Source organism: Amycolatopsis sp. NPDC114505 (assembly GCF_055633615.1).
Window position 1 is genome coordinate 55,044 of sequence record NZ_JBVKDV010000003.1, and the last position, 54,657, is coordinate 109,700.

General features: G+C 71.4%; 55 protein-coding genes (2 of these 55 running past the window's edge). 28 read left to right on the top strand and 27 right to left on the bottom strand.

The genetic code is table 11. From position 1 onward, the window contains the following. The 3 genes in view from ACZ7OU_RS29620 to ACZ7OU_RS29630 are tightly spaced (at most 40 nt apart) and all read right to left on the bottom strand, a layout consistent with a single transcriptional unit that may run on beyond the window. Positions 1–458, bottom strand: the start of a protein-coding gene (locus ACZ7OU_RS29620; protein ID WP_470257718.1) for a DNA topoisomerase IB. It extends 556 nt beyond the left edge of the window; 458 of the gene's 1,014 nt are visible here — the first part of the coding sequence; its start codon is at positions 456–458; its stop codon lies beyond the left edge, outside the window. 40 nt (positions 459–498) lie between these two features. Beyond that, positions 499–1,323, bottom strand: a complete 825-nt coding sequence (locus ACZ7OU_RS29625; protein WP_470257719.1) for an endonuclease/exonuclease/phosphatase family protein — start codon at positions 1,321–1,323, stop codon at positions 499–501. Further along, entirely contained in the window at positions 1,320–2,822 is a 1,503-nt protein-coding gene (locus ACZ7OU_RS29630) for an FAD-dependent oxidoreductase (protein ID WP_470257720.1), read from the bottom strand. Before ACZ7OU_RS29630 ends, ACZ7OU_RS29625 begins: the two co-directional genes overlap by 4 nt. Before the next feature lie 194 nt (positions 2,823–3,016). On the opposite strand from ACZ7OU_RS29630, the gene ACZ7OU_RS29635 reads away from it, so the two are divergent. Next, positions 3,017–3,187 carry a hypothetical protein gene (locus ACZ7OU_RS29635; protein WP_470257721.1) on the top strand — a complete coding sequence of 57 codons (171 nt, stop codon included), beginning with the start codon at positions 3,017–3,019 and terminating at the stop codon, positions 3,185–3,187. Next, the gene (locus tag ACZ7OU_RS29640) at positions 3,184–3,954 is read left to right on the top strand and encodes an ATP-binding protein (RefSeq protein ID WP_470257722.1); all 771 of its coding nucleotides are present in this window, start codon (positions 3,184–3,186) and stop codon (positions 3,952–3,954) included. The genes ACZ7OU_RS29635 and ACZ7OU_RS29640 overlap by 4 nt, the downstream gene beginning before the upstream one ends. 126 nt (positions 3,955–4,080) lie before the next feature. Here ACZ7OU_RS29640 and ACZ7OU_RS29645 read toward each other — a convergent pair whose 3' ends face one another. Further along, positions 4,081–5,163: a carboxylate-amine ligase gene (locus tag ACZ7OU_RS29645; RefSeq protein ID WP_470243717.1), complete on the bottom strand. Its 1,083-nt coding sequence runs from the start codon at positions 5,161–5,163 to the stop codon at positions 4,081–4,083. 138 nt (positions 5,164–5,301) lie between these two features. Between ACZ7OU_RS29645 and ACZ7OU_RS29650 the strand changes: the two genes are divergently transcribed. Further along, positions 5,302–6,489: an amidohydrolase gene (locus tag ACZ7OU_RS29650; protein WP_470257723.1), complete on the top strand. Its 1,188-nt coding sequence runs from the start codon at positions 5,302–5,304 to the stop codon at positions 6,487–6,489. Between the two features lie 24 nt (positions 6,490–6,513). Here ACZ7OU_RS29650 and ACZ7OU_RS29655 read toward each other — a convergent pair whose 3' ends face one another. The 6 genes from ACZ7OU_RS29655 to ACZ7OU_RS29680 all read right to left on the bottom strand — a co-directional run bounded on the left by ACZ7OU_RS29655 (position 6,514) and on the right by ACZ7OU_RS29680 (position 12,660). After that, positions 6,514–7,410 (bottom strand): TauD/TfdA dioxygenase family protein, encoded by an 897-nt coding sequence (locus tag ACZ7OU_RS29655; protein ID WP_470257724.1) that lies wholly within the window; start codon positions 7,408–7,410, stop codon positions 6,514–6,516. Then, positions 7,407–8,720 (bottom strand): LLM class flavin-dependent oxidoreductase, encoded by a 1,314-nt coding sequence (locus ACZ7OU_RS29660; RefSeq protein ID WP_470257725.1) that lies wholly within the window; start codon positions 8,718–8,720, stop codon positions 7,407–7,409. The genes ACZ7OU_RS29655 and ACZ7OU_RS29660 overlap by 4 nt, the downstream gene beginning before the upstream one ends. Beyond that, a complete protein-coding gene (locus ACZ7OU_RS29665) occupies positions 8,717–9,559 on the bottom strand; it encodes an ABC transporter permease (RefSeq protein WP_470257726.1) in 843 nt (280 codons plus the stop codon). The genes ACZ7OU_RS29660 and ACZ7OU_RS29665 overlap by 4 nt, the downstream gene beginning before the upstream one ends. Further along, positions 9,556–10,329, bottom strand: a complete 774-nt coding sequence (locus tag ACZ7OU_RS29670) for an ABC transporter ATP-binding protein (RefSeq protein ID WP_470257727.1) — start codon at positions 10,327–10,329, stop codon at positions 9,556–9,558. The genes ACZ7OU_RS29665 and ACZ7OU_RS29670 overlap by 4 nt, the downstream gene beginning before the upstream one ends. Then, positions 10,326–11,345, bottom strand: a complete 1,020-nt coding sequence (locus ACZ7OU_RS29675) for an ABC transporter substrate-binding protein (RefSeq protein ID WP_470257728.1) — start codon at positions 11,343–11,345, stop codon at positions 10,326–10,328. Before ACZ7OU_RS29675 ends, ACZ7OU_RS29670 begins: the two co-directional genes overlap by 4 nt. A gap of 100 nt (positions 11,346–11,445) precedes the next feature. Beyond that, complete coding sequence (locus ACZ7OU_RS29680) at positions 11,446–12,660, bottom strand: ROK family protein (RefSeq protein WP_470259008.1); 1,215 nt, start codon at positions 12,658–12,660, stop codon at positions 11,446–11,448. 89 nt (positions 12,661–12,749) lie between these two features. Between ACZ7OU_RS29680 and ACZ7OU_RS29685 the strand changes: the two genes are divergently transcribed. Both ACZ7OU_RS29685 and ACZ7OU_RS29690 read left to right on the top strand, forming a co-directional pair. Further along, the gene (locus tag ACZ7OU_RS29685) at positions 12,750–13,085 is read left to right on the top strand and encodes an ArsR/SmtB family transcription factor (protein ID WP_470257729.1); all 336 of its coding nucleotides are present in this window, start codon (positions 12,750–12,752) and stop codon (positions 13,083–13,085) included. Between the two features lies 1 nt (position 13,086). Next, entirely contained in the window at positions 13,087–13,563 is a 477-nt protein-coding gene (locus ACZ7OU_RS29690; protein WP_470243725.1) for an SRPBCC family protein, read from the top strand. Here the strand turns inward: ACZ7OU_RS29690 and ACZ7OU_RS29695 are convergent. Further along, positions 13,532–14,497 (bottom strand): helix-turn-helix transcriptional regulator, encoded by a 966-nt coding sequence (locus tag ACZ7OU_RS29695; RefSeq protein WP_470257730.1) that lies wholly within the window; start codon positions 14,495–14,497, stop codon positions 13,532–13,534. The genes ACZ7OU_RS29690 and ACZ7OU_RS29695 overlap by 32 nt on opposite strands. 53 nt (positions 14,498–14,550) lie before the next feature. Here ACZ7OU_RS29695 and ACZ7OU_RS29700 point away from each other — a divergent pair, with 53 nt between their 5' ends. From ACZ7OU_RS29700 to ACZ7OU_RS29710, 3 genes are all read left to right on the top strand, one after another. Continuing rightward, positions 14,551–15,678, top strand: coding sequence for an epoxide hydrolase family protein (locus tag ACZ7OU_RS29700; RefSeq protein ID WP_470259009.1), 1,128 nt, complete (start codon positions 14,551–14,553; stop codon positions 15,676–15,678). Between the two features lie 148 nt (positions 15,679–15,826). Continuing rightward, positions 15,827–18,823, top strand: a complete 2,997-nt coding sequence (locus ACZ7OU_RS29705; RefSeq protein WP_470257731.1) for an ATP-binding protein — start codon at positions 15,827–15,829, stop codon at positions 18,821–18,823. 31 nt (positions 18,824–18,854) lie between these two features. Next, a complete protein-coding gene (locus tag ACZ7OU_RS29710; protein ID WP_470257732.1) occupies positions 18,855–20,069 on the top strand; it encodes an FAD-dependent monooxygenase in 1,215 nt (404 codons plus the stop codon). Positions 20,070–20,088: 19 nt separating this feature from the next. Here the strand turns inward: ACZ7OU_RS29710 and ACZ7OU_RS29715 are convergent, their stop codons facing one another. Both ACZ7OU_RS29715 and ACZ7OU_RS29720 read right to left on the bottom strand, forming a co-directional pair. Then, positions 20,089–20,532, bottom strand: coding sequence for an HIT family protein (locus ACZ7OU_RS29715; RefSeq protein ID WP_470257733.1), 444 nt, complete (start codon positions 20,530–20,532; stop codon positions 20,089–20,091). 22 nt (positions 20,533–20,554) lie between these two features. Next, the gene (locus ACZ7OU_RS29720; protein WP_470257734.1) at positions 20,555–21,439 is read right to left on the bottom strand and encodes an NmrA/HSCARG family protein; all 885 of its coding nucleotides are present in this window, start codon (positions 21,437–21,439) and stop codon (positions 20,555–20,557) included. A gap of 103 nt (positions 21,440–21,542) precedes the next feature. On the opposite strand from ACZ7OU_RS29720, the gene ACZ7OU_RS29725 reads away from it, so the two are divergent. Further along, entirely contained in the window at positions 21,543–22,088 is a 546-nt protein-coding gene (locus ACZ7OU_RS29725; RefSeq protein WP_470257735.1) for a TetR/AcrR family transcriptional regulator, read from the top strand. A 128-nt stretch (positions 22,089–22,216) separates the two neighbouring features. On the opposite strand, the gene ACZ7OU_RS29730 is transcribed toward ACZ7OU_RS29725, so the two are convergent. Further along, positions 22,217–23,341, bottom strand: coding sequence for a helix-turn-helix domain-containing protein (locus tag ACZ7OU_RS29730; protein ID WP_470257736.1), 1,125 nt, complete (start codon positions 23,339–23,341; stop codon positions 22,217–22,219). Positions 23,342–23,514: 173 nt separating this feature from the next. Here ACZ7OU_RS29730 and ACZ7OU_RS29735 point away from each other — a divergent pair, with 173 nt between their 5' ends. Next, the gene (locus ACZ7OU_RS29735; protein WP_470257737.1) at positions 23,515–24,780 is read left to right on the top strand and encodes a YncE family protein; all 1,266 of its coding nucleotides are present in this window, start codon (positions 23,515–23,517) and stop codon (positions 24,778–24,780) included. 4 nt (positions 24,781–24,784) lie between these two features. On the opposite strand, the gene ACZ7OU_RS29740 is transcribed toward ACZ7OU_RS29735, so the two are convergent. Together ACZ7OU_RS29740 and ACZ7OU_RS29745 are read right to left on the bottom strand one after the other, a co-directional pair. Then, positions 24,785–25,198 carry a DUF5655 domain-containing protein gene (locus ACZ7OU_RS29740; protein ID WP_470257738.1) on the bottom strand — a complete coding sequence of 138 codons (414 nt, stop codon included), beginning with the start codon at positions 25,196–25,198 and terminating at the stop codon, positions 24,785–24,787. Between the two features lie 17 nt (positions 25,199–25,215). Then, positions 25,216–25,692, bottom strand: coding sequence for a MarR family transcriptional regulator (locus ACZ7OU_RS29745; protein ID WP_470243736.1), 477 nt, complete (start codon positions 25,690–25,692; stop codon positions 25,216–25,218). A gap of 215 nt (positions 25,693–25,907) precedes the next feature. On the opposite strand from ACZ7OU_RS29745, the gene ACZ7OU_RS29750 reads away from it, so the two are divergent. Further along, positions 25,908–26,618: a DUF4142 domain-containing protein gene (locus tag ACZ7OU_RS29750; RefSeq protein ID WP_470257739.1), complete on the top strand. Its 711-nt coding sequence runs from the start codon at positions 25,908–25,910 to the stop codon at positions 26,616–26,618. Here the strand turns inward: ACZ7OU_RS29750 and ACZ7OU_RS29755 are convergent. Further along, positions 26,602–27,177: a TetR/AcrR family transcriptional regulator gene (locus ACZ7OU_RS29755; RefSeq protein ID WP_470257740.1), complete on the bottom strand. Its 576-nt coding sequence runs from the start codon at positions 27,175–27,177 to the stop codon at positions 26,602–26,604. The two genes, ACZ7OU_RS29750 and ACZ7OU_RS29755, sit on opposite strands and share 17 nt — an antisense overlap. A gap of 93 nt (positions 27,178–27,270) precedes the next feature. On the opposite strand from ACZ7OU_RS29755, the gene ACZ7OU_RS29760 reads away from it, so the two are divergent. Next, positions 27,271–28,425: an FAD-dependent monooxygenase gene (locus ACZ7OU_RS29760; RefSeq protein WP_470257741.1), complete on the top strand. Its 1,155-nt coding sequence runs from the start codon at positions 27,271–27,273 to the stop codon at positions 28,423–28,425. 171 nt (positions 28,426–28,596) lie between these two features. Here the strand turns inward: ACZ7OU_RS29760 and ACZ7OU_RS29765 are convergent, their stop codons facing one another. After that, positions 28,597–30,393, bottom strand: coding sequence for a sigma-54-dependent Fis family transcriptional regulator (locus ACZ7OU_RS29765; RefSeq protein WP_470259010.1), 1,797 nt, complete (start codon positions 30,391–30,393; stop codon positions 28,597–28,599). 179 nt (positions 30,394–30,572) lie between these two features. On the opposite strand from ACZ7OU_RS29765, the gene ACZ7OU_RS29770 reads away from it, so the two are divergent. The 10 genes from ACZ7OU_RS29770 (at position 30,573) to ACZ7OU_RS29815 (ending at position 39,999) form a co-directional block, all read left to right on the top strand. After that, positions 30,573–30,821: a hypothetical protein gene (locus ACZ7OU_RS29770; RefSeq protein WP_470257742.1), complete on the top strand. Its 249-nt coding sequence runs from the start codon at positions 30,573–30,575 to the stop codon at positions 30,819–30,821. A gap of 105 nt (positions 30,822–30,926) precedes the next feature. Then, a complete protein-coding gene (locus ACZ7OU_RS29775; RefSeq protein ID WP_470257743.1) occupies positions 30,927–32,579 on the top strand; it encodes a ferritin family protein in 1,653 nt (550 codons plus the stop codon). A 20-nt stretch (positions 32,580–32,599) separates the two neighbouring features. Further along, positions 32,600–33,637, top strand: a complete 1,038-nt coding sequence (locus tag ACZ7OU_RS29780) for an FAD-binding oxidoreductase (protein WP_470257744.1) — start codon at positions 32,600–32,602, stop codon at positions 33,635–33,637. 6 nt (positions 33,638–33,643) lie between these two features. After that, a complete protein-coding gene (locus ACZ7OU_RS29785) occupies positions 33,644–34,813 on the top strand; it encodes a ferritin family protein (protein ID WP_470257745.1) in 1,170 nt (389 codons plus the stop codon). Next, positions 34,810–35,181 (top strand): propane 2-monooxygenase effector subunit MimD, encoded by a 372-nt coding sequence (mimD, locus tag ACZ7OU_RS29790; RefSeq protein WP_470243745.1) that lies wholly within the window; start codon positions 34,810–34,812, stop codon positions 35,179–35,181. The genes ACZ7OU_RS29785 and mimD overlap by 4 nt, the downstream gene beginning before the upstream one ends. Before the next feature lie 40 nt (positions 35,182–35,221). Then, positions 35,222–36,259 carry an amidohydrolase family protein gene (locus ACZ7OU_RS29795; RefSeq protein ID WP_470257746.1) on the top strand — a complete coding sequence of 346 codons (1,038 nt, stop codon included), beginning with the start codon at positions 35,222–35,224 and terminating at the stop codon, positions 36,257–36,259. Then, on the top strand, positions 36,256–36,972 hold the full coding sequence (locus ACZ7OU_RS29800; protein ID WP_470257747.1) for an iron-sulfur cluster assembly protein: 717 nt from the start codon (positions 36,256–36,258) through the stop codon (positions 36,970–36,972). The genes ACZ7OU_RS29795 and ACZ7OU_RS29800 overlap by 4 nt, the downstream gene beginning before the upstream one ends. Next, on the top strand, positions 36,969–37,994 hold the full coding sequence (locus ACZ7OU_RS29805; RefSeq protein WP_470257748.1) for an NAD(P)-dependent alcohol dehydrogenase: 1,026 nt from the start codon (positions 36,969–36,971) through the stop codon (positions 37,992–37,994). Before ACZ7OU_RS29800 ends, ACZ7OU_RS29805 begins: the two co-directional genes overlap by 4 nt. A gap of 11 nt (positions 37,995–38,005) precedes the next feature. Then, the gene (gene groL, locus ACZ7OU_RS29810) at positions 38,006–39,697 is read left to right on the top strand and encodes a chaperonin GroEL (RefSeq protein WP_470243749.1); all 1,692 of its coding nucleotides are present in this window, start codon (positions 38,006–38,008) and stop codon (positions 39,695–39,697) included. A gap of 113 nt (positions 39,698–39,810) precedes the next feature. After that, positions 39,811–39,999: a hypothetical protein gene (locus ACZ7OU_RS29815; RefSeq protein WP_470257749.1), complete on the top strand. Its 189-nt coding sequence runs from the start codon at positions 39,811–39,813 to the stop codon at positions 39,997–39,999. Between the two features lie 3 nt (positions 40,000–40,002). On the opposite strand, the gene ACZ7OU_RS29820 is transcribed toward ACZ7OU_RS29815, so the two are convergent. The 3 genes from ACZ7OU_RS29820 to rox all read right to left on the bottom strand — a co-directional run bounded on the left by ACZ7OU_RS29820 (position 40,003) and on the right by rox (position 44,280). Next, positions 40,003–40,602, bottom strand: coding sequence for a hypothetical protein (locus tag ACZ7OU_RS29820; protein ID WP_470257750.1), 600 nt, complete (start codon positions 40,600–40,602; stop codon positions 40,003–40,005). 71 nt (positions 40,603–40,673) lie between these two features. Beyond that, a complete protein-coding gene (helR, locus tag ACZ7OU_RS29825) occupies positions 40,674–42,821 on the bottom strand; it encodes an RNA polymerase recycling motor ATPase HelR (RefSeq protein ID WP_470257751.1) in 2,148 nt (715 codons plus the stop codon). 31 nt (positions 42,822–42,852) lie between these two features. Next, positions 42,853–44,280 (bottom strand): rifampin monooxygenase, encoded by a 1,428-nt coding sequence (gene rox, locus ACZ7OU_RS29830; RefSeq protein WP_470257752.1) that lies wholly within the window; start codon positions 44,278–44,280, stop codon positions 42,853–42,855. 255 nt (positions 44,281–44,535) lie between these two features. Here rox and ACZ7OU_RS29835 point away from each other — a divergent pair, with 255 nt between their 5' ends. Next, complete coding sequence (locus tag ACZ7OU_RS29835; RefSeq protein ID WP_470257753.1) at positions 44,536–45,189, top strand: GNAT family N-acetyltransferase; 654 nt, start codon at positions 44,536–44,538, stop codon at positions 45,187–45,189. Next, positions 45,122–45,625: an LmrA/YxaF family transcription factor gene (locus ACZ7OU_RS29840; protein WP_470257754.1), complete on the top strand. Its 504-nt coding sequence runs from the start codon at positions 45,122–45,124 to the stop codon at positions 45,623–45,625. Before ACZ7OU_RS29835 ends, ACZ7OU_RS29840 begins: the two co-directional genes overlap by 68 nt. Here the strand turns inward: ACZ7OU_RS29840 and ACZ7OU_RS29845 are convergent. Continuing rightward, the gene (locus ACZ7OU_RS29845; protein ID WP_470257755.1) at positions 45,622–46,752 is read right to left on the bottom strand and encodes an epoxide hydrolase family protein; all 1,131 of its coding nucleotides are present in this window, start codon (positions 46,750–46,752) and stop codon (positions 45,622–45,624) included. The two genes, ACZ7OU_RS29840 and ACZ7OU_RS29845, sit on opposite strands and share 4 nt — an antisense overlap. A 61-nt stretch (positions 46,753–46,813) precedes the next feature. On the opposite strand from ACZ7OU_RS29845, the gene ACZ7OU_RS29850 reads away from it, so the two are divergent. Next, positions 46,814–47,749, top strand: coding sequence for a helix-turn-helix transcriptional regulator (locus tag ACZ7OU_RS29850; RefSeq protein WP_470257756.1), 936 nt, complete (start codon positions 46,814–46,816; stop codon positions 47,747–47,749). A gap of 255 nt (positions 47,750–48,004) precedes the next feature. On the opposite strand, the gene ACZ7OU_RS29855 is transcribed toward ACZ7OU_RS29850, so the two are convergent. The 4 genes from ACZ7OU_RS29855 to ACZ7OU_RS29870 all read right to left on the bottom strand — a co-directional run bounded on the left by ACZ7OU_RS29855 (position 48,005) and on the right by ACZ7OU_RS29870 (position 51,928). After that, on the bottom strand, positions 48,005–49,552 hold the full coding sequence (locus ACZ7OU_RS29855) for a GmrSD restriction endonuclease domain-containing protein (protein ID WP_470257757.1): 1,548 nt from the start codon (positions 49,550–49,552) through the stop codon (positions 48,005–48,007). 102 nt (positions 49,553–49,654) lie between these two features. Then, complete coding sequence (locus ACZ7OU_RS29860; RefSeq protein WP_470257758.1) at positions 49,655–50,437, bottom strand: SDR family NAD(P)-dependent oxidoreductase; 783 nt, start codon at positions 50,435–50,437, stop codon at positions 49,655–49,657. A 22-nt stretch (positions 50,438–50,459) separates the two neighbouring features. Beyond that, on the bottom strand, positions 50,460–51,443 hold the full coding sequence (locus ACZ7OU_RS29865) for a glutathione S-transferase family protein (RefSeq protein ID WP_470257759.1): 984 nt from the start codon (positions 51,441–51,443) through the stop codon (positions 50,460–50,462). Positions 51,444–51,451: 8 nt separating this feature from the next. Further along, the gene (locus ACZ7OU_RS29870) at positions 51,452–51,928 is read right to left on the bottom strand and encodes a MarR family winged helix-turn-helix transcriptional regulator (RefSeq protein ID WP_470257760.1); all 477 of its coding nucleotides are present in this window, start codon (positions 51,926–51,928) and stop codon (positions 51,452–51,454) included. A 104-nt stretch (positions 51,929–52,032) separates the two neighbouring features. On the opposite strand from ACZ7OU_RS29870, the gene ACZ7OU_RS29875 reads away from it, so the two are divergent. Then, positions 52,033–52,590, top strand: a complete 558-nt coding sequence (locus tag ACZ7OU_RS29875; protein WP_155543674.1) for a YceI family protein — start codon at positions 52,033–52,035, stop codon at positions 52,588–52,590. Positions 52,591–52,611: 21 nt separating this feature from the next. Here the strand turns inward: ACZ7OU_RS29875 and ACZ7OU_RS29880 are convergent, their stop codons facing one another. Beyond that, positions 52,612–53,217, bottom strand: a complete 606-nt coding sequence (locus tag ACZ7OU_RS29880) for a TetR/AcrR family transcriptional regulator (protein WP_470257761.1) — start codon at positions 53,215–53,217, stop codon at positions 52,612–52,614. A gap of 53 nt (positions 53,218–53,270) precedes the next feature. Between ACZ7OU_RS29880 and ACZ7OU_RS29885 the strand changes: the two genes are divergently transcribed. Further along, positions 53,271–54,248, top strand: coding sequence for a pentapeptide repeat-containing protein (locus tag ACZ7OU_RS29885; RefSeq protein ID WP_470257762.1), 978 nt, complete (start codon positions 53,271–53,273; stop codon positions 54,246–54,248). 66 nt (positions 54,249–54,314) lie between these two features. After that, positions 54,315–54,657: the 5' portion of a helix-turn-helix transcriptional regulator gene (locus ACZ7OU_RS29890; RefSeq protein ID WP_470257763.1), read on the top strand. It continues 692 nt past the right edge of the window; 343 of the gene's 1,035 nt are visible here — the first part of the coding sequence; it begins with the start codon at positions 54,315–54,317; its stop codon lies beyond the right edge, outside the window.

Sequence of the window (54,657 nt, forward strand, 5' to 3'; positions counted from 1 at the left end):
CCGTGGGTGCCGTTCTCCTCCGCGTACTCCTCGCCGCCGGTGCGGAAGATCCCGCGGTCGAGCATCCGCAGCGCCGCCGCGAGGACCCGCGTCCGGGTGAGCCCGCGCCCGGCCAGGTCGGCCTCGACCGCCGCCCGCCACTCCGGGAGCCGGCGGGCCATCGCCAGCACGCGGTCGTGCTTCTCCTCGTCACGGTCCCGGCGCCATTGCCCGTGGTAGAGGTACTGGCGCCGCCCCGCGTCGTCGGTCCCGACGGCCTGGACGTGCCCGTTGGGGTGCGGGCAGATCCACACGTCGCGCCAGGCGGGCGGGATGACCAGGTCCTTGATCCGGTCGAGCAGCTCCGCGTCGGCGACGGGCTCGCCGTCGGAAGCGATGTAGGAGAACCCGCGGCCGCGGCGGACCCGCCGGATGCCGGGGCCACGCAGGTCGCTGCGGCGGAGTCGGGTGCGTCCCATCGGCGCGAATACCCGCGCCGCGCGCCGGGAAACCCGGTCGTCACCCCGGCCAGGCACCCGGCGGGTGCGGTGGGACGGTCAGCTCGGCGAACACACCGTAGTGATCACTGGCTTGGACGCCGTCGATCGCGTCGACCAGCACCCGGCGGCACGCGGAGACGGCGAGGGGCGGTCCCCACGGGCCGCCGCGGACCAGCACGTAGTCGATCCGGCGGCCCGTCTCCAGGGGCATGTCACCGGCGCTGACCAGCGCGTTCGCCGGGGTGAACGTGTGCCCGGGCTCCTCGGGGTACCGGCTCGCCCAGGCGTCGGTGTAGCAGACGCTCGTACCGTTCAGCGCCTGCTTGCCGGTCAGGAACCGGATGCTCGCCGAGTCCGGCGTCGCGTCCAGGTCGCCGAGGAGCACCACGTGCTCTTCGGTGCGGGGGAGCAGTTCCTCGACGAACCGGGCCGCCCGCAGCGCCTGCACCTCGCGCTCGGCTTCGTAGCTGTAGGGCCAGCTCGGCTTGTGGTGGACCATCCACAACGGACCCCACGGCGGCGGCGCGAGCACCTGCGCCACGACCGTGGCGCACCAGGCCGGCCGGATCGCCCGTCCGGCGGGCCGCTGGTCGATCTCGTGGGTCTCGCCGATCGGCCACCGGCTCGCGAGCGCCGCTCCCACGCCGTCGGAGACGCCGGTGTGGGCCACGACGTGCCAGCCGTCGCCGAGCAGCTCCGCCACCCCGTCCGGGGCGATCTCCTGCAGCGCCACGACGTCCGGCTCCAGGGCCCGCAGGCGCCCGGCGAGCAGACGGCGACGTTCCGGCCAGCCGGCGTACTCGGGCGCGAGCACGTTCATCGTGAGGACGCGCAGGCCGCTCATGCGGGCCCGCGACGCAGCGGGCGGACCGCCGGGCCCTGCACGACCTCGCCGTCGACGCCGAACCGCGACCCGTGGCAGGGGCAGTCCCACGTCCGCTCCGCGTCGTTGAACGAGACCAGGCAGCCGAGGTGCGTGCAGTGCGCACCGACCGTGTGCAGCCGCCCGGCTTCGTCGCGGTGGGCGGCGACGAGCTCGCCGCCGACGCGGACGACCTCCGCGTCGCCGGGCCGGAGGTCGTCGAGCTTGTCCGACCGCCACAGCGCGGCGACGTGGTCGCCGATCAGGTACCGCGCGACGGTGAGGTTGTCCTCGGCCACGCCGAGCACCGAACGGGCGTCGAACCGGTTGGGGTCGAAGAGGTCCGCCGCCGGGTGCGGCTCGCCGAGGATCCGCGCCGCGAGGACGTGCCCGGCCGCGGTGCCGCCGGTCATGCCCCACTGGCCGAAGCCGGTGGCCACCCAGAGGTTCTTCGTCCCCGGCAGGTACCGGCCGATGTAGGGCAGGCCGTCCGGAGTGGACATGTCGTGGGCCGACCAGCGGTGGGTCACGCGGTGCAGGCCCGCGTGCGCGTCCGCCCAGTCGGCGAGCCGCCGGTACCGGCGCTCGACGTGCACGTGCGCCCCGACCCGGTAGTGCTCGCCGCCGGCGATCACCATCGGCGTGCCCTTCTCGGTGTACCCGCGCACGGAGTGGTGCGTGTCGGCGTCGAGGAACATGCCGTCCGGCAACGCGTTCCCGGACGCCGGGCCCGCGACGACGAGGTCGCGGACCGGCTCGAGCCGGGCGAAGTACAGGCCGCGGTCGAGCACCGGGTAGTGGGTCGCGACGACGACTTCGCCCGCCACGACGTCACCGCGTGAGGTGCGGACCGTCTGGCCGTTGAGCGCGGTCGCGCGGACGTGTTCGACGACCGTGCCGCCCGCGCGCTCGATCTCGGCGGCGAGGGCGAGCAGCCACCGGCGCGGGTGGAAGTGCGCCTGCCCGGTGGTCCGCACGGCGCCGAGCGCGGGCACGTCGAGCGCGACCTCGCCGACGAAGGACGCGGCCAGTCCGGCCGCCGCGGCGGCGTCCGCCTCCCGCTTGAGCGAGTCGACGGTGCCTTCCCGCGTCGTGTAGACGTAGCTGTCTTCGCGGGTGAAGCCGCAGTCGATCCCGGCCTGGGCCGCCGTCGCCGCGATCCACTCGAGGGCGGCCGTCTGCGCCGTGGCGTAGGTCCTGGCCGCTTCCGCGCCGTGACGGGACGTCAGTTCCGCATACTTCGCCCCGTGCTGGGCGCTGACCTTCGCCGTGGTGTGGCCGGACACCCCGGCGGCGACCCGCTCGGCCTCCAGCACGACGACCGAGCGGCCGGCGCGGGCGAGCAGCAGGGCGGTGGTGAGCCCGGCGATGCCCGCCCCGAGCACCGCGACCTCGGCCTCCGCGGGGACCGGCACCCCCGTCCGGTCCGGCGCGGGCGCGGTGTCGACCCAGAGGGAGAGCGGTTCGGGCAGTGCGGCCATGCGCGCGGGGTGCCCGCTTCCCGTGCGCCGAAACCAGGCCTACGGACCGTTTCGGGCCCGGGCCCGGCCTGCCGTGGGCGGGGATCCACGACGCGCTGCCGTTCGCGACGGGTGACCATCGGGTTTCGCCCCGTTGCCGTCGGGCTACCCGTGGGCAAGTCCGGGCGCTAACGTGGTGGCAGGAGGTGGTGACCGTGCCCGCGTCCCTGCGGGACAACGTTGTCGTCGGCGCGTCCGGCGGCGACGTCGATGCGCTCCGTGCGCCGGCCCGGTCGCTCGCCGACTTCGCCGCCTCGATCCCGGTCACCCCGCACCTGTCACCCGGCCCGGCGATGGCGGATGCGCGGGACGGGCCTGTGCCGTGAGCGCCGTGGCCGGTCACGTGCACCTGGCTCCGCGGTACCGGGCCGGGGCGATGACCGCCGTCGTCACCGGGGTCCTCGACGTCGAGTCGTACCCCGACCTCCGCGACGGGCTGCTCAAGCTGGCCGCGGAAGCGCCGGACGCGCTCATCGCGGACATCGACGGGCTGGCCATCCGCGACCCGGCGCTGGTGACCGTGTTCTCGCTGGTCGCGATGCGGATCGGCGACTGGCCGGGCATCTCGTTCACGGTCGTCACGGGTCATGCCGAGCACCGGACGATGTTCACCGACCGGACGGTCGACAAGTTCGTGCCGGTGCACGGCGACCGCGAGACGGCCGAGCACCAGCTGTCCCGGCCCCGGCGTCGCCGGGCCGCGCAGCTGCTGGCCCGGTCGGCGAACTCGTCGGCCCTCGCCCGCGACTTCGTCCGGCGGGTGTGCGCCGAGTGGGAGGTCCCGGACTTCACCGACGACGCGCTCCTGGTCACGACGGAACTGGTCGAAAACACGATCCGGCACACGGACTCACCCCCGCGGCTGCGGCTGGAACTGCGCAACGGCATGTTCAGCGTGGCGGTGAGCGACGACGACCCGAAGCAGGCGGTCCTGCGCGAGCGGCTCAGCGCCCTCGAACCGGGCCTCGGGCTGCGCATGGTCGCCCAGGTCGCGAAGGTCTGGGGCTGCAACCGGTCGTGGTCCGGCGGCAAGGTCGTGTGGGCGGTGCTGACCAGGCGAACCGCTCCCCTCGGCGGCCACGACGGCGGGTAGGAGCCCGCCACGACATCTCCGGGAGCAATGAGTTCACCGCTTCGGCAGAAGTCGCGTTCGGACTGTCCGAACGCGACCCCGGCCGCTCACGTGCCGCCGAGCGCGCTCCGGTTGCCCGGAACGTGGTCAGTCGGTCAGCAGGTCGACGACCGCTTCCGCCCGGTTCTCCGCCGCGAAGGCGCGCCGCTGGCGGTCGGCGCCGCCGCCCTCGGCGACCAGGCGGGCCGTTCCCTCCCGGGCGAAGTCCAGGTCTCCCGCCGCCTCCAGCGCCGGCGCGATCAGCTCGATCAGGTCGTCGAGCACCACCTTCGCGGGCTCCAGGTCGCCGGTCCGCGGGTGCGGGCAAGGCCCGGTCACCCCTTCCTTCGACGCTCGCCAGAGCTGCCCGCGCAGCACCTCGTTCGACAGCTCCGGCGACGGGACGCGCTCGGCCAGCGCGGTCGCGACAAGACCCCGCGCCAGCACTCCCAGCAGCACCGCCTCGACGGGCGTGGCGGCGACGTCGGCGATGCGGAACTCGAGCGTGGGCTGCTTCTCCGACAGCCGGACGTCCCAGTAGATCATCCCGCGGTCCAGGATCGCCCCCGAGCGCAGCCAGCCGTCGACGACGCTCTCGTACTCGTCGAGCGACGCGAACCGCGGCGGCGGCCCGGCGGAGGGCCAACGGCTCCACTGGTGGTACCGCCAGCTGGCGTAGCCGGTGTCGTAACCGTCGACGATGGCCGAGTTCGCGGTGATCGTCAGCAGCGCCGGCAGCCACGGCCGGACGCTGTCGAGGACGTGGATACCGCTTTCCCGGTCGGGGATCGCGACGTGGACGTGGCAGCCGCAGGTGAGCGAAGTCCACGCGGTGGCACCGAAGTGGTCGGCCATCCGCTGGTAACGCGGGTTCGGCGTGATGCGTGGCGGCTCCACTTCGGACAGTGGTGGCGCGCCGGCGGGCAGCAGCCGGTAGCCGCGCTCCCGGGCCGACCGGCCCAGGTCTTCGCGCAGCCCGGTCAGCCGGCGCAACGCCTCGTCGTGCGTGCTGCAGACGTCGGTGGCGGCTTCGGCCTGCGACCGGTTCAGCTCGTGCTGCACCTCGCCCCGGACGTCCGCGGCGGCTTCCGCGGCGTCGACGACGTCGTCGCCGGCCTGGGAAAGGTGGCCACGCCGGTCGACGACGAAGAACTCCTCTTCGATGCCGAAAGTCAGCACGTCTGGATTCACCGGTGTTCTCCTGGGGGTGGGGGAGCCGGAGGAATACCCGGGCGCGGTGGGGCGCAAACGGCGTTCCCCGGCGGCGAATGGACCTTGTGCAAGACTGGCAGTGGCGTGATCGTGCCGGTTGGGGGTATTCCGGTGGGCATGGAATGGCACGAAGAGCTGCACGAGCGGGCGGACGAGCGGATCGAGCGGCTGGACGACCGGCTGTGGGCGGTCGCCACCGCACTGCACGAGCGGCCGGAACTGTCCTATGCGGAACACGCGGCCGCCGAGCGTCTTACGGCCGAGCTGGCCGCGGACGGCTTCGAGGTCGAGAGCGGCGTCGCGGGCCTGCCGACGTCGTTCGTCGCGCGGGCCGGGAGCGGGCGGCCGTGCGTCGCGCTGCTGCTGGAGTACGACGCGCTGCCCGGACTGGGGCACGCGTGCGGGCACAACCTGATCGCCGCGGCCGGCCTCGGGGCGGCGCTGGCCGCGAAGGAGATCCTCGCGGACAGCCCGGGCTCGCTGCTCGCCGTGGGGTGTCCCGCCGAGGAACGCGGCGGCGGCAAGGTGGCGCTGGCCGAGGCGGGCGTCTTCGACGACGTCGACGCGGCGTTGATGATCCACCCCGGCGTCCACTCGTGGTCCTGGGCCCCGCTGACCGCGCAGGTCGAGCTGAAGGTGACCTTCCACGGCCGCGCCGCCCACCCGACGGGCGACCCGGAGGCCGGTGTCGACGCGCTCGCCGCGCTGATCCAGGCGTTCGGCGCGATCTCGGCCCTGAGCCGGCGGCTGCCCGCGAGCTCCCACGTCCAGGGGATCATCACCCACGGCGGCGAGGCGACGAACATCGTCCCCGACCGCGCCGAAGGCCGCTTCGGGCTCCGCGCGCTCACGACCGGCGCGCTGGACCGCCTGGTCGAAGACGTGACGACGGCCGCGGAGGGCTCGGCGCTGGCCACCGGCGCGAAGGTCGACGTCGAACGCCTCGGGCGCGGCTACGCGCACTTCCGCGACAACCCGGTGCTGTCCGAGCGGTTCACCGAGCACCTGGCGGCGCGCGGGATCCACGCGACGCCGCCGGAGCCGGGGGTGTACCCGGGCTCGTCGGACATCGGCGACCTCAGCGCGCGCGTCCCGGCGATCCACCCGTTCGTGGCGATCACGGCGGAGGAGTACGCGGTGCACACGGAGGAGTTCGCGGCCGCGTCGGTGAGCGCCCGAGGGCGAGCGGCGATGCTGGCCTCGGCGGCGGCGCTGGCCCGCACGGCGATCGACCTGCGGACGCACCCCGCGCTGGTCAGCCGGGCCTGGGACCACTTCCGGGAGATGCGGCGGAACGGGCGCTGAGCGCACGCCCGTCCCGCTCCGGGGTCACGCCACCGACGTGTAGTGCGAGGCGTCCCCTTCCAGGGACTCGCTCGGCCGCCCGTCGATACCGGCGGGGACGTCGCCGGCCACCGTCACCCGGTTGAGGCGGCGGGGGAGGCCGTCGTAGTTGTCGATCGCGTAGTGCTGCGTGATGCGGTTGTCGAACAGCACCAGCTGGTTCGGCTCCCACGCCACGCGCACGATGTTCTCCGGCCGCGTCACGTAGGACTGCAGCAGCCGCAGCAGATCCCGCGACTCGCTCACCGACAGGCCTTCGATCCGCTGCGCGAACCCGCCGATGTACAGCCCGCGCTCGCCGGTCACCGGGTGCACCCGCACCACCGGGTGCACGGTCCGGTACTTGCGCGAGACGAACTGGGCCCGCCGCGCCTGCTCCTTGTCGTCCACGTCCTCCGGCGGCCGGACGTAGTCGTAGTCGTTGGTGTGCACGGCCCGCAGCGTGTCGGCGAACGCCCGCAGCGGCTCCGGCAGGTCCCGGTAGGCCGCGCCCGCGTTCGCGATCAGCGTCTCCCCGCCGTAGGGCGGCACCACGAGGCTGCGCAGCGTGCTGGCCTTCGGCGGGTTGAGCACGAAGGTGACGTCGGTGTGCCAGTGGTTGGCCCGGCCCAGCTCGCTGTCGACCGGCAGGATCGTCGGCGCGCCGTCGGCCGCGGGCACCGTCGGGTGCGCCTTGGTCAGCTCGCCGAAGCGCGCGGCGAACCGCTGCTGGCCCCCGTCGTCGAGCTCGGTGTTCCGGAACACCAGCGCCTTGTGCTCGTGCAGGGCGTCGGCGAGGAACGCCACCTGGGTGGCGTCGAGGTCCCCGGCCGGGTCGAGGCCGATGATCTCGGCGCCGATCCTCCCGGTGATCTTGCGGACGTCGGTGCTGATCGCGGTCATGCGGGCTCCTTGACTCGGTTGCGGTTGACGGGACGCGCGAGGCCGTAGTGCTCGCGCAAGGTGGTGCCGGCGTACTCGGTGCGGAACAGCCCGCGCCGCTGCAGTTCCGGGACGACGAGGTCGACGAAGTCGTCGAGCCCGCCGGGCAGGGTGGGCGGCATGACGTTGAAGCCGTCGGCGGCGCCGCCGGTGAACCAGGCCTCCAGCTCGTCGGCGACCTGGACCGGCGTCCCGGCGAAGACGCGGTGCCCGCGCCCGCCGGCCAGGCGTTCCAGCAGCTGCCGGATGGTCAGGTCTTCGCGCCGGGCCAGGCCGACGACCAGCTCGAACCGGCTCTGGCCGCCTTCGGTGAAGCTGCCGACGTCGGGCAGCGGGCCGTCCAGCGGGTAGCCGGTGACGTCGTGGTCGAGCATCTTCGACAGCTGCCGCAGCCCGTAGTCCGGCGTGATCAGCGCGTTCAGCTCGGCCTCGCGTCGGCGGGCTTCGGCCTCGGTGCGGCCGAGGATCGGCGAGATGCCCGGGAGGATCTTGAGCTCGTCCGGCGTCCGGCCGTACTTCGCGAGCCGGCCCTTGACGTCGTCGTAGAACGCCTTCCCCTCGGCGAAGGTCTGTTGCGCGGTGAAGACGGCTTCGGCGTGGCGGGCCGCGTACTCCTTGCCGGTCTCCGACGAGCCCGCCTGCACGAGCAGCGGATGCCCCTGCGGCGGGCGTTCGATGTTGAGCGGCCCGCGGACCTGGAAGTGCTCGCCGTCGTGCGCGATCGGCCGGATGCGGCCGGTGTCGGCGTAGATCCCGCTGGCCCGGTCGACGACCGCGGCGTCGTCGTCCCAGCTGTCCCACAGCTTCTTGACGACCTCGATGAACTCGTCCGCCCGCTCGTAGCGCGCGGCGTGCGACGGCCGCTTGGCCAGGTTGAAGTTCCGGGCTTCGTCGACGCCCGCCGAGGTGACGATGTTCCAGCCCGCGCGGCCGCCGGAGAGGTGGTCGAGCGAGGCGAACTTGCGCGCCAGGTGGTAGGGCTCGTTGTAGGTCGTCGACGCCGTCGCGATGAGTCCGATGTGGACTGTGCTCGCGGCGAGCGCGGAAAGCAGCGTCAACGGCTCGAAGTGGCTGTGGGAGTTGTGCTTCACGTTGCCCCACAGCGCGACGCCGTCGGCGAGGAACAGCGAGTCGAGCTTGCCGCGTTCGGCCGTGCGGGCGATGTCGGCGTAGTGCCGCAGCGTCCGCGCCCGGTGCGGGTCGGTCGACGGGTGCCGCCACGCGGCTTCGTGGTGGCCGTTCGGCATCACGAACGCGTTGAGGTGCATCATGCCTTCTCCTTGGGACGCCAGGTCGAAAACCGTCGTTCGAGGACGACGAAGCCGGAGTTGACGAGCACTCCGAGCACCGAGACCGCGATGATCCCGGCGTACATCTGCTGGATCTGGAAGTTCACCTGACTGGTGTTGATCAGGTAGCCGAGCCCGGCCTTCGCGCCGACCATCTCGGCGGCCACCAGCACCAGGATCGAGTAGGACGCCGCCATCCGGATGCCGGTGAACACCGTCGGCACGGCCGAGGGCAGGATCACCTTCCGGAACAGCCGCGGGCTGGACAGGCCCAGCGAGCGGGCGGCCTTGATCAGCAGCGGGTCGACGGTGTTGACGCCGGCGATCGTGTTGAGCAGCACCGGCCAGACGCACGCGTACACCACGAGCGTGACCTTCGACAGCTCGCCGATGCCCAGCAGCAGCGTGAACACCGGGAGCAGCGCCAGTGCGGCGGTGTTGCGGGCGAGCTCCAGCAGCGGCTGCAGGAACCGCGCGACCGGCCGGTACCAGCCGATCAGCAGCCCGAGCGGCACCGCGACGGCCACGGCCACGGCGAACCCGGCGGCCGACCGCCCGACGCTGGCCAGCAGGTGGTCGGCGAGCTCACCGTCGAGCGCGAGGTCCCACAGCGCCTGGAGGTCCTCCGAGAGCGGCGGCAGGAACGTCCGCGTGCTCTCGTCGAGGACGAACCTGGGGACGAACTCCCAGAGGAGGACGAAGAGGACGACGGCGGCGGACGCGTGGACCGCGCGGGTGAACTTCTTGCGCCACTTGCGCTCCGGCGGCGCCGCCGGAGCCGGTCCGGTGTGGACGGCCGGGGCTTCCAGGGTGGTGGTCATCCGACGGCGCTCCGTTCGTGTTCGGCCGCCTTGCGGACCTCGTCGTGCAGCAGTTCCCAGAGCCGGTGGCGCTGCCGCCCGAACGCCGGGTCGGACCGGACGTCCCCGGTGCGGTCGCCGAGGTCGATGTCCACGACGGCCTTGAGCCGGCCGGGCTGCGAGGTCAGCACGGCGACCCGCTGGCCGAGGTAGACGGCTTCGTCGATGCCGTGGGTGATGAACACGATCGTCTTGCCGGTGCGGCGCCAGATGCGCAGCAGCTCGTCCTGCAGCTGCTCGCGGGTCTGCGCGTCGAGGGCGGCGAACGGCTCGTCCATCAGCAGCACGGCGGGGTCGTAGGCGAGGCTGCGGGCGATCGCGACCCGTTGCTTCATCCCGCCGGACAGCTCGTGCGGGTAGCGGTCCTCGAACCCGGAAAGCCCGACCAGGTCGAGGTATTCGCGGGCCCGCTCGGCCCGTTGCCGCTTGCCGAGCGGCCCGCCTTCGAGGCCGAACTCGACGTTGGCGCGGGCGGTGCGCCACGGGAACAGCGCGTACTGCTGGAAGACGACGCCGCGGTCGAGCCCGGGGCCGCGCACCGGCTCGCCGTCGATGAGCACCTCGCCGGACGTCGGCGTGGTGAGCCCGCCGAGGAGGTCGAGCAGCGTCGACTTGCCCGAGCCGCTCGGCCCGACGAGGGAGAGGAACGTGCCGTCGGCGACGTCGAGGGAGACGGCGTCGAGGGCGGTGAGCGCGCCGAAGGTCTTGGTCACCGAGCGGATGCTGATCACTTGGTCACCGCCGGCGCGCCGGCGCGGTAGGGGTTGAACTCGTTGGTGTAGAGCTTCGAGGTGTCGATCCGGTCGCCCTTGATGTAGCCCTGCTGCTTGAGCCACGGCTCCCAGAGCGTGTAGTCCTGGTCGCCGATGAGGCCGCCGCGGGTGATGCCGACGCTCTTCCAGTACTTGAGGGTGGCGGTGTTCTCGTTGCGGCCGCGGGTCTGGATGATCTTCGTGAAGCGGGCGATCACCTCGTCGCGCGGCGTGGTGCGCTCCCACTCGATCGCCTTCGCCACGGCGGAGACGAAGATCTTCGTGGTCTCGGGGTACTTCTTGATGAAGTCGGTGCGCAGCACGTACGGGCCGCCGTTGTACGGGCCGAAGGCCTGGACGTCGCTGAAGAGCGAGCGGACGCCGCCGGTCGCGAGAGCGTGGTCCTGCAGGATGCCCTGCAGTGCGACGACGTCGAGCTGGCCGTTGCGCAGGGCCTGCTCGGCGTTGATCGGCGGGATGACGACGAGCTGCACCTGCTTGATCTCGTCGCCGGACAGGCCCTGGCCCTTCAGCCAGGTGTCGAGCGCGGCCTCCAGGTTGGCCCCGGCCGTGTTGACGCCGACCTTCTTGCCGATCAGGTCGCGGGCGGTCCGGATCGGACTGTCCTCTTTGGTGTAGTAGCCGATGAAGGCCTTGTCGTCGGACCCGTAGTAGTTGACGACCGCCTTGATCGGCGCGCCCGCTTCGGCGAGCTTGACGACCGCGCCGGTGAAGGCGCCGCCGAAGTCGGTCTGGTCGGTGGCGGCGGACTGGATGTCCTGCGGGCCGCTGATCGTGTTGCCGACCCACTTCAGCTTGACCGGGCCGAAGTAGCCCAGGTCCTCGGCGAGCTCGGGCAGCGTCACGGAGTTCGCGCTGCCCTGGTAGCGCAGCTCCAGCTTCTCGGGCTGGCCGGGGGCCCCGGTCGCCGTGGCCGACGCACACCCGGCGAGCAGCACCGCGGCGGCGGCCAGGAAGGGCAAGGTTTTCTTCACGGTGGTTCGTCCGTTCCGGGAGTCGGCGGGGATGCCGCAATTGTTCGCGGCCGCCGGCCGGACGGTCAATTTTGCGAGTTCGTGAAATAACTCCGGTGGTTCACGAGGCGTGCGAGAGTGGGGTCGGGAGCGGACCGAGCGGGTCGTCGTAGAGGAGGTCGAGCAGGACCGCGCCGCCGGCGGTGGCCAGCTCCGTGCCCGGGAAGCTCGTTCCCACAACTGTTTCGCCAGGATCAAGGCCGCGCGAGCGGGCGCGGACCTCGTCCCGGATGGCGGGAAGGCACCCGGGTACACCCGCTATGCTCCGGTCGACCACCACGAGCACGGCGGGGTTGAGCACGTCGAGCAGCAAAGCCGCCGCCTGGCCGATGAATCGCGCGCGTTCGTGGAACAACCGCACGGCCGCGGAATCGCCGCGCGTGGCGAGCGCGAGCAATTCCGGGAAATCCGGACGCGTGATCAAACCGCATTCCGCGGCCCGGCGCGCGAGGGTCGCTTCCGAGACGGTGGCTTCGAGGCACCCGGCGCGGCCGCACCGGCACGCTTCGGTGCTGTCGCCGACCGGCAGGTGCGCGACGGCGCCGGCGGCCGAGCGCGGCCCGTGGTGCACGGTGCCGCCGGTGGCGAACGCGGCGTCGACCACGTTGCCGGTGAACAGCTGCACGACGCTGTCCCGCGCCCGCGGGTGCCCGAAGAGCTGTTCGGCGTGCACCAGTGAGCGTGCGTGCCCGTCGACCGCGACGGTGAGCCCGGTCGAGGCGGCGAGCAGGTCGCGCACCGGGACGTCCCGCCAGCCCAGCAGCGGGTGGTCGACGACGGTGCCGGACGCGCGGTCGACCCAGCCGCCGGTGGCGACGCCGAGCCCGAGCGGCTCGCGGTCCGGGGCGTGCCCGAGCAGCAGGTCGTCGAGGATCTCGGCGGCGCGGGCGAGCAGGTCTTCGGCGGCGAGGCCGTCGTGCGGTTCTTCGTGCTGCACCAGGACGTTCCCGCGCAGGTCGAGCAGCGCGACGGTGGCGTGGTGCACGGCGAGGTGCAGCGCGCCCGCGACGTGCCGCCCGGTGTCGAGGTCGACCGGGACGTGCGGCCGTCCGACGCCTCGCTTTTCGGCCTCCGGGAGTTCCCGCAGCAGCCCGCGCCGGAGCAGCTCGGCGGTGTGCCCGGTCACCGCGGCGGCGGACAGCCCGGTCCGCCGCGCGACGGTGCTGCGCGCGATCGGGCCGTCGTCGAGGATCGCCCGCAGGACGGCGCTCGCACTGGCACTCCGCCGGGCGCCGCGCGCGTCCGTCCTCTGTGGACCGTCGACCGGGGAGGCCATGGCCCGATCGTGGCAGACGGCGGCGCGGGAGCCCAGCGTGCCCAGGATGTGGGTGTTGACGCATACCCATATGGGCATATGATGCTCCCGTGGCACGAGCAGCGACAACGGCCGACACCTTCAACGCCGTCGCCGAACCCCGGCGGCGGCAGATCCTCGACGTCCTGATGCGCGGCGAGCGGTCCGTCGGCGACCTCGTCGACGCGCTCGGCCTCGCCCAGCCGCAGGTGTCGAAGCACTTGCGCGTCCTGCGGGAGGTTGGTGCGGTGGACGTGCGCGGCGACGGCCGCCAGCGGCTCTACCGGCTCAACGGCCCCGCGCTCAAACCCATCCACGACTGGGTCAAGCGCTACGAACGGACGTGGGCGGAACGCTTCGAGCTGCTGGACGACGTCCTCGAAGAACTCAAGGAACAGGAGCACTGACGTGGAGATCACGACGCCGGCCGACGACCGGATCCTCATCACGCGCGAGTTCGACGCGCCTCGCCACCTCGTCTACCGCGCGTGGACCACGCCGGAGCTGGTGAAGCGCTGGTGGGCCGGGCGGCGCGGGACGACGACGAAGGTGGAGATGGACCTGCGGCCCGGCGGCCGCTGGCGGTTCGTGCTGGAGACGAACGACGGCGCCGAGGTCGGCTTCCACGGCGAGTACCGGGAGGTCGTGCCGGACGAGAAGGTCGTCTACACCGAGGTCTTCGAGCTGCCGGGCGTGGACCTCGACTCGGTGGACGGGCCGCTCAACACCGCCACCTTCACCGCCCTCGGGGACCGGACGCGCCTCGAGCTGCTGACCGAAACGGGCAGTAAGGAACTGCGGGACATGATCCTCGAGTCCGGCATGGAGGTCGGCGTGCGGGAGCAGATGGTCATCATCGAGGAGCTGGCGAACTCCCTGCGCTAGCCCGCAGGAACCGTTCGCCCGTCTTGGCGAGCTCGGCCGCCAGCTCCGGCGCGTCGAGGACCTCGAAGTCCACTTCGAGGAGCCCGAGGTACAGCGAGAGCATCGCCGCGTTGTCCGAGCCGACCTCGGTGACGCAGCGGTCCGGCCCCTCGGGCGTCACCTCGACCGCGAGCGGCAGCCGGGCGCAGACGTACTCCGCGGGCGCGTGCAGCCGGACCTTCGCGTGGTAGCGCCAGGTCGCCGCGCCCACGCTGCGCTGGACGAACTGCGCGACGTCCCCCTCCGGCGGCTCGCGCGGGGTGAAGTGGGGCCCGTTGGGCACTTTCGGCGTGATCCGGTCGACGCGGAAGGTGCGCCAGTCGTCGCGCGCGGTGTCCCACGCGACGAGGTACCAGCGCCGGTTCAGGCTGACCAGCCGGTGCGGCTCGACGTCGCGGCGGCTGGGGGTGCGGTCGTGACTGGTGTAGTCGAACCGCAGCCGTTCGTTCGCCCGGATCGCCGCCGCGATCGCCGTCAGGACGTCGGCGTCGACGGCCGGGCCGGTGCCCGGAACCGAGACCGTCGCGGCCTGCAGTGCGTGCACCCGGTGCCGCAGCCGCGACGGCAGCACCTGCTCCAGCTTCGCGAGCGCGCGCACCGACGTCTCGCCGATCCCGGCGACGCCGGTGGCCGTCCGCAGCCCGACCGCGACGGCCACCGCTTCGTCGTCGTCGAGCAGCAGCGGCGGCAGCTGCGCGCCGGCGCCGAGCCGGTAGCCGCCCTGGACGCCGGGGGAGGCCTCGACCGGGTAGCCGAGGTCGCGCAGCTTGCCGACGTCGCTGCGGACGGTGCGCGCGGTGACGCCCAGCCGGTCGGCCAGGTCGGCGCCGGTCCAGTCGCGCCGCGTCTCGAGCAGTGACAGCAGCCGGAGGAGGCGGGCGGAGGTCTGCAGCATTTCCCGAGGATCGCACGGATCGCGGAAGGAAGTCTTCCGCGATGGCTCCTAGCGTGCTGCTCATGACGAACCCATTCCGCATCGACATCCCGCAGTCCGACCTCGACGACCTGCACCGGCGCCTCACCGAGGCCCGGTTCGCCGACCCCGTGCCCGGCGACGAGCCGGACTGGTCCCGCGGCATGCCCACCGACGCCGTCCGAGAGCTGGCCGAGTACTGGCGCGACGGCTTCGACTGGCGCGCCCAGGAAGCCGCGATGAACGCGTTCCCGCAGTTCACGACCGTGATCGACGGCCAGCCGATCCACTACCTGCACGTCCGCTCGGCCGACCCGGACGCGGTCCCGTTGCTGCTGACCCACGGCTATCCGAGCACCTTCGCGGAGTTCCTGGACGTCATCGGGCCGCTGACCGAGCCGGGCCCGGACGCGTTCCACGTCGTCGTCCCGTCCCTGCCGGGGTTCGGGTTCTCGACGCCGCTGAGCGGATCCGGCTGGGAGCTCGCCCGCACGACGGGGGCGTTCGCCGAGCTGATGACGCGGCTCGGCTACGACCGTTTCGCCGCCCAGGGCGGCGACATCGGCGCGGGCGTCACGGGACGGCTGGCGGCGCTGTACCCGAACCGCGTGCTCGGCACGCATGTGAACAGCGACCGCGGCACGATCGCACTGGCCGGCGAGCAGCTTCCCCTGCCGGACGGCCTGACGGAGGCCGAACAGTCCGAACTGGACGCGGCCCGCGAGGCGTGGAAGGCCGGCCGCGGCTACCTCGACCTGCAGTCGCACAAACCGGAGACGATCGCGGCGGCGCTCACGGATTCGCCGGTGGGGCAGCTGGCTTGGATCGCCGAGAAGTTCCAGGCGTGGACGAACCGGGGCATTTCCCGTGACCGTCTCCTGACGACGGTCAGCCTGTACTGGTTCACCCGCAGCGGTGCGACGGCGGCCCGGTTCCTGTACGAGGCGGCGCATTCCGGCCACGGGTGGCTGGCGCCGTCCGCGGTGCCGGCGGGCTGGGCGGTGTTCGACACGTCGCCGGTGGTGCGGCGGATCATGGACCCGGACGAGAAGATCGAGCACTGGTCGGAGTTCGCGGAGGGCGGCCACTTCCCGGCGATGGAGGAGCCGGAGTTGCTGGTGGCCGATGTTCGAGCGTTCTTCCGCAAGCTGCGGCAGGCCTGAGGTCGTGAGTGAGAAACAGTGTTAGAACACTGTTTCTCACTCACGACCTCAGGCCGAGCGCGCCGAACCCGCGCGCCGAGAGCCGGGCGTGGCAGCTCTTGATCCGAACGGCCACCGCGGACGGGGGCGGTGGGCCAGAATCGGCGGCGTGCAGTTCGCGATCCTCGGGCCGGTCGAAGCCCGCCGTCCTGATGGGACCTCCGTCGCCCTCGGTGGGCCTCAGCTGCGGGGGCTGCTGGCCCTGCTCGCGCTCGATTCCGGGCGCGTCATCAGCGCCGAACGGCTCATCGACGGCCTGCACGGCGAGCGCCCGCCCGATGGTGCCGCCGAAGCGCTTCAGTCGCAGGTCTCGCGGCTGCGGCGGCGGCTGCGGGACGGTGGCGCGCCGGACGGTCTCGTCGAGTTCACCCCCGCCGGGTACCGGCTGGCCGTCGACCCTCAGGACGTCGACGTCCACCGCTTCGAACGGCTCACCGCCGAGGCGCGCGCGACGCCTGACCCGGTCGTGAAGTCGGCGCTGCTGACCGAAGCACTCTCGCTGTGGCGGGGACCCGCGCTCGACGGCCTCGCGGATCCGCCGCGCGCGGCCCGGCTCGCCGAGCTGCGCCTCGCCGCGATCGAGGACCGCGTCGAAGCCGAGCTCGTGCTGGGGCACCACGAGCGGCTCGTCGCGGAGCTGCGTGAGCTCACCGGCGAGCACCCGCTGCGCGAACGGCTGGCCGCCCAGCTCGTACGCGCGCTGCACGGTGGCGGCCGCTCCGCCGAAGCACTGACCGTCTTCGCCGAGATCCGCGAACGGCTCGCCGACGAGCTGGGGGCCGACCCGTCGCCGGAGCTGGCCGACGCGCACGTCGCCGTCCTGCGGGCCGCCGCGCCGGCTTCGGCTCGGCGGGTTCCGGTGCCGCTCACCGGGTTCGTCGGCCGGCAGGAACTCGACCGGCTCACCGCCGCCCTCGGGGACGCCCGGCTCGTCACGCTCACCGGGCCCGGCGGTGCGGGCAAGACCCGGCTCGCCATCGAAGCGGCGACCGGTGACGCCTGTTTCGTCGAGCTGGCGACGACGACCGACGTGCCGCGGGCCGTCCTCGCCGCGCTCGGGCTGCGTGAGCAGGGCGTGCTGGCGCCGGGCGCCGTCGAAGAGCCGGCCGCCCGCTTGGCCGCCGCGCTCGCCGACCGGCCGGCGCTGCTGGTGCTCGACAACTGCGAACACGTCGTCGCCGAGGCCGCGCGGCTGGTCCGGCTGCTGCTCGGCGCGTGCCCCGGCCTGCGCGTGCTCGCCACCAGCCGCGAACCCCTCGGCCTGACCGGCGAGACGCTCGTGCCGGTCGGCCCGCTGCCCGCGGACGCCGCCGCGAAGCTGTTCACCGACCGGGCCGCGGCCGTGGCGCCGGGCAGCGTGCCCGATCCGGGGGCGGTGAGCCGGATCTGCGCGGCCCTCGACGGCCTCCCGCTGGCGATCGAGCTGGCCGCCGCCCGCCTGCGGTCGCTGTCGGCCGACGACGTCGCCGCCCGGATCGGCGACCGTTTCCGGCTGCTGTCGCGCGGCGACCGGACCGCCGAGCCGCGGCACCGGACGCTGCGCGGCGTCGTCGAGTGGAGCTGGGACCTCCTCGATCCGGACGAGCGTCGGCTCGCGGGCCGGTTCGCGGTGTTCGCCGGCGGCGCGCGGCTCGACGCGATTGAACACGTCTGCGGTGATCCCGACGCCGACACTATGCTCACCGGCCTGGTCGACAAGTCCTTCGTGGAGTTCGCGGGCGGCCGCTACCGGATGCTGGAGACGATCCGGGCGTTCTGCGCCGAGCACGGCGACGACCGGCGAGCCGAGCACGCGCGGTACTTCCTCGACTTCGCCCGCGCGGCCGAGCCGAAGCTGCGCGGCGCGGACCAGCTGTCCACTTTGGACGAACTGACCGCCGAGCACGCCGAGTTGCTCGCCGCGCTGCGCTGGAGCGCGACCGAGGAACCGGCCACCGCGGTGCGGCTCATCGCGGCCCTGACCTGGTACTGGTGGCTGTGCGGCCGGCGCAGCGAAGCGACGCCGTTCGCGGACGCCGTCGTCGCGGCCTTCGGGGCCGAGCCGCCGCCGGGACTGGCCGAGGAGTACGTCGTCTGCCTGATCCAGGCGTCGGACACCGGCGTCGGGATCGAGCCGATCGTGCAGGGGCTCGACCGGCCGCTGCGGTACCCGTACCTCTTCCTGCTGTGGGCGTTTTCGCCGCACACCAAGGTGCGCGACGGCGAGCGGCTGGCCGCGCTCGTCGGCGACGACGCGTGGTCGCGGGCGTTCACGCGGATCGGCGACGGGCTCGGCGCGCAGTACCGCGGCCGGATCGCGGAGGCCGAGACGCACTTTTCGGCGTCACTGGACGGATTCCGCGCGCTCGGCGACCGCTGGGGCGAGGCCAGCGCGCTGGAGAAGCTCGCGGAGTTCGCGGACTGGCGCGGCGACCACGCGCGGTTCCGGGAGCTGATGGACGAGTCCGTGCGGCTGGCCGGCGAGCTCGGCGCCGTCGAGGACGCCGCCGACCTGCTCTGCCGCCGGGCCGACGGCGTGCTGCGCGCCGGCGACGCCGAGACCGCCCGGGCCGACTACGAAGCCGCCGCCGAAAAGGCGCGCGCGGCCGGCACGCCGTCGACGCTCGCGCGGGCTCGCGGCGGCCTGGGTGAGATCGCGCGGCGCGCGGGCGACCTGACCGCGGCCCGGCGTTGGTACACCGCGGCCGTCGGCCTCGCCGTCGACCCGGTCACCGGCGGCGAGACGCGGATCCGGCTCCACACGGGCTTCGGCTGGACGGCCACCGCCGAGGGGCACCTCGACGAGGCGACCGACCTGCACCAGGAGGCGCTGGCCACGGCCCTCGAGCACGCGAACCTGCCGGGCGCGGCCCAGGCGGTCGAAGGCCTGGCGGGCGTCCTCGCCGCGCGGGCCGAGGACGAGCGGGCCGCGTTCCTGCTCGGCGTCGCCGTCGGGCTGCGCGGCGCGCCGGTCACCGGGGACGCGGATGTGGCCGCGGTGACTGACCGAGTGCGGGGGCGGATCGGTGCCGATGCCTACGCGCAAGCCTTCGATCGCGGCCGCGAAATGCCCCCTGACCAGGCGTTGAGCGAGTTCGGTTCGCGGCGGTTCGTGCTCGGTTCGTGAGTGGTCAGCGGCCGCGCCCAGAGTTCGGGGCATGACGAAGAGCATCCTGATCTCCGGCGCCAGCGTCGCCGGCCCCGCCCTCGCTTTCTGGCTGAACCACTACGGCTTCCAGGCCACCGTCGTCGAGCGGGCGCCGAGCCTGCGCGAAGGCGGCTACAAGGTCGACATCCGCGGTGTCGCCGTCGACGTCGTCCGCCGGATGGGCCTGCTGGAGGAGGTGCACGCGGCGAGCACCGACATGCGCGGCGCCGCGTTCGTGAACAAGCGCGGCAAGGAGCTCGCGACGCTGGACGCCGACACGTTCGGCTTCCGCCACGGTGACGACACCGAGATCCTGCGCGGCGACCTCGCGAAGATCCTCTACACCGCGACCCGGGACGACACCGAGTACGTCTTCGGCGACTGGATCACCGGCCTCGACGAGCGCCCGGACGGCGTCCACGTGACGTTCGCGCACGGCGCCCCGCGCCGGTTCGACCTGGTCGTCGGCGCCGACGGCCTGCACTCGGGCGTCCGCGCGCTGGCGTTCGGCCCGGAGGAGGACTTCCTGCGCCGGTTCGACGCGTACATCTCGATTTCGACCGTGCCGAACACCCAGCAGCTGGACCGCTGGGAGCTGCTGCACTCGGCGGCCGGGGGCAAGATGGTGAACGTCTACAGCACGGCCCGCGCGGACGACGCGAAGGCCGCGTTCTGGTTCACCGCCCCGCCGCTGACCTACGACCGCCGGGACGTCGACGGCCAGAAGGACCTCGTCGCGGACCAGTTCGCGGGCCTGGGCTGGGAGATCCCGGAGCTGCTCGAGGCGATGCGCGACGCGGACGACTTCTACTTCGACCCGGTGTGCCAGATCGTCATGGACCACCTGTCGGCCGGCCGGGTGACCCTGCTCGGCGACGCGGGCTACTGCGCCTCGCCGGCGTCCGGCCAGGGCACGAGCCTGGCCCTGGTCGGCGCGTACGTCCTGGCCGGGGAACTGGCCGCCGCGGACGACACCGCGGTCGCGCTTTCCCGCTACGAGGAGGAAATGCGGCCGTACATCGAGAAGAACCAGGCGCTGGCGAAGACGGCGCTGCGCGGGATCATCCCGCAGTCGCGGGCGTTCGCGTGGTTCAACACCCGGATGATCAAGCTGATGCCGTACCTGCCGGGCCGCAACCGCGTCCTGGAGCAGATGTCCCGCCCGATCCGCGAAGCGGCGAACGCCTTGGTGCTGAAGGACTACGCGGGTGCGTACTCGCGGTGACCACGGGGCCGCACCGGCCCTAGCTCGCCGCGCGGACCTTGGCCGCCACCTCGGCCAGCTCTTCGCGGTCGCGGATCCGCCAGTCCGCGGCCAGGACGAAGCCGTCGCCGGCGTGGCGGGGGATCACGTGCAGGTGGACGTGGGGGATCTCCTGGCCCGCCGCCGTGCCGTCGGCCAGGAACAGGTTGATCCCCTCGCAGCGCAGGTCCGTGCGCCGCAGCGCCGCGGCGAGTTCGTGCGCGATCCCGAACATCCGGGCGCCCGCCTCGGCCGGCAGCGCGGCCAGGTCCTCGTGGTGCGCGCGGGGGAGCACCAGCAGGTGGCCGGTCGTCACCGGGCGCAGGTCGACGATGCCGACGAAGTCCGCGTCCTCGTGGACGAACGCCGCCGGGGCGCGGCCGGCGGCGAGGGCGCAGAAGACGCACTCGCCGTCGGGTGTGGTCGCGGGCAGGTGCGGTGGCATGGCGCCGACCGTAGCCGGATGGTCACGCCGGTGTCAGGTGCTTTCCCGCCCACTCCGCGAACGACGTCAGCGGAATACCCAGCGCCCGGGCGAACTCGGGCTGCGCGGGGTGGCCGATCTCGTTCTGCCACTCGTGCCGGACGGCGAACGCCGGTGCTCCGGCGGCCAGCGCTTCCTCGGCCGTCAGGTCCGGTGCCGTCAGCTCGGTGCCGAGAGCGTGGGACAGGACTTCGGCGACCCGCGTCATGGTCATCCGCTCGCTCGCCAGCTCCAGTTCGACGCCGTGGAAGCGCGCCGGGTCCGCGAACGCCGCCGCGGCCGCCGCGCCGATGTCGTCCACCGAGACCAGGGCCAGTTCCGTGCCGGGCTTGATGGTCGTCACCAGCCGGCCGTGGGGGAGCAGGAACGACGGCGGCAGGAAGTTCTCCATGAAGAACCCCGGTTTGAGCAGCGTCCAGTGCGCGAACCCGGCGTCGCGCACGCGGTCCTGGATCGCCGTCTTCGTCTCCAGGTAGTGCTCCATCGACGCCCAGCGGCCGTCCGCCCAGCCGGGCGCGGACCGGTGCTGCCCGGCGCCGGAGACCGAGGTGTGCACGAACTGCGGCACGCCGGCGTCGCGAGCGGCGTCGATGAGGTTGCGGCCCTGGACCCACTCGGAGTCGCCGTCGAGGTTCGTCATGTCGGGCATCTGGACGGAGAACACGCCTCGCACCCCTTTCAGGGCGGGGGCGAGCGAGTCGGAGTCGTAGAGGTCGCCTTGCACGATTTCGGCACCTGACGTGCGGAGGGCCTGTGCCTTCCCGGGATCCCGGACCAGCGCGCGGACGGGGACGCCGGCCTTCAGGAGGGCGCGGGCGGTGGCGCCGCCTTGCTTGCCGGTGGCGCCGGTGACCAGGACGGGGGACATGGGGACTCCTCGGGGCCGATAAATGGCGAGGCCCGCCACTTCGTGGTCGCTACACTAGCGACTAAGTGGCGGTCCCCGCCACTTCCTGTTCCGGAGGTGGTCCGTGCCGCGGTCCGACGCCCGTCGCAACTACGCGCGCATCCTCGCCGTCGCCGAGGAGGAGGTCGCCGCGCACGGCGCCGACGCGTCCCTGGAGCAGATCGCCCGCACCGCCGGCGTCGGCTCGGCGACCGTGCGCCGCCACTTCCCGAGCCGGCCGGCGCTGCTCGAAGCGGTGTTCCGGCAGCAGGTCGACGCGCTGGCCGAGCGGGCCCGCGCGCTGGCGGAAGCCCCGGCCCCGCGCGCGGCACTGCTCGACTGGCTGAGTGCTTTGACGACCTACGCGGCGACGGCCCGCGGCCTGGCGACGGCCTTGGTCCGCGACGAGGAGTCGATGGCCCACGCGTGCTCGACGACGATGACCGAAGCGGGCGAGCCGTTGGTGCGCCGGGCGATCGAGGCGGGCGCGGTCAGTGCGGACGTCACGGCGGCGGACCTGATCGCGGTGGTGACGGGGATCGTGCTGGCGACCGAGCACCACCGCGACCCGGCGGGCGAGGCGCGGCGGCTGCTGGAGCTGGCGGTGCGGGGGATCAGCCCGGCCCGCTGAGCCGGCCCCGGCCCTGGTCGCCGCGGGCCGCGGCCGGTTTCCGCCGAGGGCAACGGAAACGCTGCCGGCGTTCCGGCAGGACGAGTGGCAGCTGATCGCGGGCGTGCGGGCCGGGCCGCCCTCGCGAGTCAGCCCGAGGCCGTCAGCCAGTGGTGCAGTGCCCACCACGACCGCACCGCGTCGAGCACCCGGCCGCCCGCGTTCTCCGCCAGCGGCAACGGCGTCAGCTCCGCCAGCCGGTCCAGCCGGTACCGGACCGTGTTCGGGTGCAGGTGCAGCGCCTCCGCCGTCGGGCGCAGGCGCTGGCCGTGGTCCAGGTACGCCAGCGCCGTCGCCGCCAGTTCGCGGTGGAACGGGTTCGCCGGGTCCAGCGAGCCGAGCAGACCAGTCGTCAGCAGACCCGCCAGCAGCGGCTGGGCCGTCAAGGCGATCTCGCCCGCCAGCGCCGTCAAGTCGTGGTAGCCGGGGCCGGCGAGGCGCGCCGCCGCCGTGCACAGCCGGTGCACCTCCGGCACCTCCGGCAACGCCGCCGGCGGCGCCACGACCAGCAGGACGTCGTCGGCCAGCGCGACCCCGGACGGCGACCGCACGGCCAGGCCGGTCAGCCTGCCCTCGACCAGGCCGTACACCCCGCCGAACTCCAGCAGTGCCTGCTCCAGGGTCCGCGCCTGGGCCGGGTCGCTGACGTCCGACACCACGCAGAAGTACCGGACGTCCGGGTGCAGCCCCGCCCGTCGCAGCTCGTCGGGTGCCGGTGGGTGCCCGGAGAGCAGCACGGTCCGCAGCAGCTGGGTCCGCGCGTCGCGCACCGTGCGGGACAGCTGGAGCTCGGCCGCGTGGTAGCCCTTGACGATGTGGTGCTCCAGCGCCCCTGTGTAGCGGTCGGCGTCGAGGACGGTTTCGAGGATGAGGTCGTCCGGCACGCCCGCCGCCCGGGCGCGTTCGACGGCGACGCGGGCCGCGTGCGTGCGGCCGGCCTGGACCCCGCGCAGCAGCTCGGTGAGCGGGACACCCTGCGCCGCGCGGTCCGCGCCGAGCGCCTCGGCGGTGGTGTAGTCCTCTCGCGCGGGGCCGTCGGGACTCGCCGTCGCCCGCAGCGCGGCCGAGAGCAGGACCTGGATGTGCCGCCGGTTCTCGGCCTCCGGCAGCCGCGCGACCTCGGGCGACTCGCTGCGCGCCGCTTTGACCAGCTCGTCGAGCACGGCCTCGTCCGCGGCCAGGTCGTCGAGGATCCGGCGGAGCAGCGGCGTCACCGGGCACCTCCCGAAACCGTTGTGGCACCGCCACAACCGGCACCGCCGACGTTGGGCGGCCGACCCTACCGGACGGGCTCCGGTGCCCGGTTATCGTGGCAATACCGGACAGTAACCCCTGCCCGGGGCAAAAACCACCGCCGCACCTCTTCAGCGTCGAAAGGTGTCTTGTCGTGCGCACTTCCCCGGGAACCCGCCGACGGCGGTCCTACCTCTCGCGCCTGGCGTACCTGACCTCCGCCGTCGCCCTGCTGGCGACCGGCGCGGCGGTGCCCGCGACCGGCGCCCCCGCGGCGCTGCGGGAGGTGATGTTCGTCGGCAACAACTGGGAGGGGACGGCCGACGTCATCCAGTCCCGCGGCTCGTTCGCGAAGATCGGGCGGATCAACATCATCCCGGACAAGGACGACCGGCTGCGGGAGATCTACCTGAACCCGATCAAGCTGGCGTTCTTCCTCGGCATCCGCAACGGGCCGGGGGAGGGGCACGACCAGTTCGTCGACGACATGTACACGACCCCGGACGGGGCGTCGGTGGTGGCGTCGCGGCCCAGCTTCGCCGACGTCGTCTCGATCAGCCTCGCCACCGGCCGGATCAACTGGCGCTTCCCGGTTTCCGGCTTCCGCGCCGACCACATGGCGGTCTCGCCGGACGGCCGTCGCGTCGCCGTCTCGGCCTCGACGTCGAACACCGTGCACGTGCTGGACATCGTGACCGGGCAGCAGGCCGGCTCGTTCGCCACCGGCGACAAGCCGCACGAGAACGTCTTCACCGGCGGCGGCCGGTACCTCTGGAACATGTCGATCGGCAACGTCGACACGAACCTCGACGACCCCGGCTGGGACTTCACCAAGGGGGACCGGCGCATCACGGTCGTCGACGCCACGACCTTCCAGCAGGTCAGGGTGATCGACATGCGCGACCGGCTCGACGCCTTCGGGCGCCGGGACCTCTCGGACGCCGTGCGGCCGGTCGCGTTCACCCCCGACGAGTCCAAACTGTACTTCCAGGTTTCGTTCTATAACGGCTTCCTGGAGTACGACGTCGCGACCGACAAGATCACCCGGCTCAAGGAGCTGCCGAAGAACCCGGCCACGAGCGACGACCGCACCACGTTCGTCAACGACTCCCGGCACCACGGTATGTCGATGAACCCGGCGGGCACCAAGCTCTGCGTCGCCGGGACGATGGACGACTACGCCACGGTCGTCGACCGCGCCACCCTGCAGCAGGGCACGCTGGTGCCGGCGGTGAAACCGTATTGGGCCACGGTGAGCGGCGACGGCAGCGCGTGCGTCATCTCCGAAGCCGGCGCGGACCGGGTCACGGCGATCGACTTCGCGACCGGGCAGAAGCTGGTCTCGGTGGCGGTGGGTGACCACCCGCAGCGGGTCCGCATCGGCCACGTCCCCGAGGGCTGGACCGGCCCAGCCGCCTGAACCGTCAGGAGAAGTCGTAGGCAATCGTCAGCCAGTCGCGGACCTCGTCATCCACATCGGACACTTCGCGCAGCTTCAGCTGGTGTCCCACCCGGAGCCCCGACGCCCAGCGCGCCGGGGCGATCCGGGCCGTCTCGATCGGGCGGGGCAGGAACAGGTACACCAGGACGTCCTTCGACCGCGGCCGCAGCTCGCCCAGCTTCCGGTCCCGCTTGAGGAACACCCCGACCTTGACGGCGTCCTCGTGGACGTCGCCGAGGGTCCGCAGGTGCTCGATGACCGCGTCGTAGATCGCGCGGAACTTCGGGTCGCGGCCGGCGAACGTCTCGTCGACCGTGCAGCCCGGGACGCACGTGTGGCCCTGGCCGGCGCGCGCGAACTCGCGGTCGCAGCGCGGGCACGTCCAGCGGGTCGGCATGCCGTCCAGGATGGCACTCACAGCGGGGCCGGGCCGAGCGACGGGACGGTCGCGGCCGCGGTCACCAGCCGCCGGGCGGCGGTGGCCGCGGCCTTGCGCTGCCCCGCCGGCAGCCGGTCCAGCAGCGCGCCCAGCGCCGCGTGCCGCCGGTCGAGGATCCGCGCCACCAGGTCGTGGCCGGTCTCGGTCACCTCCAGGGTCACCACGCTCCGGTTGCGCGGGTCGCGGCCGCGGGCCACGTAGCCGAGGGCCTCCAGCCGGTCGGCCAGCCGCGTCACCGACGACGCGTTGACGTCCATCGCCGCGGCCAGGCGCGAGCTCGGTACCCGGCCGAGGCGGTCGAGGATGAGCAGCAGGCGCGTCTGGGGGAACGTGACCTCCGGTGGCGCCGCGTGCGCGCACTCCCACGCGATCCCGACCAGGACGAGGGTGAGGCCGTCCAGGGCGACCACGTCCGGGTCGGCGCCCGGGGCCGCGTCTTCGAGGGTTTGCATGAAGCAATACTTGCCAACCGCAAGAGCATCGGTCAAGATGGGTGACCCCGGCACTCGCCCGGGACGTCCGGCCGGCTCGGCCGCCTTTCTCGTGCCTCCACTGTGGACTTTTGAAAACCCTTGGTGCGCAAGAAAAATACTTCGAATCGTCTTGAACTCCTCCGTGACGGGAGCCGTAGTACCCCGTACAGGCACTTGTCGCCAAAGGAGGAACGATGCCGGATCACCGTGGCATGACGGCCAAGGCCAGGGCTCGGACCGTGCTGGTCGTCGTGGCCACTCTCGCCGTGGTCGCCGTGGGCTCGGTCATGGTGCTGAAAGCGAGCGCCCAGACCGCTCCCGGGTCGACGCAGGCGCAGGTCCCGGCGTACGGGCAGGGCATGGCGGGCATGCAGATGGGCTCGGCCGCCCAGGCCGGTCTCGGGGAAAACCCGGTCGGGGCCGGGCCGGTCACCGAGCTCGACAAGACGTTCCTGGTCAAGGTGCGTCAGGCCGGGCTGTGGGAGATGCCGGCGGGCGACCTCGCGCAGAGTCATGCGAGCAGCGACGCCGTGAAGCGCGCCGGGCTGCACCTGCTGGACGGGCACTCACACCTGGACCAGCTCGTCCGCGAGGACGCGAAGATGCTCGGCGTGACGTTGCCCGACCAGGCCAGCGCCGAACAGCAGGGCTGGGTCCGCCAGCTGACGGCCGCGCAGGGCCTCGAGTTCGACAAGCTGTTCGTGAACCTGCTGCGAGCCTCGCACGGCAAGATCTTCGCGACGATCGCGGAGGTCCGCGCGGGCACGCAGAACGACGTCATCCGCCGGCACGCGACGCAGGCGAACCAGACGGTCCTCGACCACATGAACGTCCTGGAGGACACCGGTCTGGTCGACCCGCAGACGATCGCCGACGTCGCGAAGGCGGTCAACCCGCCGAAGTGACCCCTGCCAGGTAACGCTGCACCGTCGGGCCGACCTCGGCGACGACCTCCGCCGGGGTCAGCTCGACCACCGGGGGCAGGCGCAGGACGTAACGCGTCAGCGCCAGCCCGAGCAGCTGGCTCACCACCAGCCCCGCGCGGCGCGGGGCGTCGGCCGGGTCACCGAACCGCAGGACCGCGGGGGTGACCTGGCCGGCGAACACCTGCCGCATCTTCTCGACCACCGCGTCGTCCGCGACCGCCGAACGCAGCAGCGTCAGCAGGATCTCGTCCGTCGGCGGCCGCTCCCACAGCACCAGGAACTGGCGGGTGAGCAGCTCGCCGACGGTGCCGGGGTCGGCCGTGGCCAGGTCCGGCAGGTCCAGCTCGACGTCCACCGCCGCCGCGAACAGGCCGTCCTTGCTGCCGTAGTAGCGCATCACCATCGACGGGTCGATGTCCGCGTCGGCGGCGATCGAGCGGATCGTCGCGCGGCGGAAGCCGTCGGCGGCGAACCGGCGGCGTGCCGCCTCCAGGATGGTCGCCCGGGTGGCGTCGGATCGGCGGGGTGACTCGGTCATACCAACAAGTGTAGGCCAACACTTGTTGACAAGCCAGTGCGGGCGCGCCTAACGTGGATGCCAACAGTTGTTGGCAAACTCGGAGGAGCCGTCATGACCCTGCCCACCCGTACCGACGTCCTGATCGCCGGCGCCGGCCCCGCCGGCCTGGCCACCGCGATCGTCCTCGCCGAGGCCGGCGTCGACTTCGTGCTGCTCGACCGCCAGGCCGAAGGCGCGAACACCTCCCGGGCCTGCGTGGTGCACGCCCGGACCCTGGAGGTGCTGGCCGAGCTCGGCGTCACCGAGCGGCTGAAGGAGCTGGGCGTCGTCGTCCCGACGTTCACCGTCCGCGACGGCGCCACGGTGCTCGCCAAGGTGCCCTTCGGCGGGCTGCCCACCGCCTACCCGTACACGCTGATGGTGCCGCAGGACCGGACCGAAGCCGTGCTGCTGGCGCGGCTGCGCGAGGTCGGCGGCGACGTCCACCGCCCGTACGAGGTCACCGCCGTCGCCGGCGACGACACGGGCGTCACGGTCACGACGACCGGCGGCACCGTGCGCGCGAAGTACGTGGTCGGCGCCGACGGCATGCACAGCACCGTGCGCGAGCAGGCCGGCATCGGGTTCACCGGCGCCAGCTACGCCGAGTCGTTCGTGCTGGCCGACGTCCGGATGAGCTGGCCGCTGGACCGCGCGGAGGTCAGCCTCCACCTGTCGCCGGAGGGCGTGACGGTGGTGGCGCCGCTGCCCGGCAGCGACGACCACTACCGCGTGGTCGCGACGGTCGCCGAGGCGCCCGAGCACCCCGGGATCGCCGACATCCAGTCCATTGTGGACGCGCGCGGCCCGGAGGGCGCGCGGTCGCGGGTCACCGAGGTCGTGTGGAGCTCGCGGTTCCGCGTACACCACCGGGTGGCCGACCACTACCGCGCGGGCCGGATCTTCGTGGCCGGCGACGCGGCCCACGTGCACAGCCCGGCCGGCGGCCAGGGCATGAACACCGGCATCCAGGACGCGGTCGCGCTCGGCCGCCTGCTGGCCCGGGTGGCCGCCGGCGAACCGGACGCGCTGCTGGACACGTACGAGACGACCCGTCGCCCGGTGGCGACCGGCGTGGTGGCGTTCACCGACCGGATGACCCGGATGGCGACGCTGCGCCCCCGCCCGGCGCGGCTGCTGCGCAACACCGTGCTCAAGACGGTGTTCTCGCTGCCGCCGATGCGGGAGAAGCTGGCCTACCAGCTGTCGGAGCTCGCGGCGCGCTGACCGGGGGACCACTCGCCCAGCCACTGCTCCACACGGCCGGCAAGAACAGGTAGCCGATCTCGGTCCGGCCGGTGTCGTTGCGGTCGAGCGTGACGATGCCAGTCATTGCGCCGTCGCGCTCCACCGCGAACGAACCGAACCGTCGTTCGGTCCGGAGCGGGGGAGGCCGGGTCAGCGGGTCGGGGGGACGATGCCGTACTCGTGGATCTTGCGGTAGATCGTCGCCCGGGAGATGCCGAGCAGCTTCGCCGCCCGGACCTTGTTGCCGTCCGCGTCTTCGAGGCAGCGGACGATGGCGTCCCGCTCGATCGACTCGAAGCGGTTCAGCGGCCGCCGCGCGACGGTGTGGAACTCCGCCGGGAGGTCGCCCGGGCGGATGGTCCCGGCCCGGCGGCGCTGGGCCACCTTCCGCAGCACCTGGTAGAGCTGGCCGGTGTTGCCCGGCCACTCCGCCCGCATCAGCAGGTGCAGCGCCGCCGCCGAGCAGGTGAGCCTGCCGCCGTAGCCGAGCTTGCTCAGCGCCAGCGGGACCAGCTCCGCCAGGTCCTCGACGTGGTGGCGCAGGGGCGGTACCCGCACCGTCCGCGGGAACGACTTCAGCAGCTCGGCCAGGGCCGGCTTCGTCTCGGCCTCCGGTACGAGCGTGACGACCACCCACGGCGCGTCGGCCCGCTCGCGCAGCTCCCGCAACGTCGTGGAGAGGGCGTTGGCCGCCGGCGTCGTCAGCGCGTCGGCGTGGCGGATCACCAGCGTCCGGATCGGGGCGTCGGCGTGCTCGCGCAGCAGTTCGGCCGCCCAATCGGTGCCGGTGGTCACCGCCGCGTCGACGGTCAGCAGCCGCGCCGCCGGGTGGTGACGCTGGTGTAGTCCCTTGGCCAGGGTCAGCTTGCCGGTGCCCGCCTCGCCTTCCAGTGCGACCCCCTCGCCGCGCTGGTGGCCGGTGTCGAGCTCGTGCCCGCAGCGCAGCCACAGCGGCGCCGAGCCGACCACGCCCGGCAGGTACATCGGCAGCATCGGGGTCGACGGCACCGAGAGGGCTTCCTCCGCCTCGATCAGCTTCACCGACAGCACGCCGCCCGCGGTGTCGGTCTCCCGCTGGCCCGGGACGCGGCGGCAGAACACGCGCACGCGCAGGCCGCTGGACAGCGCGAGCGTCGCCGACGTCCGGCGCCCGTCGGCCAGCGCCTCGGTGGCGTGGCTCAGCAGGACCGACTGGTCGACCGGGTCGAGCAGCTGCCGCGCCCGGTCGTTCATCATCACGATGTCCTCGTTGAACGCCAGCACGATGCCGGTCCACCGGCGGCAGGTCTGCAGGTACGCCTGGAAGAGGATCATCTCCCGCAGGTCGCTGTGCCGCAGCAGCGCCTGGCGGATCTGCTCGGCGGTCGAGCGGGCCAGCGCGATGAGCAGGCCGCCCGCGTCCTTGTACCAGCAGGTGAGGTCGACCGCGCCGATCTTCTTGCCGGAGATCGGGTGGTGGATCGGCACCCCCGCGCACGCCAGGTTCTCCAGGTGCTCGGCGTAGTGCTCGTGGCCGAACACCGTGGTCGCGCGGCCGTCCTCGAGCGCGGTGCCGATGCCGTTGGTCCCGACGGACTGCTCGCCGTAGCTGAACCCGGGCACCAGCTCGACGCGTTCGAGGTGCCGCTTCAGGTCGGCGTCGCCGGTCCGCTGGGTGAGTACGACGCCGCTGGCGTCGGTGAGGATCAGGCTGATCGGCTGGCCGTCGAACTGCTCGCTCAGCTTGTGCAGCACCGGTTCCGCGCCGCGCATCAGCGGGATGTCGAGGTTCTGGTCGCCCTGGAAGAGGGGGTCGATCCGGTCGGCGTCGACGCGGAACTCCTGCGACCGCCGCCAGGAGGCCAGGATGGTCTGCCGGACCGTGCCGGGCGGCACCGGTTCGGCCGTGAGGAAACGGACCCGGGTACGGGCCAGCTCGTCGTCCGCGAGCAGCGTTCCGGGCACCATCTCGTCCACGTGACCTCCACACTTTCCCCGCGGCCCACGTGGGTGCGGGCACACCCGTTGTGCCGCCCGTTCAGCCTAGATCCGGCGCGCGCCGAGTGGTGTCTCAAATTGAGACGCCCGGGCCGCGCGGGCGGCGGTCCGATGGAGGCGCGACCCACCGCTGACCAGGAGGAGTGCCCATGGCCGCCGAGCACGCGGAGACGTACAACCCGTGGACGATCGTCAACCTGGTTTTCACGCATCTGGCCGAACAGGGGCTGCACCCGACGTTCGGCGGGGACGGCCACCCGGGTGAACCGGCCGCGGCGCTGCTGCGCGCACTCGGGATCGCGCCGACCGTCGAAGGGGACGCGCGGGTGCGCACGAGCGTCCACAGCGAGCTCGCCGAACTGCGCGCCCGGATGCTCGGCTCGGACGAAGCGCCCTGAGCAGCGGTTCTGTCTCAGATTGAGACCCGCGTCACTCGTGGCCGCCCCTTGAATGGTGAACGCAGGACGTCCGCCCCGACGGCGAGCGACGGACAAGGAGCCTCCATGAGTCGCCAGAGTGTGGCGAAAGCCCACCAGAAGATCCAGGAACTGTCGTGGGAGCCGGCGTACCACACCCCGGTTTCGCACTACGGGACCGACTACACGTTCCAGAAGGCCAAGAAGAAGGACCCGTTGAAGCAGGTCCTCCGCTCGTACTTCCCGATGCAGGAGGAAAAGGACCACCGGGTCTACGGCGCCGAAGACGGCGCGATCCGCGGCAACATGTTCCGCCAGGTGCAGGAACGCTGGCTGGAGTGGCAGAAGCTGTTCCTGTCGATCATCCCGCTGCCGGAGATCTCGGCCGCGCGGGCGATGCCGCTGCTGTTCCGCACGGTGCCCAACCCGGAGCTGCACAACGGCCAGGCGATCCAGATGATCGACGAGGTCCGGCACTCGACGATCCAGCAGAACCTCAAGCGCCTGTACATGCAGAACTACATCGACCCGGCGGGCTTCAACTCGAGCCTGCGCAACTTCCAGAACGACTACTGCGGCACCATCGGCCGCCAGTTCGCCGAAGGCTTCATCACCGGTGACGCCATCACCGCGGCGAGCATCTACCTCACCATCGTGGCGGAGACCGCGTTCACGAACACCCTCTTCGTCGCCATGCCCGCGGAAGCCGCCGCCAACGGCGACTACCTGCTGCCCACGGTGTTCCACTCGGTGCAGTCCGACGAGTCCCGCCACATCAGCAACGGCTACGCGACCCTGCTGATGGCGTTGTCGGACGAGAGCAACCACCAGCTGCTCGAACGCGACCTGCGGTACGCGTGGTGGAACAACCACGCCGTCGTCGACGCCGCGATCGGCACGTTCATCGAGTACGGCACCAAGGACCGCCGCAAGGACCGCGAGTCCTACGCGGAGATGTGGCGCCGCTGGATCTACGACGACTACTACCGCTCGTACCTGGTCCCGCTCGAGAAGTACGGCCTGGTGATCCCGCACGACCTCATCGAAGAGGCGTGGAACCGGATCTGGAACAAGGGCTACGTGCACGAGGTCGCGCAGTTCTTCGCCACCGGGTGGCTCGCCAACTACTGGCGCATCGACCCGATGACCGACGAAGACTTCGAGTGGTTCGAGTACAAGTACCCGGGCTGGTACGACAAGTACGGCAAGTGGTGGGAGAACTACAGCCGCCTCGCGACGCCGAACGGGCACCACCCGATCGTCGCCGAAGACGTGAACTACGTGTACCCGCACCGGTGCTGGACGTGCATGGTGCCGTGCCTCATCCGTGAGGACATGGTGGTCGACGAGGTCGACGGGCAGCACCGCACGTACTGCTCGGAGACGTGCCGCTGGACCGACGCCGAGGCGTTCCGGCCCACCTACCAGGGCCGCAACACCCCGAACATGGGCCAGCTGGTCGGCGCCCGCGAGTGGGAGACGCTCTATCACGGCTGGAACTGGGCCGACGTCGTCTCCGACATGGGCTTCGTGCGCGACGACGGCAAGACCATGGTCGCGCAGCCGCACCTGAACCTCGACCCCAAGAAGATGTGGACGCTCGACCACCTGCGCCGGATGCCCGAGGTGCAGTCGCCGAACGTGCTCTTGAACCAGATGTCCGACGCCGAGCGCGCCGCGTTCGTGGCCGACTACAACCGCCAGGGCCCGGCCGGCCGGCCGGCGCCCCAGACGGCCTGACGACGCGGGAAGGGCCTGGCATGGCAGAGAAGCACCGCGTCCGGTTCGAACCGGTCGGGATCGAGATCGACGTCGCCGAGGACACCACGATCCTGCGCGCCGCCGCCGAGCAGGGCGTCATGCTCATGCACGGCTGCAAGGAAGGGCAGTGCGCGGCCTGCAAGTCGTTCATCCTCGACGGCGAAGACGTCGAACACGACCGCTATTCGACCTTCGCGCTCCCCGACTACGAAAAGGAGGAGGGTTTCACGCTGCTGTGCCGGGCCCACGCCTACGAAGACCTCACGATCGAGCTGCTCAACTACGACGAGGAGATGATCCAGTCCGGCCTGCCGATCCAGGAGGCCGAGGTCGAGGTCGTGGCCAACGACAACGTCACCCACGACCTGCGCCACCTCGTCGTCAAGCTGACCGATCCGGACCAGGCGCTGAAGTTCTTTCCCGGGCAGTACCTGGACTTCGCGATCCCGGACACCGAGGAGTCCCGGTCGTTCTCCATGGCCAACACCTCGGCCCGTGACGGGCAGCTGGAGTTCGTCATCAAGATCTACCCCGACGGGCTGTTCTCCCGGTTCCTCGACGCCGATGTCGCGGTCGGCGACCGGCTCCGGGTGACCGGCCCGTTCGGGGTGTTCACCCTCCGGGACAACCCGGGCAAGGACCTGGTCTTCGTCGGCGGCGGGGCCGGGATGGCGCCGATCCTGTCGCTGCTGCGGTCCATGGCCGAGCGCGGCATCGACCGGAAGGCGACGTACTACTACGGCGCCCGCCGCGAGGCGGACCTCTGCTTCCACGCCGAACTGCGGGAGCTCGAGGAGAAACTGCCGAACTTCCGCTACGTCCCAGCGCTTTCCGAACCGGGTGACGACGCCTGGGACGGCGAGACCGGCCTGATCACCGACGTCCTGCGCCGGGCCGGCCTCGACCTGACCGGAGCCGACGCCTACGTCTGCGGTCCGCCGCCGATGGTGGAGGCCGCGCTGGAACTGCTGCCCGCGCTCGGCGTCGCCGACAAGCGCGTCTTCTACGACAAGTTCACCACCACGGGCGAAGGGTAAAAACCCATGACAGCCACCTCCGAACGCAGTGTGCCGAAGCCGACGTTCACCGACGCCGAAGCGGGTGCCAAGGTCTTCCCGGACTCCGACGCCCGCCGGTACAACTACTTCACCCCGGCCAAGCGCAAGCAGAGCCACTACGAAGACGTCACCGTCGAGGTCCAGCCCGACCCGCGCCACTACCTGTCGCAGGGCTGGCTCTACGCCTTCGCCGACGGCAAGGCCGGCTACCCGCTCGAGTGGACCGCGCTGAAGGCGTGGGGCTCCGACCGGCCGGTGCCCGAGCGCAGCCCCGGCTCCGGCGGCAAGGGCTACGACTGGCCCGCGCACGGCTGGCACGAGTTCCGCGACCCCAACGAGGAGTGGGAGCTCACGCTCTACCGCTACAACGCGAACGTCGTGCGCCAGCTCAACCAGAACATCGACGCGGCCCGCCAGGCCAAGGCGTTCGAGCAGTGGAACCCGAACTGGGTCGACTTCGTCGCCAAGCACGTCGGCGCCTGGATGCACGTCGACCACGGCCTCGGCCTGTACCTGTTCGCTAACGCCAACCGGCGCGCGCCGACGAACATGCACAACAACGCGATCTCGGTGAACAGCATGCACCGGATCCGCGCGGCGCAGGACCTGGCGCTGTACAACCTGACGCTCACCGAGGAGATCGACGGCTTCGACGGCAGCGCCCACCTGACGACCTGGGCCGAGGACCCGGCGTGGCAGGGCGTGCGGGAGACCGCCGAGCAGCTGACCGGGATCTGGGACTGGTGCGAGGCGATCTTCGCCGCGAACATCGTCTTCGAGCCCCTCGTCGGCGAGCTGTTCCGCAGCAACCTGGTGCAGCAGGCCGCGCCGGCGAACGGCGACTTCGTCACCCCGACGCTGATCGGTGCCGAGGAGTTCGACTTCTCCGAGCGGGACCTCCGCTACACGAAGGCGATGTTCCACCTGCTGATCAACGACAAGGAGTTCGCCGGGCACAACCAGGCGCTGCTGCAGAAGTGGCTGGAGGACTGGGTGCCGAAGAGCATCGCCGCCGCCCGCGCCCTGCAGCCGCTGTGGTCGCAGCCCGACGCCAAGCCGATCCGGTTCGAGGACGGTCTCGACCGGGCGAAGAGCCGGTTCGCCGGAATCCTGTCCGAATTGGGCCTCAAGGCACCCGAGGAGCTGGGCCAGTGACTGTCTTCAAGACCGCGGAAAGTCCGTACAAGACGAACAACACCGCGTCGAACATGTGCGGCTTCACCCTGATGAACAACCAGGTCGGCGCGATCATCGCGGAGGTCATGTCCACGAAGGACAACGTGACCGTGACGCCGTTGCCGTCGATGATCCGGGTGGACGCGCGGGGCCGGACGGACCTGGTCTACGCCGAGGTCGACGAGGCCGCCGGCGAGGAAGAGGGCTGGTTCAACGCGGCCGAGTTCGAGGAGAGCATGTCCACCCACTACGGGCGGATGATCCACGAGGACGACCGGACGATCATGTTCGCCAACCCCGAAGACGCGGCGGAATACCTCGACTTCGATCTGAAGCCCATCAAGTAGTTCAGCTGGAAGCACTCGATCCGCTCAGGAAGGATCACCGATGTACGAAAAAGACGGCGAAAAGTATTTCGTGGTGGACGCCCACACCCACTTCTGGGACGCGAGCCCGGACAACTGGGTGAAGGGGCAGGAGGAATACGCCAAGGGCTGGATCGAGTGCTTCCACGCCTACCAGGGCCTCGGCCCGAAGGAAACGCACTGGCCGATCGACCGCTTCCAGAAGTACTCGGAAGAGCTGATGATGCACGACCTGTTCGAGGTCGGGCACGTGGACACGGCCATCTTCCAGCCGACGAACCTGCGGCAGTGGTACAAGAACGGCTTCAACACCACCGAAGCCGACGCGGCGCTGGCCGAGAAGCACCCCGGCAAGTTCCTCGTCAACACGACCTTCGACCCGCGTGAAGGCGACGAAGGCATGAAGGCGTTCGAGGAACGGGTCAAGAAGTACGGCTGCAAGGGCGTCAAGCTCTACACCGCCGAGTGGCGCGGCGACTCCCGCGGCTGGAGCCTCAAGGACCCGGAAGCGGCGAAGTACCTCGAGAAGTGCGAGGAACTCGGCGTCAAGAACGTCCACATCCACAAGGGCCCGACGATCTGGCCGCTGGACAAGGACGCCTTCGACGTGTCCGATGTGGACCACGTGGCGACGAACTTCCAGGGCCTCAACTTCATCGTCGAGCACGTCGGCCTGCCGCGCATCGAGGACTTCTGCTTCATGGCCACCCAGGAGCGGAACGTCTACGCGGGGCTCGCCGTGGTCGTCGGCGGCCTGATGCACGCCCGGCCGAAGTTCTTCGCCAAGGTCATGGGCGAGCTGATGTTCTGGATCGGCGAGGACAAGCTGATCTTCGGCGCGGACTACGCCATCTGGGAGCCCAAGTGGCAGGTCGAGGGCTTCGTCGACTGGAACATGCCGGGTGACGACGAGCTGTCGGACTTCGCGCCGCTGACGGTCGACCAGAAGAAGAAGATCCTCGGGCTGAACGCCGCCCGGCTCTACGACATCGACGTGCCGGCCGAGCTGCGCCTGAAGGACCCGGAGTCGGTCGAACCCGTCGGCGTGCCGAACTCATGACGGCACTCGACGACCGGATCGTCCGCGCCGACCACACCGCCGTGTGGTCGGCGCTGGGCACCGTCCGGGATCCCGAACTGGACGAGCCGCTGACCGACCTCGGCTTCGTGGCCCGCTGCGAGGTGAGCGCGGCGGGCCACGCCCTCATCCGGCTGCGGCTGCCGACCTACTTCTGCGCGCCCAACTTCGCGTTCCTGATGGTGGCGGACGCCTACGACGCCGTCGCCGGCGTGCCGGGCCTGACCGGGCTCGACATCCGGCTCGACGACCACTTCGCGTCCGACGTCATCAACCGCGGGGTGGCGGCGCGGCGGGGGTTCGTCGCGTCGTTCGAGGGCGAGGCCGTCGACGAGCTGGACAGCCTGCGCTACGACTTCGTGCGCAAGGCCGTGCTCGCCGGTACCGACCGCGTCTGCCGGACGCTGGCCGGCACCGGGCTCGACCCGGCGTCGCTGACGCTCGGTGAGGTCCCGCCGGGGCCGGATGTCGAGCGGCTGCGCGCCCGGCGCCGTGAGCTGGGCCTGCCGGCCGAAGACGGCGACCCGCTGCTGCTGGACCCGGCCACCGGGGCGGCGGTGGCCCCGGCCGACGCGAAGCGCCACCTGGCCTTCGCGCGGCTGACCCGCACGAGCATGGAGGCCAACTCGGGCGTCTGCCGCGGCATGCTGCGTGCCCGGTATTCGCTGACTTCGGATGAGGAGGGCACGGGATGAAGGCCGTGCGGCTGCAGAAGTACCATCAGCAACCGGTGATCGAAGAGGTACCGGAGCCGCGCGCCACCGGGCCCTTCGACGTCGTGGTCAAGATCGGCGGCGCCGGCGTGTGCCGCACCGACCTGCACATCATCGAGGAGCAGTGGGCCGAGAAGTCCGGCGTCGCGCTGCCCTACACGATCGGGCACGAGAACGCCGGTTGGGTGCACGAGGTCGGCCCCGCGGTGTCCAATGTGGAGGTCGGCGACACGGTCATCCTGCACCCGACGCCGACGTGCGGGCTGTGCCACGCCTGCCGCGCGGGCGACGACATGCACTGCCCGAACGGGAGCTTCCCAGGCATCGACAGTGACGGCGGCATGGCCGAGTACCTGCTGACGTCGGCGCGGGCGTGCATCAAGCTCGATCCCTCCACCCAGCCGGAAGACGTCGCGGCGCTCGCCGACGCGGGCATCACCGCCTACCACGCGGTGCGCAAGGCCGTCCCGCAGCTGTACCCGGGCACCACCTGCGTCGTCAACGGCGCCGGCGGCCTCGGGCACATCGGCATCCAGTCGCTGAAGGCGCTGACCGCGGCCCGCGTGATCGTGGTCGACCGCAACGCCGACGCGCTGAAGCTGGCGGCCGAACTGGGCGCCGACGAGACGGTGCTCGGTGACGGCAAGCAGGTCGACGCCGTGCTCGACCTGACCGGCGGCAACGGCGCGGAGGTCGTGCTCGACTTCGTCGCCGAGCAGGGCGCCCAGCAGGACGCGTTCGCGATGACCCGGCGCGCCGGGTCGCACTTCGTGATCGGCTACGGCAGCAACATCGACATCCCGACCATCGACATCATCTCCACCGAGCGCAACGTCATCGGCAACCTGGTCGGCACGTACAACGACCTGGCCGAGCTGATGGTGCTGGCGCAGGCCGGGAAGGTCACGCTCCACACGAAGAAGTACCCGCTGGACGCGGCTCTCGACGCACTGGCCGACCTCGATGCCGGACGCGTGCGCGGTCGGGCCATCCTCACACCCTAGGAGCAGGAAACATGGCGAAGGAACTGCGGTTCGGCTCGGACGCCCGCGACCTGCTGCTGGCGGGCGTGGACAAGCTGGCCGAAGCGGTCAAGTCCACGTTGGGGCCCAAGGGCCGCAACGTGATCATCGAGAAGATCACCGGCTCGCCGGTGGTCACCAACGACGGCGTCACCATCGCCCGCGAGATCCACCTGAAGAACCAGTTCGAGAACATGGGCGCGCAGCTGGTCAAGGAAGCGGCGATCAAGACCAACGACGTCGTCGGCGACGGCACCACCACGGCCACCGTCCTGGCTCAGGCCATCGTCCACGAAGGCATGCGGGCGATCGCGGGCGGCGGCAACCCGGTGCTCGTCAAGCGCGGCATCGACCACGCCGTCGGGCTCCTGGTGGCGCACCTGGAGAAGCAGGCGCACCCGGTGGTGTCCGAACAGGACTACGCACGGGTCGCGGCGATCTCGGCCAACGACGACGACACGGTCGGCGCGGTCATCGCGAAGGCCCTGCACACCGTCGGCGACGGCGGCGTGGTGACGGTCGAGGAGTCGCCGTCGATCGGGATGAGCGTCGACTTCGTCGAGGGCTTCGAGTTCGACAACGGCTACCTCTCGCCGTACCTGGTCACCGACCCGGGCCGGCTGGAGGCGGTGCTCGACGACCCGTACATCCTCATGTCCGCGGAGAAGATCACCAAGGTGCAGCAGCTGATGCCGTTGCTGGACAAGGTGATGCGGGCCCCGCGGCCGCTCGTGGTGATCGCGGAGTCGATCGAGGGCACCGCGCTGTCGATGCTGGTGCACAACCACGTCAACGGCACGTTCCAGTCGGTGGCCGTGCGCGCGCCCGGCTTCGGCGACCGGCGGCTGCACAAGCTGGAGGACCTCGCGGCGATCGTCGGCGGCGCGGTGCTGTCGAAGACGTCCGGGTTCAGCATGGAGACGATGACGCTGGAGCACCTCGGCCGGGCCAAGCAGGTCCGGGTCACCGAGAACGGCACCACGATCGTCGGCGGCGCGGGTACGTCCGACGCGGTCGAGTTCCGGGTCGGTCAGCTGCGGGCGGAGCTGGAGCGCGCACAGTTCGGCGTCGACGAGGACGTCCTGACCGAGCGGATCGGTGCCCTGACCGGCAAGGTCGCGGTGGTGCGGGTCGGCGCGGCGACGCCGGCCGAGCTGAAGGAGCTGCAGCACCGGGTCGAGGACGCCCTGTCGGCGACCCGCGCGGCGATGGCGGAAGGCATCGTGGCGGGCGGGGGAGCGGCCCTGCTGCACGCCGAGAAGGCGTTGGAGAACCTGGGTCTTTCGGGTGACCAGGCGATCGGCGTCGAGATCGTCCGGCGGGCACTGGCCGAACCGGCGTTCCTCATCGCGCACAACGCGGGCCACCCGGCGCACGAGATCGTGGCGCGCACCCGCGAGCTCGGCGACGACGAGGGCTTCGACGCCCTGCACGACCGCTACGGCGACATGGTGGCGATGGGCGTCGTCGACCCGCTGCGGGTGTGCCGCTCGGCGATCCAGAACGGGGCATCGGTGGCGGGTCTCCTGCTGACGACGAACTCACTGATCGCCGAAGAGCAGACCCCGTGGGGCGGCAGCGCGGCCCTGATGACCGAGTTCGGCCCCTTGGACGAGGGCTTGCACCAGCCCTCGCCCGACGCGAGCACCCCGCAGTCCCTCGGGATGGGCCCCTCCGTCGGCTGAGCCTTCGTCCGCTCTCGCTGTCGGAGAACGGAGGTCCCCTTGCCGGTGTCCTGAGCCTCGGTGAGGGGACCTTCGCGTCGCGCCGGGTGGCGTTCGATGGGACCCTGGTGATCATGACGCACTACGTTCTCGCGCAGACGCTGGCGACGGTCGGAGAGTTCGAAGCGAAGGGCTTCCTCGGCACGGTGGGCAAGATCGCCGCGGCGACGGTGATCTTCTTCGTCGCGATCGGCCTGGTGGTGGGGTTGCTGCTGGGGTTCTTCGTCGGCCGCTCGGTGGGCCGGCGCCAGGGTCCGCGCTGACGCTCAGCTCACCAGGCCGTGGCTCGCCAGTTCGCGGCCGGCCAGCTTCTCGATGACGTCCCGGTCCCGCTCCCGCCACCCGGTAGCGACCTCGCCGAGTGAAGCCAGCCGGCGCAACGGCTGCGTTGCCAGTGCCCGCAGGGCCAATACGTCCATCCCCTCGTCGCCGAGTGCTCGCAGCCGGGCTGCCGCCGATGCTCGGCGGGTGAAGTGCCAGCGCAGCGGCAACCACGTCGCCACGAGGGTCAGGACCGGGAGCGCGATGATGATCGCCGCCATCCACCAAGCCAGGTTCTCGACCGCCTCGATCTGCCACCTCCCGGAGTCGACGAGCTTGGTGCCGACGTCCGAGCCGCCGTGCAGTGCGTTCGCCAGCTTGTCGCCGATCAGCGGGATGCCGCCGGCCGAGTTCGCCGCGCTGTCGAACGTGCCGCGCAGCCCCGTCCCCGCTTCGACCAGCCCGTCGCCGGGGGCCCGCAGCTTCATCACCTGGTCGTACACCGACGTCCCCAGCCAGACCGCGGAGATCACGACCAGCAGGGCGAGCAGGTCGCTGACGAGCTGGGCGGTGCGGCGGATCGGCCGTTCGGCGTAGAGCTGCATCGGGACGCCTTTCGCGGTGGGGGAGCGCGGGCGACGGCTACGTACCCGCGCTCCCCACCGGTGAACCGCCGCTAGCGCCGGACGAGCCCGGTCAGCTCGGCCGGCAACGCCCCTTCGTGCAGGACGCCCAACCGCTGCGTCGCCCGGGTGAGCGCCACGTAGAGGTCCGCCGCGCTGTCGGCCAGGATCGCCGCCGGCTCCACCACCAGGACGGCGTCGAACTCCAGCCCCTTCGTCTCCGCCGCCGGTACTGCGCCCGGCACCCCCGGTGGCCCGATCACCACGCTGGTGCCTTCCTTGCCGGCCTCGTCCCGGACGAACTCCTCGATCGCCGCCGCGCGTTCGTCCCCGGTGACCCGCCGGGACCACGGCGGGACGCCGCACGCGCGCACCGACTCCGGCGGCTTGACGTCCGGTGCGAACCCCGCCAGCACCGACGCCGCGACGGCCATGATCTCCGCCGGCGTGCGGTAGTTGACCGTCAGCGAGCGGTAGACCCAGCGGTCGGCGACGTACGGCGCCAGCATCGCGTCCCACGCCCGCGCCCCGGCCGCCGAGCGGCGCTGGGCGAGGTCGCCCACCACCGTGAACGACCGGCCCGGGCAGCGCCGCATCAGCACCCGCCAGTCCATTTCGGACAGTTCCTGCGCCTCGTCGACGACGACGTGCCGGTAGGTCCAGTCGCGGTCCGCCGAGGCGCGTTCGACCAGCGTGCGCGTGTCGGCCTCGACGAACCGGTCGGCCAGGTCCTCGGCGTACAGGAGGTTCTCGGCCGAGAGCATGACGTCCTCGTCCATCTCCTCCCGGTCCAGCTTCATCGACTGGAAGACGCCCTCGGCGTACTCGGCCTCGGCCTTCCGGGCGCGCACGGCCGCTTTCTCTGCCGCCTTCTCGGCCGTCTTGTCCCGGCCCAGCAGGTCGACCAGCTCGTCGAGCAGCGGCACGTCCGACACCGTCCAGGCGTCACCCCGGGCCCGGAACAGCCCCGAATCCGCCGGCGCGGACGTGTAGAGCGACGACAGCAGACCCTCCGGCGTCAGGATCGGCCACAGCTCGTCGACCGCGGCGGTGAACTTCTCGTCACCGGCGAGGTCCTCGAGCAGGCCCTTCCGCATGCTCTCCCACTCGTCGCGGTCGTCCCGGTCCAGCCAGCCCTTGCCGATCCGGCCGATCGCCCGCTCGGTGAGCACGTACGTGACGATCTCCGTGAAGACGCCGCGCGCTTCGTTGTGCGGCAGTCCGCTGTCACGGGCTTCCTGCCGGGCCCACTCCGCGGTCGCGGCGTCGATCCGCACGGTGACGTCCTTCAGCGCGATCGACACCGGCTCCGCGGGCAGCCGCTGCCGGTCGGCGACCGCGGCCTTCAGCACGTCGAGGATCTTCAGGGATCCCTTCAGCCGCGCGGCTTCCGGGACGTCCTCGGCGGTGACGTGCAGGCCCGGCACGAGATCGCCGGTGGTGGTGAACACGACGTCGGTCTCGCCGAGCGACGGCAGGACGCGCCCGATGTGGTTCAGGAACGCCGGGTTCGGCCCGACGACCAGCGCGCCGTGGCGCTCCATCCGCTCCCGCTGGGTGTACAGCAGGTACGCGACGCGGTGCAGCGCCACGACCGTCTTCCCCGTGCCCGGGCCGCCTTCGATGACCAGCACGCCGGGGTGGTCGAGCCGGATGATCTCGTCCTGCTCGGCCTGGATCGTCGCGACGATGTCGCGCATCCCCTCGCCGCGCGGGGCGTTGACGGCCGCGAGCAGCGCTGCGTCGCCCTGCGCGTCCCCGCCGGGACGGCCCAGATCTTCGTCGGTGAACCCGAGGACCCGCCGCCCGCGCGTGTGGAACTGGCGCCGCCGGTGCATGTCCTCCGGGTTCGCGCCGGTGGCGGTGTAGAACGGCCGGGCCGCCGGCGCGCGCCAGTCGAGCAGTACCGGCCGGTAGTCGTCGTCCTCCTCGAACAGGCCGATGCGCCCGATGTAGGACTGCTCGCCCGAGACGGCGTCCAGCCGTCCGAAGCACAGCCCGTTGTCGACGACGTCGAGGCGCTTCACCTGGCGCCCGAGCGAACGCACGCCGACGTCCCGTTCCATGGCGCCCACGCCCTTGCCGCCGAGCGCCGCCTCGTACTCGCCCTTCACCCGCGCGCGCTCGGCGTCGAGCCGCGCGTACAGCCCGGCGACGTGGTCGCGTTCGGACCGCAGTTCTTCTTCGTACCCCTGAGACAAATTTCCCTCTTCGTTCTCGGCCGACGGCGTATCAGGCGGCGGGTGCGCCGAACCACTTCCGCAGCGCACCGGTCAGGTCCGCGCCGTCTTCCCCGGCCCAGACGACGTGCCCGTCCGGGCGCAGCAGCACCGCGGGCACGTCCAGTTCCTCGCTGACGTCGACGACGTGGTCGACCCGGTCTTCCCAGCCCGACGGCGAAAGCGAGCCGGTCTGGTCGAGCAGCAGGCCGCGGCCCGCGTGCAGCAGCCCGTAGAGGTGGCCCTGCTTGAGCTCGACGTCCCGCAGGCGCCGGCCCAGCAGGGCGGGTCCCTCGCCGAAGTCGTAGCGGATCCCGATGGCGATGATCTTTTCGGTGAGGTACCGGTTGACCTCGTCGAAGTCCATCAGCTCCGCGACGAGCTTCCGCGCCGCCTGCGGTCCCGGTTCGAGCAGCATGAGCTCCATCTGCGCGCGGGTGTTGTTCAGGACGTCGGCGGCGACCGGGTGCCGTTCGGCCTCGTAGCTGTCGAGCAACCCGTCCGGTGCCCAGCCGTTGACCTCGGCGGCCAGCTTCCAGCCCAGGTTGAAGGCGTCCTGGACGCCGAGGTTGAGCCCCTGCCCGCCGACCGGCGGGTGGATGTGCGCCGCGTCGCCGGCCAGCAGGACCCGGCCGACGCGGTAGTGCTCGGCCTGCCGGGTGGCGTCGCCGAAGCGGGAGAGCCAGCGCGGCGAGTGCACGCCGTAGTCGGTCCCCGCGGTCCTCCGCAGCTGCTCCTTGAGCTCGTCCAGGGTCGGTGCGGTCCGCCGGTCTTCGGCGACCCCTTCGGCGGGTACGCCGACGCGGTACGTGCCGCCTTCGACCGGCATGAAGCCGAACCGCTTCTGGGTCTTGCGGACCTCGATGTTCGCGGTGTCGATCTCCTCCCGCGACGCGGTCACCTCGACCTCGCCGAGCAGCGTCTCGACGCGGCTGGGCTCGCCGGGGAAGGCGACGCCGAGCAGCTTGCGCACCGTGCTGCGGCCGCCGTCGCAGCCGACGAGGAAGCGCGCGCGTTCGGTCGTGCCGTCGGCCAGCTCGACCGTGACACCGTCGTCGTCCTGCGCCAGGCCGGTCACCTCGGCACCGCGCCGGATCTCGGCGCCGGCTTCGAGCGCGTGCTCGGTCAGCAGGCGGTCGATGACGGGCTGGTGAATGCCGAGCGTGTAGCCGTGCGCGGTGTCCAGCTTCTCCGGCGACGGCTTCGGAATTCCGGCGAAGAAACCCCCGACCGGGTACTTCGTGCCCAGTTCCAGGAACCGCTCCAGCAGCCCCCGCTGGTCCATCACTTCGATGCTGCGCGCGTGCAGGCCGAGCGAGCGGACGACCTTCGTCGGCTCCGCGTCCCGTTCCAGCACCAGCACGTCGACGCCGTGCAGGCGGAGTTCGGCCGCCAGCATCACTCCGGTCGGCCCGCCGCCGGCGATGATCACGTCAGTCAAAAGACCCCCTTGAAATCCCCGCGTTTCCGCAGGTTGTGGCTTCGGCCGAGAATTGTGCGGCACTACGGGGGTCTTGCCGCAAGCCCAGGGGTGCGCTATACATTAGTTACGGAGGGGAGTGGTTGTTCCTCCCGCCGGTTCCGGGACGTCTTCCCAGCTCCAGCTCATCCCGCATAGTCGCAGACTTGCGCCGCGCCGTCGATCTATGACGGCCGTCATAGTGTGCTTCGCGTCGCACTGTGCTGTCATGGATTCATGACAGCTGTCATAGAAGTCCGGGAGCTGGGGGACCACCCGGCGGACCGGGAGTGCGTGGCCGCGCTGGTCGCGGCCTGCTCGCCGGAGAGCCTTCGGCGGCGCTTCATGATGGGCGGCGCGGCCGAGCCGGGCGAGGTCTTCCGGCGGTATGGACGGTTCCTGCTCGCCGGGGCACCCGCGCTGCTCGCGACCCGCGGGGAGATTCCGGTGGGGCTGCTCAATTTCGTCGCGGTGGCCCCGGGCGAGGCTGAGATCGGGATCCTCGTCGCCGATCCGTGGCAGCGGCAGGGGATCGGGAACGCGCTGGCCCGGTGGCTGTGGGCGTCGAAGAAGTTCCCGGGCTGGACGGTGCGCGGCACCGCGTGGGCGGGCAACGCCGGCGCCGAAGCGCTGTTGCTGCGCCAGGGTTTCCGGCCGGTACCGGCCTACGAACGCGGCGAGCGCGACTTCGCGCTGGTCGTGCCGGACTGGGCTACCATGACGGACGTCATGAAGGAGGCAGTCGATGACGAGGACGCCGCGCGAGCGGATGGTGCTCAGCGCCGCGCAGCTGGTGCGGATCCACGGCGTCGGGGCGACCGGCATGCGGGACGTGGTCGCGCACGCCGAAGCGCCGCGGGGGTCCCTGCAGCACTACTTCCCGGGCGGTAAGGACCAGCTGATCGCCGAGGCGGTCGCGTGGGCGGGCGGGTATGCCGCCCGGCGCGTCGCGCGGATCGCGGCGAAGCTCGAGGACCCGACACCGGGCAAGCTCTTCGAGGCGATGGCCGCGCAGTGGCGCGACGAGTTCACCGCACAGGGCTACGACGCGGGCTGCCCGCTGGTCGCGACGGTCGCCGACACGGCGGCCACCAGCGACGACCTGCGGGAAGCGGTCGGCAAGGCGTTCGACGGCTGGCAGCGCCCGGTGGCGGCGACACTCGAGGAGTACGGCGTGCCGGTGGCTCGCAGCACGTCGCTGGCGGTGCTGATACTGAGCGCGTTGGAGGGTGCGATCGTCCTGGCGCGGGCGCACCAGGACGTCGCCCCCTTGGACACGGTGGTCGCGGAGCTGCGGCCGTTGCTCGATGGTGCGGTGCTCCGTTAGAGGCCGCGGAAGAACTCCCGGATGTCCTGGACCAGGATTTCCGGCGCCTGCAACGATGCGAAGTGCCCGCCGGTGTCGTACTCCGTCCAGCGCGTGACGTTGTTGGACAACGCCGCCAGGCCGCGGATCGCGTGGTCGCCGCGGAAGTTCGCCACCGCCGTCGGCACGCCGGACGGTTCCGGCCGGTCGCCCCAGCCGTCCTGGCCGGCCTCCAGGTAGAGGCGTGCGGCCGAGCCGGCGGTGCCGGTGAGCCAGAAGATCGTCACGTTGGTCAGGATCGCGTCGCGGTCCACCGGTGACTGGCTCGTCGCCGTGGGGTCCCAGTCCACGAACCACTCCAGGTTCCACGCGAGCTGGCCGGCGGGGGAGTCGTTGAGCGCGTAGGCGAGCGTCTGCGGCCGCGTCGCCATCTGCGTGGCGTAGCCGGAATGGCCGTACCACCACGCTTCGTTCTCCTTCGCCCGCTTGGCGTCCTCTTCGGACAGTCGCTCGAGGTCGCCGGGCGCGGTCGGGACCCCGGCGTTGGCGACGGCGTTGACGTGCACCCCGAGCACCGACTCCGGCGCGGTCCGGCCCAGCTCGGGCGAGACGATGCTGCCGAAGTCGCCGCCCTGGGCGCCGTAGCGCTCGTAGCCGAGCCGCCGCATCAGCTCGGCCCACGCGCGGGCCGTCCGGCGCGTGTTCCAGCCGCGTTCGGCCGTCGGCCCGGAGAAGGCGAAACCGGGCACCGACGGCGCGACGACGTGGAACGCGTCGGCCGGATCGGCGCCGTGGGCACGCGGGTCGGTGAGCGGCCCGAGGACGCCGAGGAAGTCGGCGACGGTGCTCGGCCAGCCGTGGGTCAGGATCAGCGGCGTCGCGTCCGGTTCGGGGGAGCGGGCGTGCAGGAAGTGCACGCGCTGGCCGTCGATGGTGGTCGTGAACTGCGGGAACGCGTTGAGCCGCGCTTCCTGGGCACGCCAGTCGAAGTCGTGCTGCCAGTACTCCACGAGCTCGGCGAGGTAGGGCTCGCTGACGCCGTAGTCCCAGCCGGCGCCGGGCAGCTCGCCCGGCCAGCGGGTGCGGGCGAGCCGGTGGCGCAGCTCGTCGAGGTCGGCCTGCGGGACGTCGATGCGGAAGGGATCCATGGGCCGACCTTCTCGCGCGTGTAGGACAGGTTCGGTCCTAATCGTCTGGCATTCTCGGCGGATGCGAGAAACCCCCGGCCGGCTGCTCCGGCTGCTGTCGCTGCTGCAGATGCACCGCGACTGGACCGGCACGGAACTGGCCGCGCGGCTTGACGTGACGACCCGGACGGTCCGCCGCGACGTCGACCGCCTGCGCGAGCTGGGTTACCCGGTGCACGCGGTGATGGGCCCGGTCGGCGGCTACCGCCTCGGCGCCGGCTCCGAGCTGCCCCCGCTGCTGCTGGACGACGACGAAGCCGTCGCGGTGACGATCGCCCTGCACACGTCCGGTGCGGAGGAGGCGTCCCAGCGGGCGTTGAGCAAGCTGTCGCGCGTGCTGCCGTCCCGGCTACGCCACCGCGTGGCGGCGCTGGAGGCGAGCATGCTGGCGCTGCCGGCGCGCGGGCCGGTGGTGGAGCCGGCGGTGCTGACCGCGGTGTCGGCGGCGATCCGCGACGCGGAGACGCTGCGGTTCGACTACGTGAGCCACGACGGGAGCGCGTCGCGCCGGTCGGTGGAGCCGCACCGCCTGGTGTCGTGGGGGCGCCGCTGGTACGTGGTCGGCTGGGACACTTTGCGCGCTGACTGGCGAACGTTCCGGGCGGACAGGGTGTCTTTGCGTACGCCGAACGGGCCTCGCTTCACGCACCGCGAGCCCCCGGACGGCGACTTGACGGCGTACCTGACCCGGACGATGGGCCGCGAGATGTGGCCGTTGCGCTGTTCGCTCCGGGTCTTCGCCCCGGCGTCGGAGCTGGCGGGGCGCGCCGAGGGCGAGGTGACCCCGATCGACGCGGGAAGCTGCCGGCTCGAGCTTGCGTCCGATTCGTACGACATCGTGGTGTTCGTGGTGGGGATGCTGGATGTCGAGTTCGAGGTGGAGTCACCACCGGAACTTGCGGAGCGGCTTCGGGTGCTCGCGAACAGGTACACCAATGCCGTCAGAGACCGCCGCTGAACACACCCCTCAGCTCGTCGACCGGTGCGTCGGTCTGCACCTCCTTGCCCATGACCCGGCTGATCAGTGACACCAGTGCCCGCTCGCGATGGCTCACGAACGTCTCGAAGTCGTCGTTCCGCAGGTCAATCGCGAAGATCTGGTGTGAGTGCACGTTCTTGTCGACGGTCTCGGGGGTCGTTTCGGCGCTCTTCGCGAGCCCGCGCAGGTAGACGGACGGCGGCCGGCCGCCGATGATCCGGTTGGTGCGCGCGGTCAGCGGCGTCTTGTTGATGATCGAGTTGTACCGGTTGGCGTCGATCCCGCTCTTCTCGCACCACACCTTGGGGAAGACGTGGTGGATGTCCACGGCGTTGTCGAAGTAGTTCTCGTCGGACATGTCCGAACCGGTACACCAGTCCAGCGGTCCTTCGTGCAGGAGCAGGGCGTAAAGGCCCTTGTAGGCGGCGGAGCCCGGGTCCGCAGTGACCACAACCGACTGGAGACGAACTGGGCTTCCTGGACGGTCCGGGGCTCGGTTTCAGCTCCGCGAACCCAGTCCACGAGGTCGGGGACATCCCTGGCGAACCGTGTTTCGGTGGTCCCGCCGTACAACTCGCCGAAGACGCCACACCAGTACCAGCGGGTGATCTTCTGACGGGCGCCGACCGTGTCCGCCTGGTGTCGCAGGAGTGCGAAGACCGCGGCCATCGGGATGAGCTGACTGCCGTACGGCAGGAACCGGGTGTCGAAGATGTGCTGCGCGTGGAGGAACTGGGCCGCGGCCTTGAGCCCGTCGGTCACGTCGGGCGCCCACTTGCGGTACTCGGCCAAAGTCAGGTTGAGCATGTCGGCCCGGCGGCAGCCGATCCGGGGCGCGCTGGCTTCGTCACGCCCTGCCTCGATGGCGGCCTGCCGCCGCTCGATGGTCGCCAGCAACGCGACCGCCTGCAGGAAGTCGGTGTTGGCGACATTGCCGAGGATGTTGTACTTGCCGTCGCTCCAGGTCGCGACGCGGTCCTTCCAGTCTTGGCGCAGGTCGAAGTCGTCGGCGGCGAACGTGGCGGTGAGCAGCTCGAAAACCGTGAGCGTCACGCCACCCGTGTTGACCTTTTCGAAGACCTGACAGACGGCCTGCCGGGGTGTGCCGCGGCCGAGTTCGATCACCGGCAGCTGGTACTGGAGGAAGCGCTGGACGACCGCGTCCTGGAAGCTGCCCCACAGTTTGAAGTTCTGGCTCTGCAGCTCGGGGGAGTACTGGCAGAAGCCCATCATCCACTGCATGGAGTCGAACAACGCGGTGCACGGGAACATCCGCGCCGCGTACTCCTTCTCCGGCGTCGAGAGGTCCAGGACCGGGCGGCCGCGGAAATCCAGGCGGATCTTCGTCTCCGGCACGAACACGATCGCGTCCTCGCGGTCACCGTCGTCAAGGACGGCATGCTCCATGTCGAGGTAGAACCACCCTCGGACGTCTTTGCCTCGGACGTCCTGGGTTTCGACGGGAGCGTTGCGGAAGATCGACTGGTACAGGGACGTCAGCCGTTGCTGGCCGTCGAGGATCAGCCGATCGGGTGCGGTGCGCGACGATGGCTGCGCCCCTTCGACGGCCCGGGTCTTGAACCGCGTGTCGCCACCCTGCCTCAGCATCATGATGGTGCCGGCCGGATAGCCGAGCGAAATGGACGCGATCAGACTGGCGATGTTGCGGTCCGGCCACACCCAGCCCCGCTGGAATTCCGGCAGCTGTGTCTCACCTCGGTCGACCTGCGTCAGCAAGTCCTTGAGAAACTCCTTCTCGATGCCGAAGGCCTCAACACCCACGTCTGCTCCTGTCCTCTTCGCCGTCCGCCCTATGTCGTGGGATCTCGGCGAAAAGTTTCAGGGTGAAGGTCAAGGACCGATATCGATCGTCATCGTCGCTGATCAGGTGTGCGTGCCGCCGTCGATGCGGATTTCCGTGCCCGTGATGAACTTCCCGTCATCCGAGGCCAGCATCGCCACCACTCCCGCCACCGTCTCCGGGCCCGCCACCGGGTTGCCCACCTCGGTCGTGTGGTCCGTCGGGAGGATCGGCAGCAACCTCCCGAACAGCGTGAAGTCGATGTCCTGGGGCAGCCAGCTCGCCGCCGAGTCCGTGATGCCGCTCTTCACGCTGCCCGGGGCGATGCTCACCGCGCGCAGGCCCTGCTTGCTGTACTCCAGCGCCAGCGAGTGCGTGAACGCCTGAATTCCGCCCTTGCTCGCGCAGTACGCCGCCATGTACGGGTGGGCGAACGATGCCGAGGTCGAACTGAAGTTGACCACCACGCCGTGCTCGGACTCCAGCAGTGCCGGCAACGCTGCCCGCGTCACCAGGAACGTGCCCGTCAGGTTGACCGCCAGCACGCGGTTCCACAGCTCCAGCGACGTCTCGTGCGTGTGCGACGCCAGCAGGATGCCCGCCGCGTTGACCACCACGTCGAGCCCGCCGAGCGCGTCGACCGCCGACGTCACCCCGGAGGCCACCGACTCTTCGTCGGCGACGTCCATGACGTACGTCGTCAGGCCCCCGCGCGGCGCGGCTTTCTGGGTGTCGATCAGCCCTTCTTCGGAGACGTCGGTCCCGATGACCAGCGCCCCCTCTTCCAGCAGGCGGTGGGTGGTGGCCCGGCCGATGCCGGAGCCGGCTCCGGTGACCAGGATTCGGCGATCGCGCAGGCGTTCCATGGCGATCACCGTAGCCAAGAAACTAGAGCGCGGGCACCCTCTCGGACTCGGGCGGCGGGCCCGGCGGGGTGCCGTCGCCGAACGGGCGGCCGCCCAGCTCATCGCGGTGGTGCGGCGTGACCCAGTTCGCCACGTCGGGCCCCAGCGGCACGATCCCGGACGGGTTCACGTTCTTGTGCACCACGTAGTAGTGCTCCTTGATCTGCGGGAAGTCGATCGTGTCGCCGAACCCGGGCGTCTGGAACAGGTCGCGCGTGTACGCCCACAGCACCGGCAGCTCGGTCAGCTTCTGCCGGTTGCACTTGAAGTGGCCGTGGTACACCGCGTCGAACCGGACGAGCGTGGTGAACAGCCGGACGTCGGCTTCGGTGATCGTGTCGCCGACCAGGTAGCGCTGGTCCGCGAGCCGCTCCGACAGCCAGTCCAGCCGCGAGAACAGCTTCGTGTACGAGTGGTCGTACGCCTCCTGGGAGCGGGCGAACCCGCACTGGTAGACCGCGTTGTTGACGTCCGTGAACACCTTCTGCGCGACATCGTCGATCTCGTCGCGCAGCTTCTCCGGGTACAGCTCGGGCGCGCCGGCGCGGTGGTACGCGGTCCACTCGGTGGACATGTCGAGGGTCATCTGCGCGAAGTCGTTGGTGACGACCTGGCCGCTCGGGACGTCGACGAACGCCGGCACGGTGATGCCGCGCGGGTACTCCGGGTCGCGCTTGAAGAACGCCTCCTGCAGGCGCTCGATGCCGAGCACCGGGTCCTTGCCGCCGGGGTCGAGGTCGAAGCTCCAGCTCCGCTCGTCGTGGACCGGCCCGGCGATGCCCATGGACAGCACCGGCTCGAGGCCCAGCAGCCGCCGCACGATCACCGCGCGGTTGGCCCACGGGCAGGCGCGGGCGACGACCAGCCGGTAGCGGCCGGGCTCGACCGGCCAGCCGTCGCGGCCGTCGGCGGTGATGCGGTCGGGGATGTAGTTCAGGTCGCGCTTGTACTCGCCCTGGTCGGTCATCGGCGTCCTCAGCAGTCGTCGGTCGGGGGAGTGGCGTCCAGCGCCGCGGCCAGCCGGGCCAGCACGGGCCCGGCCGTGCGGATGTCCTCGACGTCCAGGTGATCGAACACCGAAGCGCGCACGCGCGCGAGGTGAGCCGGGTAGGCCGCCTTCAGTCTGGCAAGTCCGGCGTCGGTCAGCACGGCGTTGGACGCGCGCCCGTCCTCGGCGCACTTGCGCTTCGCGACCAGGCCGCGGCGGGTGAGGTCGTCGACGACCCGGCTGATCCGGCTCAGCGACAGCCCCGTGGTCGCGGCCAGCGCCGAGATGCGGAGCAGGTGGTCCGGCGCTTCGGACAGTGCGACCAGCACACCGTAGTCGGTGATCGCGAGGCCCGTCTCGGGGAGGAACTGGTCCTCGAGCGCACGCGGCAGCGCGGTCGTGATGCGCATCAGCGACCGCCAGAACGGGGCTTCGTCGGGATCGAGCGCGTACGGTTCACCCATATCGGCGAGTCTAGCGAAAGCTTGCTTGCGCAACCAGTAAATGTGAGTACAGTGTTGTTGAACCCTCAATCACCTGGGGGACCACACGGAGGAGAGAAGCCAGCATGACCAGCGCGACCACCTACCCCCAGCTGACCGGTGAGTACACCCTGGACGCCGCCCACTCGCGGATCGGGTTCGTCGCCCGGCACGCCATGGTGACCAAGGTCCGCGGCAGCTTCAACGAGTTCACCGGAACTGCGACGATCGACGGTGACGCCCCGGAGAAGTCGTCCGCCCAGGTCACCATCCAGGCACACAGCATCGACACCCGCAACGCGGACCGCGACGGGCACCTGAAGAGCAACGACTTCCTGTCGATGGACGAGTACCCCACGATCACCTTCACCACCACCGAGATCAAGCAGACCGGCGACACCTCCTTCGACGTCACCGGCGACCTGACGATCAAGGACGTCACCCGTTCGGTCACGATCCCGTTCGAGTTCGAGGGCTCCGCCAAGGACCCGTTCGGCAACGACCGGATCGGCTTCGAGGGCTCGACCACGATCAGCCGCAAGGACTACGGCATCACCTGGAACGCGGCCCTCGAGACCGGCGGCGTCCTGGTGAGCGACAAGGTCACCCTCGAGTTCGAGATCTCGGCGATCAAGAACGCCTGACTTCGGGAGCGGGGGCCGGCGTCAGTGCCGGCTCCCGCTCGCCCGCAGGTTTTCGATCCCGACGTCGAGCGCCGCTTCGAGGTGCTCGATGCCGCCGGTCGACAGCATCACCACCACGCCGCCCTGCAGTCCCGCGAGCAGGGCGGCCGCCGCGCGTTCGGCGTTCAGCCGCGGGTTCACCTCGCCGGTGTCCTGCATGCGGCGGATGCCCGCCTCGAGCTCGTTCTGCCAGGCGCGCAGCAGTTCGCTCACCACGGCCTGCGCCCCCGGTGTCGCGCGGCCGAGCTGGGAGATCAGCACGTTGAGCGGGCAGTACTGGCCCCGCTCGCGGTAGTGCGAGACGACCGTGTCGCGCCAGCGCCGCCACGCCGCCCAGGACGCCAGCTCGCCGAGCTGCGGCTGCTGGGCCGCCATCACCTGGCCGGCTTCGAACTGCGCCACCGCCAGCAGGAGCTCTTCCTTGCCGCCGGGGAAGTAGTGGAAGACCTGGCTCTTGCTGGTGCCCGTCCGCGTCCGGACGTCGTCGAGCGTCGTGACGGCGACGCCGCGCGCGCGGATCTCCGCCGCGGCGCCTTCGATGATCCGCTGCCGCGTCGCGGCGCCCTTCGGGGTCAGCTTTGGACTCACCGGTCCACTTTAATTCATTGTCGCAAAACGGGGCTAGACGGGACAATCCCGGCATGTCCACGCTCACGCCGTTCGTCGTCCTGGCGGTGATCGGTGCCGTGTCCGGCGCGGTCACGGCGTGGCTGATCCTCCGCCGGAACCCGCCGGTCCAGGTGCTCACGCCGTCGGCGCCTCCGGAGCCGATGGAGCCCGAGGTCACCGCGCGGCTGCTGGCCGACGACCACGCCGCCCGGCTGGCCGCGCTGGCCCACCTCGCCGAGCTGGCCGACGCCGATCCCGCGCGGCGCCAGGACTGCGTCGACGAGATCACCGCCCAGCTCCACTACCGGTGGCACGACCCGCGGGCGTGGCAGGCGGAGCTCTGGCGGCTCCTGCTCCCGCACCTGCGGCGGGACTTGCCGCGCTTCTGGCCCGGGATGTACCTGCGCACCGAAAGCCTCGTGCTCCACGACGTGGACCTGCGGGGCTGCGAGGTCCTCGACGTCGTGTTCCGCAGCGTGCGCTTCGTCGGCGACGCCCACTTCGAAGGGGTCGTCTTCACCGGCCTGGCGTGCTTCGAGGAGGCGTGTTTCGCCCGCCACGCCTGGTTCGGGGGAGCGCGGTTCGGGGTCGGCGCGGACTTCGAGAACGCGACCTTCACCGGGAGCGCGGACTTCGCGCGGGCGACCGCGGGCCGCGCGATGTGGTTCGACGAAGCCCGGTTTTCAGCGCGCACGGACTTCTCGGAGGCCGTGTTCGCCGACGACGTCTCGTTCGCGGGAGCCGGTTTCGCGGGCCGCACCACGTTCCGCGACGCGCGGTTCGCGACCGACGCCTTCTTCGGCGGCGCCCGGTTCGGCGGGCACGCCGACTTCGCGGGCGCGACGGCGGAGCGGTTCCGGTTCCCCCGGGCCCGGGTCCGCACCGACGTGCACGGAGTGCGCGCCTGGCCGGACGGCGTCCGCCCGGGCGAGCCCGCGCCGCACCGGCCGGGACGGTGGGCCGAACTGCGCGACACCGGAACTCCCGGTGCACGAAAGGGTGAATCTTGAGCCGGTGACCGGGGAATCGCCGATATTCGTTTCCCGCGGATTCGGAAGATCCGGACACTCGACGTCGTGACTGCAGACGCGGACCGGCGGGAGCGCGACCTCTGTTCGGTGGCCGGGGAGGGCCTCACCGCCGACGAGATGGGCGAGGTCGTCTCCCGTGCCGTCGCCGCACTGGTCGCGCACGACTCCCTCCACGTGTGCTGGCGGAACCCGGTCTCGGACATGCCCTCGTTCGGCTTCTGGCACCGGCACACCCCGAAGGTCGACTGGACGCAGCTGATCACCTTCTACACCGGCCAGGAGGCGGCCCACCCCGCCGAGCTGGTGCGCCGGGGCGTGCTTGGGCAGGTGGTGAACGCCCGCGACCGGCTCGCGCACAAGATCCTGGTGGACAACGGGTTCGGCAGCG

Excerpts from the sequence above, each read along its gene's own strand:
- ACZ7OU_RS29625 (WP_470257719.1), bottom strand. The coding sequence starts at position 1,323 with ATGAGCGGCCTGCGCGTCCTCACGATGAACGTGCTCGCGCCCGAGTAC.
- ACZ7OU_RS29630 (WP_470257720.1), bottom strand. The coding sequence starts at position 2,822 with ATGGCCGCACTGCCCGAACCGCTCTCCCTCTGGGTCGACACCGCGCCC.
- ACZ7OU_RS29650 (WP_470257723.1), top strand. The coding sequence starts at position 5,302 with ATGGAATGGCACGAAGAGCTGCACGAGCGGGCGGACGAGCGGATCGAG.
- ACZ7OU_RS29655 (WP_470257724.1), bottom strand. The coding sequence starts at position 7,410 with ATGACCGCGATCAGCACCGACGTCCGCAAGATCACCGGGAGGATCGGC.
- ACZ7OU_RS29660 (WP_470257725.1), bottom strand. The coding sequence starts at position 8,720 with ATGATGCACCTCAACGCGTTCGTGATGCCGAACGGCCACCACGAAGCC.
- ACZ7OU_RS29665 (WP_470257726.1), bottom strand. The coding sequence starts at position 9,559 with ATGACCACCACCCTGGAAGCCCCGGCCGTCCACACCGGACCGGCTCCG.
- ACZ7OU_RS29680 (WP_470259008.1), bottom strand. The coding sequence starts at position 12,660 with ATGGCCTCCCCGGTCGACGGTCCACAGAGGACGGACGCGCGCGGCGCC.
- ACZ7OU_RS29695 (WP_470257730.1), bottom strand. The coding sequence starts at position 14,497 with ATGCTGCAGACCTCCGCCCGCCTCCTCCGGCTGCTGTCACTGCTCGAG.
- ACZ7OU_RS29710 (WP_470257732.1), top strand. The coding sequence starts at position 18,855 with ATGACGAAGAGCATCCTGATCTCCGGCGCCAGCGTCGCCGGCCCCGCC.
- ACZ7OU_RS29715 (WP_470257733.1), bottom strand. The coding sequence starts at position 20,532 with ATGCCACCGCACCTGCCCGCGACCACACCCGACGGCGAGTGCGTCTTC.
- ACZ7OU_RS29720 (WP_470257734.1), bottom strand. The coding sequence starts at position 21,439 with ATGTCCCCCGTCCTGGTCACCGGCGCCACCGGCAAGCAAGGCGGCGCC.
- ACZ7OU_RS29740 (WP_470257738.1), bottom strand. The coding sequence starts at position 25,198 with ATGCCGACCCGCTGGACGTGCCCGCGCTGCGACCGCGAGTTCGCGCGC.
- ACZ7OU_RS29745 (WP_470243736.1), bottom strand. The coding sequence starts at position 25,692 with ATGCAAACCCTCGAAGACGCGGCCCCGGGCGCCGACCCGGACGTGGTC.
- ACZ7OU_RS29750 (WP_470257739.1), top strand. The coding sequence starts at position 25,908 with ATGCCGGATCACCGTGGCATGACGGCCAAGGCCAGGGCTCGGACCGTG.
- ACZ7OU_RS29755 (WP_470257740.1), bottom strand. The coding sequence starts at position 27,177 with ATGACCGAGTCACCCCGCCGATCCGACGCCACCCGGGCGACCATCCTG.
- ACZ7OU_RS29760 (WP_470257741.1), top strand. The coding sequence starts at position 27,271 with ATGACCCTGCCCACCCGTACCGACGTCCTGATCGCCGGCGCCGGCCCC.
- ACZ7OU_RS29765 (WP_470259010.1), bottom strand. The coding sequence starts at position 30,393 with ATGGTGCCCGGAACGCTGCTCGCGGACGACGAGCTGGCCCGTACCCGG.
- ACZ7OU_RS29770 (WP_470257742.1), top strand. The coding sequence starts at position 30,573 with ATGGCCGCCGAGCACGCGGAGACGTACAACCCGTGGACGATCGTCAAC.
- ACZ7OU_RS29775 (WP_470257743.1), top strand. The coding sequence starts at position 30,927 with ATGAGTCGCCAGAGTGTGGCGAAAGCCCACCAGAAGATCCAGGAACTG.
- ACZ7OU_RS29780 (WP_470257744.1), top strand. The coding sequence starts at position 32,600 with ATGGCAGAGAAGCACCGCGTCCGGTTCGAACCGGTCGGGATCGAGATC.
- ACZ7OU_RS29785 (WP_470257745.1), top strand. The coding sequence starts at position 33,644 with ATGACAGCCACCTCCGAACGCAGTGTGCCGAAGCCGACGTTCACCGAC.
- ACZ7OU_RS29795 (WP_470257746.1), top strand. The coding sequence starts at position 35,222 with ATGTACGAAAAAGACGGCGAAAAGTATTTCGTGGTGGACGCCCACACC.
- ACZ7OU_RS29800 (WP_470257747.1), top strand. The coding sequence starts at position 36,256 with ATGACGGCACTCGACGACCGGATCGTCCGCGCCGACCACACCGCCGTG.
- ACZ7OU_RS29805 (WP_470257748.1), top strand. The coding sequence starts at position 36,969 with ATGAAGGCCGTGCGGCTGCAGAAGTACCATCAGCAACCGGTGATCGAA.
- groL (WP_470243749.1), top strand. The coding sequence starts at position 38,006 with ATGGCGAAGGAACTGCGGTTCGGCTCGGACGCCCGCGACCTGCTGCTG.
- ACZ7OU_RS29815 (WP_470257749.1), top strand. The coding sequence starts at position 39,811 with ATGACGCACTACGTTCTCGCGCAGACGCTGGCGACGGTCGGAGAGTTC.
- ACZ7OU_RS29820 (WP_470257750.1), bottom strand. The coding sequence starts at position 40,602 with ATGCAGCTCTACGCCGAACGGCCGATCCGCCGCACCGCCCAGCTCGTC.
- ACZ7OU_RS29835 (WP_470257753.1), top strand. The coding sequence starts at position 44,536 with ATGACAGCTGTCATAGAAGTCCGGGAGCTGGGGGACCACCCGGCGGAC.
- ACZ7OU_RS29840 (WP_470257754.1), top strand. The coding sequence starts at position 45,122 with ATGCGGGACGTGGTCGCGCACGCCGAAGCGCCGCGGGGGTCCCTGCAG.
- ACZ7OU_RS29845 (WP_470257755.1), bottom strand. The coding sequence starts at position 46,752 with ATGGATCCCTTCCGCATCGACGTCCCGCAGGCCGACCTCGACGAGCTG.
- ACZ7OU_RS29850 (WP_470257756.1), top strand. The coding sequence starts at position 46,814 with ATGCGAGAAACCCCCGGCCGGCTGCTCCGGCTGCTGTCGCTGCTGCAG.
- ACZ7OU_RS29860 (WP_470257758.1), bottom strand. The coding sequence starts at position 50,437 with ATGGAACGCCTGCGCGATCGCCGAATCCTGGTCACCGGAGCCGGCTCC.
- ACZ7OU_RS29865 (WP_470257759.1), bottom strand. The coding sequence starts at position 51,443 with ATGACCGACCAGGGCGAGTACAAGCGCGACCTGAACTACATCCCCGAC.
- ACZ7OU_RS29870 (WP_470257760.1), bottom strand. The coding sequence starts at position 51,928 with ATGGGTGAACCGTACGCGCTCGATCCCGACGAAGCCCCGTTCTGGCGG.
- ACZ7OU_RS29875 (WP_155543674.1), top strand. The coding sequence starts at position 52,033 with ATGACCAGCGCGACCACCTACCCCCAGCTGACCGGTGAGTACACCCTG.
- ACZ7OU_RS29885 (WP_470257762.1), top strand. The coding sequence starts at position 53,271 with ATGTCCACGCTCACGCCGTTCGTCGTCCTGGCGGTGATCGGTGCCGTG.